This is a genomic window from Saccharospirillum sp. ABV4_185, from assembly GCF_056159245.1.
Window position 1 is genome coordinate 2,345,855 of record NZ_JBSWUW010000001.1, and the last position, 57,671, is coordinate 2,403,525.

Annotated in this window: 47 protein-coding genes, 3 tRNA genes and 3 rRNA genes (2 of these 53 running past the window's edge); 32 read left to right on the plus strand and 21 right to left on the minus strand. The window is 56.5% G+C overall.

The window, feature by feature from the left end:
• The 3 genes from cysN to ACXAE6_RS11010 all read right to left on the minus strand — a co-directional run.
• Positions 1 to 1,306, minus strand: the 5' portion of a protein-coding gene (gene cysN, locus ACXAE6_RS11000) for a sulfate adenylyltransferase subunit CysN (RefSeq protein WP_475147577.1). 314 nt of this gene lie to the left of the window's left edge; only the first 1,306 of its 1,620 coding nucleotides appear in the window; it begins with the start codon at positions 1,304 to 1,306; the stop codon falls past the left edge of the window.
• On the minus strand, positions 1,306 to 2,214 hold the full coding sequence (gene cysD / locus ACXAE6_RS11005) for a sulfate adenylyltransferase subunit CysD (RefSeq protein WP_475147579.1): 909 nt from the start codon (positions 2,212 to 2,214) through the stop codon (positions 1,306 to 1,308). The genes cysN and cysD overlap by 1 nt, the downstream gene beginning before the upstream one ends.
• A gap of 93 nt (positions 2,215 to 2,307) precedes the next feature.
• Complete coding sequence (locus ACXAE6_RS11010) at positions 2,308 to 2,814, minus strand: Z-ring associated ZapG family protein (protein ID WP_475147582.1); 507 nt, start codon at positions 2,812 to 2,814, stop codon at positions 2,308 to 2,310.
• Between the two features lie 166 nt (positions 2,815 to 2,980).
• Here ACXAE6_RS11010 and zapE point away from each other — a divergent pair, with 166 nt between their 5' ends.
• The 9 genes from zapE (at position 2,981) to ACXAE6_RS11055 (ending at position 13,445) form a co-directional block, all read left to right on the plus strand.
• Complete coding sequence (gene zapE / locus ACXAE6_RS11015) at positions 2,981 to 4,084, plus strand: cell division protein ZapE (protein WP_475147584.1); 1,104 nt, start codon at positions 2,981 to 2,983, stop codon at positions 4,082 to 4,084.
• Positions 4,084 to 4,950, plus strand: a complete 867-nt coding sequence (locus ACXAE6_RS11020; protein WP_475147587.1) for a glycosyltransferase family 2 protein — start codon at positions 4,084 to 4,086, stop codon at positions 4,948 to 4,950. The genes zapE and ACXAE6_RS11020 overlap by 1 nt, the downstream gene beginning before the upstream one ends.
• Entirely contained in the window at positions 4,950 to 6,020 is a 1,071-nt protein-coding gene (locus tag ACXAE6_RS11025) for a glycosyltransferase family 4 protein (protein WP_475147589.1), read from the plus strand. The genes ACXAE6_RS11020 and ACXAE6_RS11025 overlap by 1 nt, the downstream gene beginning before the upstream one ends.
• 388 nt (positions 6,021 to 6,408) lie before the next feature.
• A 16S ribosomal RNA gene (locus ACXAE6_RS11030) occupies positions 6,409 to 7,937 on the plus strand.
• Between the two features lie 243 nt (positions 7,938 to 8,180).
• Positions 8,181 to 8,257 (plus strand) — tRNA-Ile (locus ACXAE6_RS11035).
• Positions 8,258 to 8,485: 228 nt separating this feature from the next.
• Positions 8,486 to 8,561: transfer RNA gene (locus ACXAE6_RS11040), tRNA-Ala, on the plus strand.
• Between the two features lie 346 nt (positions 8,562 to 8,907).
• Positions 8,908 to 11,795, plus strand: a 23S ribosomal RNA gene (locus tag ACXAE6_RS11045).
• A 193-nt stretch (positions 11,796 to 11,988) separates the two neighbouring features.
• Positions 11,989 to 12,104: ribosomal RNA gene (gene rrf, locus ACXAE6_RS11050) — 5S ribosomal RNA — on the plus strand.
• The 16S, 23S and 5S rRNA genes sit together here with 2 tRNA genes alongside, the layout of an rRNA operon.
• Before the next feature lie 522 nt (positions 12,105 to 12,626).
• Positions 12,627 to 13,445, plus strand: a complete 819-nt coding sequence (locus ACXAE6_RS11055) for a GNAT family N-acetyltransferase (RefSeq protein ID WP_475147591.1) — start codon at positions 12,627 to 12,629, stop codon at positions 13,443 to 13,445.
• A 19-nt stretch (positions 13,446 to 13,464) separates the two neighbouring features.
• Here the strand turns inward: ACXAE6_RS11055 and ACXAE6_RS11060 are convergent, their stop codons facing one another.
• The 5 genes from ACXAE6_RS11060 to ACXAE6_RS11080 all read right to left on the minus strand — a co-directional run bounded on the left by ACXAE6_RS11060 (position 13,465) and on the right by ACXAE6_RS11080 (position 21,798).
• Complete coding sequence (locus tag ACXAE6_RS11060) at positions 13,465 to 16,554, minus strand: beta-galactosidase (protein WP_475147594.1); 3,090 nt, start codon at positions 16,552 to 16,554, stop codon at positions 13,465 to 13,467.
• Positions 16,555 to 16,622: 68 nt separating this feature from the next.
• On the minus strand, positions 16,623 to 17,840 hold the full coding sequence (locus ACXAE6_RS11065; RefSeq protein ID WP_475147597.1) for an ABC transporter substrate-binding protein: 1,218 nt from the start codon (positions 17,838 to 17,840) through the stop codon (positions 16,623 to 16,625).
• A gap of 108 nt (positions 17,841 to 17,948) precedes the next feature.
• A complete protein-coding gene (locus ACXAE6_RS11070) occupies positions 17,949 to 20,060 on the minus strand; it encodes an alpha-galactosidase (RefSeq protein WP_475147600.1) in 2,112 nt (703 codons plus the stop codon).
• A gap of 3 nt (positions 20,061 to 20,063) precedes the next feature.
• Entirely contained in the window at positions 20,064 to 20,915 is an 852-nt protein-coding gene (locus ACXAE6_RS11075; RefSeq protein WP_475147602.1) for a carbohydrate ABC transporter permease, read from the minus strand.
• A 1-nt stretch (position 20,916) separates the two neighbouring features.
• Complete coding sequence (locus tag ACXAE6_RS11080) at positions 20,917 to 21,798, minus strand: carbohydrate ABC transporter permease (protein ID WP_475147604.1); 882 nt, start codon at positions 21,796 to 21,798, stop codon at positions 20,917 to 20,919.
• Positions 21,799 to 22,121: 323 nt separating this feature from the next.
• Here ACXAE6_RS11080 and glpK point away from each other — a divergent pair, with 323 nt between their 5' ends.
• Positions 22,122 to 23,618 (plus strand): glycerol kinase GlpK, encoded by a 1,497-nt coding sequence (gene glpK, locus ACXAE6_RS11085; protein WP_475147607.1) that lies wholly within the window; start codon positions 22,122 to 22,124, stop codon positions 23,616 to 23,618.
• A gap of 86 nt (positions 23,619 to 23,704) precedes the next feature.
• Positions 23,705 to 25,750, plus strand: a complete 2,046-nt coding sequence (locus tag ACXAE6_RS11090) for a methyl-accepting chemotaxis protein (RefSeq protein WP_475147608.1) — start codon at positions 23,705 to 23,707, stop codon at positions 25,748 to 25,750.
• A gap of 13 nt (positions 25,751 to 25,763) precedes the next feature.
• Here the strand turns inward: ACXAE6_RS11090 and ACXAE6_RS11095 are convergent, their stop codons facing one another.
• Entirely contained in the window at positions 25,764 to 26,195 is a 432-nt protein-coding gene (locus tag ACXAE6_RS11095; RefSeq protein WP_392805952.1) for a dCMP deaminase family protein, read from the minus strand.
• 58 nt (positions 26,196 to 26,253) lie between these two features.
• Positions 26,254 to 27,132 carry a TIGR01777 family oxidoreductase gene (locus ACXAE6_RS11100; protein WP_475147610.1) on the minus strand — a complete coding sequence of 293 codons (879 nt, stop codon included), beginning with the start codon at positions 27,130 to 27,132 and terminating at the stop codon, positions 26,254 to 26,256.
• A 126-nt stretch (positions 27,133 to 27,258) separates the two neighbouring features.
• Here ACXAE6_RS11100 and ACXAE6_RS11105 point away from each other — a divergent pair, with 126 nt between their 5' ends.
• From ACXAE6_RS11105 to ACXAE6_RS11140, 8 genes are all read left to right on the plus strand, one after another.
• Positions 27,259 to 28,194 (plus strand): ABC transporter ATP-binding protein, encoded by a 936-nt coding sequence (locus tag ACXAE6_RS11105; protein ID WP_475147612.1) that lies wholly within the window; start codon positions 27,259 to 27,261, stop codon positions 28,192 to 28,194.
• Positions 28,191 to 28,961: an ABC transporter permease gene (locus tag ACXAE6_RS11110; RefSeq protein WP_475147615.1), complete on the plus strand. Its 771-nt coding sequence runs from the start codon at positions 28,191 to 28,193 to the stop codon at positions 28,959 to 28,961. Before ACXAE6_RS11105 ends, ACXAE6_RS11110 begins: the two co-directional genes overlap by 4 nt.
• 26 nt (positions 28,962 to 28,987) lie before the next feature.
• A complete protein-coding gene (gene queF, locus ACXAE6_RS11115) occupies positions 28,988 to 29,818 on the plus strand; it encodes an NADPH-dependent 7-cyano-7-deazaguanine reductase QueF (RefSeq protein ID WP_475147618.1) in 831 nt (276 codons plus the stop codon).
• Between the two features lie 104 nt (positions 29,819 to 29,922).
• A tRNA-Ser gene (locus ACXAE6_RS11120) sits at positions 29,923 to 30,010 on the plus strand.
• A 760-nt stretch (positions 30,011 to 30,770) separates the two neighbouring features.
• Complete coding sequence (locus ACXAE6_RS11125) at positions 30,771 to 31,355, plus strand: TetR/AcrR family transcriptional regulator (protein ID WP_475147621.1); 585 nt, start codon at positions 30,771 to 30,773, stop codon at positions 31,353 to 31,355.
• 148 nt (positions 31,356 to 31,503) lie between these two features.
• Positions 31,504 to 32,790: a beta-ketoacyl-ACP synthase II gene (gene fabF, locus ACXAE6_RS11130; protein WP_475147624.1), complete on the plus strand. Its 1,287-nt coding sequence runs from the start codon at positions 31,504 to 31,506 to the stop codon at positions 32,788 to 32,790.
• 92 nt (positions 32,791 to 32,882) lie between these two features.
• The gene (locus ACXAE6_RS11135) at positions 32,883 to 33,587 is read left to right on the plus strand and encodes an SDR family oxidoreductase (protein WP_475147627.1); all 705 of its coding nucleotides are present in this window, start codon (positions 32,883 to 32,885) and stop codon (positions 33,585 to 33,587) included.
• Positions 33,588 to 33,598: 11 nt separating this feature from the next.
• On the plus strand, positions 33,599 to 34,843 hold the full coding sequence (locus tag ACXAE6_RS11140; RefSeq protein WP_475147629.1) for a multidrug effflux MFS transporter: 1,245 nt from the start codon (positions 33,599 to 33,601) through the stop codon (positions 34,841 to 34,843).
• A 278-nt stretch (positions 34,844 to 35,121) separates the two neighbouring features.
• Here the strand turns inward: ACXAE6_RS11140 and ACXAE6_RS11145 are convergent, their stop codons facing one another.
• Positions 35,122 to 35,472: a DUF1330 domain-containing protein gene (locus ACXAE6_RS11145; protein WP_475147631.1), complete on the minus strand. Its 351-nt coding sequence runs from the start codon at positions 35,470 to 35,472 to the stop codon at positions 35,122 to 35,124.
• A 167-nt stretch (positions 35,473 to 35,639) separates the two neighbouring features.
• On the opposite strand from ACXAE6_RS11145, the gene ACXAE6_RS11150 reads away from it, so the two are divergent.
• The 3 genes from ACXAE6_RS11150 to ACXAE6_RS11160 all read left to right on the plus strand — a co-directional run bounded on the left by ACXAE6_RS11150 (position 35,640) and on the right by ACXAE6_RS11160 (position 37,730).
• Positions 35,640 to 36,209 (plus strand): TetR/AcrR family transcriptional regulator, encoded by a 570-nt coding sequence (locus tag ACXAE6_RS11150; protein ID WP_475147633.1) that lies wholly within the window; start codon positions 35,640 to 35,642, stop codon positions 36,207 to 36,209.
• A gap of 130 nt (positions 36,210 to 36,339) precedes the next feature.
• Positions 36,340 to 36,930, plus strand: a complete 591-nt coding sequence (locus ACXAE6_RS11155; protein ID WP_475147636.1) for an ABC transporter ATP-binding protein — start codon at positions 36,340 to 36,342, stop codon at positions 36,928 to 36,930.
• Positions 36,927 to 37,730 (plus strand): ABC transporter permease, encoded by an 804-nt coding sequence (locus ACXAE6_RS11160; RefSeq protein ID WP_475147638.1) that lies wholly within the window; start codon positions 36,927 to 36,929, stop codon positions 37,728 to 37,730. The genes ACXAE6_RS11155 and ACXAE6_RS11160 overlap by 4 nt, the downstream gene beginning before the upstream one ends.
• On the opposite strand, the gene ACXAE6_RS11165 is transcribed toward ACXAE6_RS11160, so the two are convergent.
• Together ACXAE6_RS11165 and ACXAE6_RS11170 are read right to left on the minus strand one after the other, a co-directional pair.
• The gene (locus ACXAE6_RS11165; protein WP_475147640.1) at positions 37,618 to 38,166 is read right to left on the minus strand and encodes a hypothetical protein; all 549 of its coding nucleotides are present in this window, start codon (positions 38,164 to 38,166) and stop codon (positions 37,618 to 37,620) included. The two genes, ACXAE6_RS11160 and ACXAE6_RS11165, sit on opposite strands and share 113 nt — an antisense overlap.
• Before the next feature lie 129 nt (positions 38,167 to 38,295).
• Positions 38,296 to 38,631 carry a winged helix-turn-helix transcriptional regulator gene (locus ACXAE6_RS11170; RefSeq protein ID WP_475147643.1) on the minus strand — a complete coding sequence of 112 codons (336 nt, stop codon included), beginning with the start codon at positions 38,629 to 38,631 and terminating at the stop codon, positions 38,296 to 38,298.
• An 88-nt stretch (positions 38,632 to 38,719) separates the two neighbouring features.
• Here ACXAE6_RS11170 and ACXAE6_RS11175 point away from each other — a divergent pair, with 88 nt between their 5' ends.
• On the plus strand, positions 38,720 to 39,058 hold the full coding sequence (locus tag ACXAE6_RS11175) for a nuclear transport factor 2 family protein (RefSeq protein ID WP_475147646.1): 339 nt from the start codon (positions 38,720 to 38,722) through the stop codon (positions 39,056 to 39,058).
• Between the two features lie 216 nt (positions 39,059 to 39,274).
• On the opposite strand, the gene ACXAE6_RS11180 is transcribed toward ACXAE6_RS11175, so the two are convergent.
• Positions 39,275 to 40,636 (minus strand): hypothetical protein, encoded by a 1,362-nt coding sequence (locus ACXAE6_RS11180; RefSeq protein WP_475147649.1) that lies wholly within the window; start codon positions 40,634 to 40,636, stop codon positions 39,275 to 39,277.
• 403 nt (positions 40,637 to 41,039) lie between these two features.
• Positions 41,040 to 42,482 (minus strand): dihydrolipoyl dehydrogenase, encoded by a 1,443-nt coding sequence (lpdA, locus tag ACXAE6_RS11185; protein ID WP_475147651.1) that lies wholly within the window; start codon positions 42,480 to 42,482, stop codon positions 41,040 to 41,042.
• Between the two features lie 109 nt (positions 42,483 to 42,591).
• Here lpdA and ACXAE6_RS11190 point away from each other — a divergent pair, with 109 nt between their 5' ends.
• The 4 genes from ACXAE6_RS11190 to ACXAE6_RS11205 all read left to right on the plus strand — a co-directional run bounded on the left by ACXAE6_RS11190 (position 42,592) and on the right by ACXAE6_RS11205 (position 46,560).
• The gene (locus tag ACXAE6_RS11190) at positions 42,592 to 43,161 is read left to right on the plus strand and encodes a TetR/AcrR family transcriptional regulator (RefSeq protein ID WP_475147654.1); all 570 of its coding nucleotides are present in this window, start codon (positions 42,592 to 42,594) and stop codon (positions 43,159 to 43,161) included.
• 68 nt (positions 43,162 to 43,229) lie between these two features.
• Positions 43,230 to 44,174, plus strand: a complete 945-nt coding sequence (locus ACXAE6_RS11195; RefSeq protein WP_475147656.1) for a 2-hydroxyacid dehydrogenase — start codon at positions 43,230 to 43,232, stop codon at positions 44,172 to 44,174.
• Between the two features lie 21 nt (positions 44,175 to 44,195).
• Positions 44,196 to 45,539 (plus strand): amidase family protein, encoded by a 1,344-nt coding sequence (locus ACXAE6_RS11200; protein WP_475147659.1) that lies wholly within the window; start codon positions 44,196 to 44,198, stop codon positions 45,537 to 45,539.
• A gap of 85 nt (positions 45,540 to 45,624) precedes the next feature.
• Complete coding sequence (locus tag ACXAE6_RS11205; protein ID WP_475147662.1) at positions 45,625 to 46,560, plus strand: DnaJ C-terminal domain-containing protein; 936 nt, start codon at positions 45,625 to 45,627, stop codon at positions 46,558 to 46,560.
• Positions 46,561 to 46,563: 3 nt separating this feature from the next.
• Here the strand turns inward: ACXAE6_RS11205 and ACXAE6_RS11210 are convergent, their stop codons facing one another.
• The 4 genes from ACXAE6_RS11210 to ACXAE6_RS11225 all read right to left on the minus strand — a co-directional run bounded on the left by ACXAE6_RS11210 (position 46,564) and on the right by ACXAE6_RS11225 (position 49,820).
• Positions 46,564 to 47,598 (minus strand): GGDEF domain-containing protein, encoded by a 1,035-nt coding sequence (locus ACXAE6_RS11210; protein WP_475147664.1) that lies wholly within the window; start codon positions 47,596 to 47,598, stop codon positions 46,564 to 46,566.
• Between the two features lie 63 nt (positions 47,599 to 47,661).
• The gene (locus tag ACXAE6_RS11215) at positions 47,662 to 48,918 is read right to left on the minus strand and encodes an MFS transporter (protein WP_475147667.1); all 1,257 of its coding nucleotides are present in this window, start codon (positions 48,916 to 48,918) and stop codon (positions 47,662 to 47,664) included.
• Positions 48,919 to 49,053: 135 nt separating this feature from the next.
• A complete protein-coding gene (locus ACXAE6_RS11220) occupies positions 49,054 to 49,530 on the minus strand; it encodes a hypothetical protein (RefSeq protein ID WP_475147669.1) in 477 nt (158 codons plus the stop codon).
• Entirely contained in the window at positions 49,530 to 49,820 is a 291-nt protein-coding gene (locus tag ACXAE6_RS11225) for a 2Fe-2S iron-sulfur cluster-binding protein (protein WP_475147671.1), read from the minus strand. Before ACXAE6_RS11225 ends, ACXAE6_RS11220 begins: the two co-directional genes overlap by 1 nt.
• A gap of 186 nt (positions 49,821 to 50,006) precedes the next feature.
• Between ACXAE6_RS11225 and ACXAE6_RS11230 the strand changes: the two genes are divergently transcribed.
• From ACXAE6_RS11230 to ACXAE6_RS11250, 5 genes are all read left to right on the plus strand, one after another.
• Positions 50,007 to 50,666, plus strand: a complete 660-nt coding sequence (locus tag ACXAE6_RS11230; protein ID WP_475147674.1) for a GntR family transcriptional regulator — start codon at positions 50,007 to 50,009, stop codon at positions 50,664 to 50,666.
• Positions 50,663 to 51,532, plus strand: a complete 870-nt coding sequence (gene prpB, locus ACXAE6_RS11235) for a methylisocitrate lyase (protein ID WP_475147677.1) — start codon at positions 50,663 to 50,665, stop codon at positions 51,530 to 51,532. Before ACXAE6_RS11230 ends, prpB begins: the two co-directional genes overlap by 4 nt.
• Before the next feature lie 164 nt (positions 51,533 to 51,696).
• Positions 51,697 to 52,821 (plus strand): bifunctional 2-methylcitrate synthase/citrate synthase, encoded by a 1,125-nt coding sequence (gene prpC, locus ACXAE6_RS11240; protein WP_475147680.1) that lies wholly within the window; start codon positions 51,697 to 51,699, stop codon positions 52,819 to 52,821.
• A 144-nt stretch (positions 52,822 to 52,965) separates the two neighbouring features.
• The gene (gene prpD, locus ACXAE6_RS11245) at positions 52,966 to 54,450 is read left to right on the plus strand and encodes a 2-methylcitrate dehydratase (RefSeq protein WP_475147683.1); all 1,485 of its coding nucleotides are present in this window, start codon (positions 52,966 to 52,968) and stop codon (positions 54,448 to 54,450) included.
• A 54-nt stretch (positions 54,451 to 54,504) separates the two neighbouring features.
• Positions 54,505 to 55,335: an alpha/beta hydrolase gene (locus ACXAE6_RS11250; RefSeq protein ID WP_475147686.1), complete on the plus strand. Its 831-nt coding sequence runs from the start codon at positions 54,505 to 54,507 to the stop codon at positions 55,333 to 55,335.
• Here ACXAE6_RS11250 and ACXAE6_RS11255 read toward each other — a convergent pair.
• Entirely contained in the window at positions 55,329 to 56,408 is a 1,080-nt protein-coding gene (locus tag ACXAE6_RS11255) for a lipocalin-like domain-containing protein (protein WP_475147688.1), read from the minus strand. The two genes, ACXAE6_RS11250 and ACXAE6_RS11255, sit on opposite strands and share 7 nt — an antisense overlap.
• Positions 56,405 to 57,671, minus strand: the 3' portion of a protein-coding gene (locus tag ACXAE6_RS11260; protein ID WP_475147691.1) for an FtsX-like permease family protein. The gene runs 1,205 nt beyond the window's last position; only the last 1,267 of its 2,472 coding nucleotides appear in the window; its start codon lies off the right edge, out of view; its stop codon occupies positions 56,405 to 56,407. The genes ACXAE6_RS11255 and ACXAE6_RS11260 overlap by 4 nt, the downstream gene beginning before the upstream one ends.

The following is a 57,671-nucleotide window of genomic DNA, read 5'->3' on the forward strand; positions in this document are numbered from 1 at the left end:
ACTGAGCCGCCGCTTCAATCATACCGGCGCCAACGGTGACGTTGCTCAACCGATCGATAACGATAAAAGCACCGGTACCGGCAATCTGTCCATAAGGGTCGGCGACGACCGGTTTGTTCAACTGAATGGTCACATCACCAATGCCGTTCAGTGGCAGTTCGTCCGCTGTGCTGTCAACCAGCGTATTAACGTCAATCTGCCGATGCAGCGCGCTGAAAGTACCGGTAGCGGTTTGCGTACCGACTTTGAAATCGTACTGACGGCCTGGTACCAGCGCATTGTCGTGCATCCACACAACCTTGGCCTGGAAAGCTTGCGATACCAGCGGTTCGTCCTTGGCGCCAACCAGCATATCTCCGCGGCTGACGTCGATCTCATCGGTCAGCGTCAGGGTAATGGCCTGGCCGGGGAAGGCTTCGTCCAGATCGCCATCGAAGGTGACGATGCGCTCAACAGTGGAGCTTAAACCTGAGGGCAGGGCGCGGACGGTATCGCCGGGCTTGATGGTGCCCGCAGCAATGGTGCCGGCGAAACCACGAAAATCGAGATCCGGCCGGTTAACGTATTGCACTGGCAGACGGAAGTGTTCGATATCGCGGTCGTGCGAGATTTCGATGGTTTCCAGCAGCTCCATCAAAGGTGCGCCCTGGTACCAGGGGGAGCGTTCACTACGGCTGACAACGTTGTCGCCATCGAGCGCCGACAGCGGCACAAAATGAATTTCCGGCAGCTTCAGTTGCTCCGCGAATTGCAGATAATCGGCTTTGATTTCCTCGAAGCGCGCTTCGCTGAAATCGACCAGATCCATCTTGTTCACCGCTACAATGATATGCTTCAGACCAAGCAAATGCGCGATGTAACTGTGGCGACGCGTCTGCGTCTGCACACCGTAACGGGCGTCGATCAGAATGACCGCCAGATCGCAGGTTGAGGCGCCGGTCGCCATGTTCCGAGTGTACTGCTCGTGTCCCGGTGTATCGGCGATGATGAACTTGCGCTTATTGGTGGAAAAATAGCGGTAGGCAACGTCGATGGTAATGCCTTGTTCGCGCTCGGCTTGCAATCCATCGACCAGTAACGCCAGGTCGATCTTCTCGCCGGTGGTGCCGGATTTTTTGCTGTCTTTTTCGATGGCAGCCAGTTGATCTTCATAGATCATTTTGGAATCGTGCAGCAGCCGGCCGATCAGCGTTGACTTACCATCATCGACACTGCCGCAGGTGAGAAAACGCAGCAGTTCTTTATGTTCGTGTTGCTTCAGGTAGGCGTGGATATCCTGAGCGATCAAGTCAGATTGGTGTGCCATTAGAAGTAGCCTTCCTGTTTTTTCTTTTCCATCGAGCCGGAAGAATCGTGATCGATGGCTCGACCCTGACGCTCACTGGTGGTGGTGAGCAGCATTTCCTGGATGATATCCGGCAAGGTGTTGGCTTCCGATTCGACCGCGCCGGTCAGCGGGTAACAGCCGAGCGTCCGAAAGCGCACCATCTTCTCTTGCACTTCCTCGCCGGGCAGTAATTTCATGCGCTCATCGTTGACGTTGATCAGCATGCCGTCGCGTTCAACCACCGGTCGTTTGGCAGCGAAATACAACGGTACGATGGGAATGCTTTCCAGATGGATGTATTGCCAGATGTCCAGCTCGGTCCAGTTCGACAACGGGAACACGCGGATGCTTTCGCCGCGATTGATCTTGCCGTTGTAGATATTCCACAGTTCCGGGCGCTGGTTTTTTGGGTCCCAGCGGTGGTTGCGATCGCGGAATGAATAGACCCGTTCTTTGGCGCGTGATTTTTCTTCATCGCGGCGCGCACCACCAAAGGCGGCATCGAACTTGTACAGATCCAACGCCTGTTTCAACGCCTGGGTCTTCATAATGTCGGTGTGTTTGGCACTGCCGTGATCAAACGGATTGATGCCTTGACGCACGCCATCCTGATTTTGGTAAACCAGCAGTTCGAACTCGTAATCCCGCGCCATCTTGTCGCGGAATTCGTACATTTCCTTGAACTTCCAGCCGGTATCGACGTGCAGCAGTTTGAAAGGGATGCGGCCGGGAAAGAATGCCTTGCGGGCCAGATGCAGCATCACCGCTGAATCCTTGCCGATCGAGTAGAGCATGACCGGGTTATCGAATTCAGCGGCGACCTCACGAATGATGTGGATGCTTTCCGCTTCCAGCTGTTTGAGGTGGGTGAACATTTGCTGTGCCATAGTCCGTCCAAAGAGGGTGTATCAAGCTGGACGCACTATAACAAAGCTATTTGTTATTGTTGTTACTGCCTGTAAGAATATTTTGATATATGACTATCGCGACTTTTTCGCCTTATCGGCGGTTGCCGTTTCGACGTCATCGTCAGCTTCGTCCGACACAAAAGCCTCGCGGCGCAGGCCATAGGTTTCCGATAGCGTACCTTCTTCGTCACCGCTTTTGGGCGCGTAATCGCGCGGGCCGGTATAGCTGGCATTGGCCATTTCCGAATCTGGCGCCAGGCTTTGCAGGTCTTCGCTGCCGCTGCGTGCCGACTCCAGTCGATATTCCGGCGCCACCAGTTCATCCGCACCCTGATCGAGGTGACTGCGAATGGCGTTGTAGCTGACGGTCAGGCCATCAATCAGCTCGGTGGTGCGGTTGAAGTGTTCGGTAACGCTGACCTGATAATTCTGATGCTGGCGCTTCAGATCGTCGAGTTGGCGTTTCAGGCTGCCGTTGTCATCTCCCTGGCCTCGGGCCCAGAGCCGACCCACGACGATGCCTACAATCAACGCGACGACCAGGGCCGCCAGCAGTGTCATCCAATCCAGTTGCAACATCTGAGTCTCCAAATTAGTAGGCGTTTGACCATCTTGGTCCTTAGTTCGCCATTATTCTAACGTTTGTCGAGACGATTGGCAGCGATCAACTCGACAGGTTCGATCATTGATTGTCCGGGCCTTTCCCGTAAAATTCCCCGCCTTGTCCTCATCTGTGGAGTCGTCGATGACCACCCCCTGGGCCCGTTATCAGGCCGACTTGGAACAACCCGGCTTTTCTCATGATCCGGCTCAGGAAGATGCCGTCAAGGCATTGCAGTCGTTATACGACCAATTGCTGGCGCAACAGGAGTCGCAAAAAAAACTGACGGGCCGCCTCGGCCGGCTGTTTGGTCGCTCCTCAGACCCGGTGCCTGGCCTCTATTTCTGGGGCGGTGTGGGGCGCGGTAAAACCTATTTGATGGATACCTTCTTTCAAACTTTACCGTTTGAAGATAAAGGCCGTATGCACTTTCACCACTTTATGCGCCGCGTACACCGTGGTTTGAAAGAACATAAAGGTCAGGCCAACCCGCTGGAGTTGGTGGCTGAAGAGATCGCGCGTGAATCCCGGGTGTTGTGTTTCGACGAATTCTTTGTCACTGATATCGGCGATGCCATGATCCTGGCCAATCTGTTGAAGGCTTTGTTCGGGCGAGGCGTCACCTTGGTGGCCACATCCAACATTCCGCCGGACAACCTTTATAAAGATGGACTGCAGCGCGCACTCTTTATACCGGCCATCGAATTGCTCAAGCGTCATACCCGCGTACTCAATGTGGACGGTGGCATCGACTACCGACTGCGCACTTTGACCCAAGCGCCCATCTTTTATTCACCCGCTGATGAACAGTCTGAACAGGCTTTGAATTCGGCCTTTGAGCGATTGATTCCGGAAAAGGATGCGGTTGAAGAAAATTACGATCTGGACGTCTTGGGCAGAACCATCAAGGCAAGACGATACTGTGATGATGTTGTCTGGTTCAATTTCGGCAGCCTGTGCGATGGCCCGCGCAGTCAGAATGACTACATTGAATTAGCGCGCAGCTTTCATGCGGTACTGATCAGTGGCGTACCGGTATTCGATGGTCGCAACGATGACAGCGCCCGACGGTTCATTAACTTGGTCGACGAATTTTATGACCGCCAGGTAAAGCTGTTGTTGTCGACCGAAGTGCCCATTGAACAACTCTATAATGACGGCCGCCTGAGCTTTGAATTCCAGCGTACGATCAGCCGTCTGCAGGAAATGCAATCGGAAGAGTTTCTGGCCAAGGAGCACCGTGGCTGATGTCGCAGCATTCTAAGAGCACTACGCAAAAACCGGTTTTCAGTATGGGTGTGGTGATCACTACCTATAATTCGCCATTGTGGTTGAAAAAAGTCCTCGCTGGCTATGAGTGCCAGAGCGATGGAGACTTTGAGACTATTATTGCTGATGATGGTTCAGATGATGATACCCGCGCTTTGATTGAGCAATTTCGAAACAGGGGCAGGCTCAATATTCGTCATGTCTGGCATGAAGACAACGGCTTTAGAAAGACCGAAATTCTGAATAAAGCGATCAAGGAAACGAGCGTTGATTATCTGATCTTCACCGATGGCGATTGTATTCCTCGTGCCGACTTCATTGCCGTCCATAGACAGCACGCCAAGCCAGGTACTTTTCTATCTGGTGGCTATTTAAAACTGACCATGCCGGTGTCACAGCAAATCAGCATTGAAGACATCAACCAGCAACGCCCCTTTGATCGTTCATGGTTGATCAGTCAGGGGCAACCTAAAAACCATAAACTATGGAAACTGGTGAAATCCGCAATGCTGGCGCGTTGGTTGAACCGGTTAACCCCGGCCAAGGCCAGTTGGAACGGCATGAACAGTTCAACCTGGCGCGACGCCCTGCTGCGGGTCAATGGTTTTGACGAGCGCATGCAATATGGTGGTTTGGATCGGGAGCTGGGGGAGCGTTTGTGGAATCTCGGCTTCCAGTCTCAGCGTGTTCGCTACCAAGCGATCTGCCTGCACCTTGATCACAAGCGTGGCTATTCTAGGCCGGAAATTTGGGCACGTAACAATGCGATTCGGGCGGATGTCCGACAAAGCGGACGTTCCTGGACCCCTTACGGCATTGTGCCGGAAGAAGGTCGAGTCGACTGATGGCTATGCAACCGGATCCGCAATTCGAAATTATCCTGGGCAATTCCAATAAACGTTTTTCCGGCGTTACCAGCACCATGTTGCAAGTATTGCAGGTGCAAAAAAAATATCGTTCTTTGGTAGTGCTTGGGGATCATCACTTGCCCGATGATGTTCCGTCTTTGGGTTTTTGGCGTCTTTTAAGACTGGCCCGAAAACCTCTGGCCAATGGCCGTATAAGAGTTTTTCATGCGCGCCGTAACGACGAGATGATCCAGGCGCTTTTATTGAAATTGTTAGGCGCCCGTATTCGTATCGTCTTCACCTCGACGGCCCAGCGTCGCAAAACCTGGTTGACGCGTTTTTTAATGAATCGTATGGATGGGCTCTTATCGACCTGCACGGCCGCTGCTAAATATATGCCGACACCTCCGGATCAACTGGTACCACATGGTATTAACGTTGAGCACTATGCACCGGCGGAAGACCGACAAACCTTATGGCAGTCCATGTCTTTGCCCGGTCAGTTTGGCATTGGAATTTTTGGCCGGGTGCGCGAACAAAAAGGTGTCGACCTTTTGGTTCAAGCGGCGTTGAAGGTGTTGCCAAGGCATCCACAGTTCAGTGTCGTTATCGTCGGTGGTTATGGTTCGGACCAGCAAGCCTTTGTTGATCAGCAAAAAAGCCTGATCGAATCCGCAGGTTTATCCGAGCGAATTATTTTTACCGGTGAGCTTCCCTTCGCCAAAGTGCCTGATTATTTTCGTGCCATGTCGATTGTTACCGCGCTGAGTCGTAATGAAGGGTTCGGGCTGACAGTGCTGGAAGCCATGAGCACCGAAGCGGCGGTGGTTGCCAGCGAGGCCGGCGCCTGGCCTGATATCATTGATGATGGCCACAATGGATTTTTGGTCCCGGCTGGCGAGTGGCAACAGGTTGCCAAGCGGTTGGAATTGCTCATGTCAGATGCACAGTTACGAGCTGAACTGGCTGCTGCTGGTCGTCAAACCGTACTCTCAGATTACACCGTCGAGCGCGAAGCCAAAGCACTGCTCGACTATTATTCCCAATTGGCTGTCGCTGACCATTGACAGCTCAATGTTCATCTCTATAATGCGCCTCCGCTGTCACCGACAGCCATCCTGAAGCGCTGTTCGAGTCGATGAAGAGCGCGACGCTAACAAGCTGATTCCTAAACGAATTTTGCAAATTAGAGTTGACAGGATGCGGCGCAGGCGTAGAATACGCGCCTCGCTTAAACGAGCGCCAACAGCGCGGCTCGTCGATCTTTAACAGTGTTGGAATCAAGTAATTCGTGTGGGCGCTTGTGGGTCGACCAATATGTCCTTAGGGACAAAACTCGATCGACAAGTGACCTGTCAGAAAATTCTGAGAGGCGTTGGAATTCTTTAGGGGATTCCAGCTTGCGAACGAGTCATGAGTAAAGGCGAAGTGTCTTTGGATGCTTTGCCAGACTTTAAACTGAAGAGTTTGATCATGGCTCAGATTGAACGCTGGCGGCAGGCCTAACACATGCAAGTCGAGCGGTAACAGGACTAGCTTGCTAGTTGCTGACGAGCGGCGGACGGGTGAGTAACGCGTAGGAATCTGCCCGGTAGTTGGGGATAGCCCGGAGAAATCCGGATTAATACCGAATAATCTCTACGGAGGAAAGGGGGCTTCGGCTCTCGCTACTGGATGAGCCTGCGTGAGATTAGCTAGTTGGTGGGGTAAAGGCTCACCAAGGCGACGATCTCTAGCTGGTCTGAGAGGATGATCAGCCACACTGGGACTGAGACACGGCCCAGACTCCTACGGGAGGCAGCAGTGGGGAATATTGGACAATGGGGGCAACCCTGATCCAGCCATGCCGCGTGTGTGAAGAAGGCTTTCGGGTTGTAAAGCACTTTCAGACAGGAGGAAGGGGTTTCGGTTAATACCCGAGATCATTGACGTTACTGTCAGAAGAAGCACCGGCTAACTCCGTGCCAGCAGCCGCGGTAATACGGAGGGTGCGAGCGTTAATCGGAATTACTGGGCGTAAAGCGCGCGTAGGCGGCAAGTTAAGTTGGATGTGAAAGCCCCGGGCTCAACCTGGGAATGGCATTCAAAACTGGCTCGCTTGAGTACGGCAGAGGAGTGTGGAATTTCCGGTGTAGCGGTGAAATGCGTAGAGATCGGAAGGAACACCAGTGGCGAAGGCGACACTCTGGGCTGATACTGACGCTGAGGTGCGAAAGCGTGGGGAGCAAACAGGATTAGATACCCTGGTAGTCCACGCCGTAAACGATGTCGACTAGCCGTTGGGACCTTTAAGGACTTGGTGGCGAAGTTAACGCGATAAGTCGACCGCCTGGGGAGTACGGCCGCAAGGTTAAAACTCAAATGAATTGACGGGGGCCCGCACAAGCGGTGGAGCATGTGGTTTAATTCGAAGCAACGCGAAGAACCTTACCTACTCTTGAAATCCTGCGAACTTGGTAGAGATACCTTGGTGCCTTCGGGAACGCAGTGACAGGTGCTGCATGGCTGTCGTCAGCTCGTGTTGTGAAATGTTGGGTTAAGTCCCGTAACGAGCGCAACCCTTATCCTTATTTGCCAGCGATTCGGTCGGGGACTATAAGGAGACTGCCGGTGACAAACCGGAGGAAGGCGGGGACGACGTCAAGTCATCATGGCCCTTACGAGTAGGGCTACACACGTGCTACAATGGCCGGTACAGACGGTTGCGAAGCCGCGAGGTGGAGCTAATCTGAAAAAGCCGGTCGTAGTCCGGATTGGAGTCTGCAACTCGACTCCATGAAGTCGGAATCGCTAGTAATCGTGAATCAGAATGTCACGGTGAATACGTTCCCGGGCCTTGTACACACCGCCCGTCACACCATGGGAGTTGATTGCACCAGAAGTGGGTAGCTTAACATTGGGCGCTCACCACGGTGTGGTTGATGACTGGGGTGAAGTCGTAACAAGGTAACCCTAGGGGAACCTGGGGTTGGATCACCTCCTTAAACCTAGACTCGCAAGTGTCCACAACGAATTACTTGATTCCTTGAAGATGTGAATGGATTAGCGACAGGGCTCGCTGATTTTTTGCGTGTTTGTACGTTGGAAAATCGGCCTGCAGCCACTGACGATTTTCAGGACTGTAGTTCAGTTGGTTAGAGCGCACCCCGGCCGCGAATGCGGATAAAGAGTAGGGTGAGGTCGGCAGTTCAAATCTGCCTTACCAACTTAGCTCGCTGATGATTTCCAGGACTGTAGCTCAGTTGGTTAGAGCGCACCCCTGATAAGGGTGAGGTCGGCAGTTCAAATCTGCCCAGTCCTACCAAATTTCCGCAATCCTGCGTTGGAAGCCCGCTCACGTATTGTTAATACGCTTCGCGAACTTCCGCCTTGTCTTGCGAAAATTAAAGCGTTTTAAGCGTTGAAGTTAAACGCCGAGATTTTTTCGGCTGACGAGGCGCGCAATGAGTGAGTGAAGGAGCATGCTGAAGCATGTGACTGAACGAGCGAAGCGGCGCAACGAAGTTCAGGCGGAAAAAGGTCAAGTTTAAATGGGGCTATAGCTCAGCTGGGAGAGCGCCTGCTTTGCACGCAGGAGGTCTGCGGTTCGATCCCGCATAGCTCCACCAAATCCGCCAGCGCTTCGTTGGAGCACTCGTCGCATAGATGGCTATGCTTCCTCGTACTCCGCCTCGCTCTGACGAATTTGGTCATCGAGAACGTTCTGCAAGAGTTAGAAAAACAATCCATTCATTCGTCCGCAACGCCAAGTGGTTTTGTTGTTTATCACAGCAAGAACATTTCGCCTTGCGCAGACTCGCAAGCATCTTCTGTTCTTTAACAATCTGATTGAAGTTTTCTCAAAGAAAGAAGTCTGATTAAAACCAAGCGTAGCAATATCTTTGTCGTTCAAGACGTCGCTCATAAGCTTGAAGCGTGAAGCCACTTCGGTGGGGACACTCCTTCGGGTTATATGGTCAAGCGATTAAGCGTACAGGGTGGATGCCTTGGCAACTGGAGGCGATGAAAGACGTGGTAGCCTGCGAAAAGCTTCGGGGAGGTGGCAAACGACCTGTGATCCGGAGATGTCTGAATGGGGAAACCCACCTGCTTTTAGCGGGTATCTTGTTCTGAATACATAGGAGCAAGAGGCGAACCGGGGGAACTGAAACATCTAAGTACCCCGAGGAAAAGAAATCAACCGAGATTCCCTCAGTAGCGGCGAGCGAACGGGGACCAGCCCTTAAGCACCGGGCCAGTTAGTGGAAGGTTCTGGAAAGGACCGCCATAGTGGGTGATAGCCCCGTACACGAAAGCTCAACGGTGTGAAATCGAGTAGGTCGGGACACGTGGTATCCTGACTGAAGACGGGGGGACCATCCTCCAAGGCTAAATACTCCCAGTTGACCGATAGTGAACCAGTACCGTGAGGGAAAGGCGAAAAGAACCCCGGAGAGGGGAGTGAAATAGACCCTGAAACCCTGTACGTACAAGCAGTCAGAGCCCCTTCGGGGGTGATGGCGTACCTTTTGTATAATGGGTCAGCGACTTACATTACGTGGCGAGGTTAACCGTATAGGGGAGCCGTAGCGAGAGCGAGTCTTAACTGGGCGTCCAGTCGCGTGATGTAGACCCGAAACCCGGCGATCTATCCATGGGCAGGTTGAAGGTTGAGTAACATCAACTGGAGGACCGAACCCACTAATGTTGAAAAATTAGGGGATGACCTGTGGATCGGAGTGAAAGGCTAATCAAGCCGGGAGATAGCTGGTTCTCCTCGAAAGCTATTTAGGTAGCGCCTCGGACTTATACCTACGGGGGTAGAGCACTGTTTGGGCTCGGGGGTCATCCCGACTTACCAACCCCATGCAAACTCCGAATACCGTAGAGTACTATCCGGGAGACACACGGCGGGTGCTAACGTCCGTCGTGGAAAGGGAAACAACCCAGACCGTCAGCTAAGGTCCCAAAATCCATGTTAAGTGGGAAACGATGTGGGAAGGCTTAGACAGCTAGGAGGTTGGCTTAGAAGCAGCCACCCTTTAAAGAAAGCGTAATAGCTCACTAGTCGAGTCGGCCTGCGCGGAAGATATAACGGGGCTCAAACATGGTACCGAAGCTACGGACTTGTGCTTGCACAAGTGGTAGAGGAGCGTTCTGTAAGCCGTTGAAGGTGTGTTGAGAAGCATGCTGGAGGTATCAGAAGTGCGAATGCTGACATGAGTAACGACAATGGGAGTGAAAAACTCCCACGCCGAAAGACCAAGGGTTCCTGTTCAACGTTAATCGGAGCAGGGTGAGTCGGCCCCTAAGGCGAGGCTGAAAAGCGTAGTCGATGGGAAACGGGTTAATATTCCCGTACTTGGGTGTACTGCGATGGGGGGACGGAGAAGGCTAGGTGATCCAGGCGTTGGTTGTCCTGGTTCAAGTGAGTAGGGAGTGGGATTAGGCAAATCCGGTTCCACAATCCTGAGACACGATGACGGTCGTTCTACGGAACGCGAAGTCACTGATGCCCAGCTTCCAGGAAAAGCCTCTAAGCTTCAGGTACACCGGAACCGTACCCAAAACCGACACAGGTGGTCAGGTAGAGAATACCAAGGCGCTTGAGAGAACTCGGGTGAAGGAACTAGGCAAAATGGTGCCGTAACTTCGGGAGAAGGCACGCTGGTGTTAGGTGAAGGTCTTTACGACTGGAGCTGAGGCCAGCCGAAGATACCAGGCCCCTGCGACTGTTTATTAAAAACACAGCACTGTGCAAACACGAAAGTGGACGTATACGGTGTGACGCCTGCCCGGTGCCGGAAGGTTAATTGATGGGGTTAGCTTAGGCGAAGCTCTTGATCGAAGCCCCGGTAAACGGCGGCCGTAACTATAACGGTCCTAAGGTAGCGAAATTCCTTGTCGGGTAAGTTCCGACCTGCACGAATGGCGTAACGATGGGGGCGCTGTCTCCACCCGAGACTCAGTGAAATTGAAATCGCTGTTAAGATGCAGTGTATCCGCGGCTAGACGGAAAGACCCCGTGAACCTTTACTACAGCTTCACACTGGACTTTGAACTTGTTTGTGTAGGATAGCTGGGAGGCTTAGAAGCGTGGACGCCAGTCCATGTGGAGCCGACCTTGAAATACCAGCCTGGCAAGTTTGAGGTTCTAACTCAGCCCTGTGATCCAGGGCGAGGACCGTGTGTGGTGGGTAGTTTGACTGGGGCGGTCTCCTCCCAAAGAGTAACGGAGGAGCACGAAGGTACCCTAAGCATGGTCGGAAATCATGCGGTTAGTGTAATGGCACAAGGGTGCTTGACTGCGAGACGGACAGGTCGAGCAGGTGCGAAAGCAGGTCATAGTGATCCGGTGGTTCTGTATGGAAGGGCCATCGCTCAACGGATAAAAGGTACTCCGGGGATAACAGGCTGATACCGCCCAAGAGTTCACATCGACGGCGGTGTTTGGCACCTCGATGTCGGCTCATCACATCCTGGGGCTGAAGCCGGTCCCAAGGGTATGGCTGTTCGCCATTTAAAGTGGTACGCGAGCTGGGTTTAGAACGTCGTGAGACAGTTCGGTCCCTATCTGCCGTGGACGTTGGAAAACTGAGAAGAGCTGCTCCTAGTACGAGAGGACCGGAGTGGACGAACCCCTGGTGTACGGGTTGTGATGCCAATCGCATTGCCCGGTAGCTACGTTCGGACGGGATAACCGCTGAAAGCATCTAAGCGGGAAGCCCCCTTCAAGATGAGTTTTCCCTGAGACTTCGAGTCTCCTAAAGGGCCCAGGAAGACGACCTGGTTGATAGGCTGGATGTGTAAGCGCTGTGAGGCGTTGAGCTGACCAGTACTAATGGCCCGTGCGGCTTGGCCATATAACGCCCAAGGGGTGTTGGCGGCTTGGACGCAACAAAGATAGAGCTATAGAACACTTGGACGATCAGACAGAAAGATAGAAAGACGAGAAAACACCGTCAATCAGAGCGAATTGGGTGCGTTGTTGACAGGAGCCGAGTAAAGAAGGGCTTCGTTGCAGACAGCAAAGAACAACAGCCACCAACCAGTTTGCTTGACGACCATAGAGCTGTGGAACCACCTGACTCCTTGCCGAACTCAGTCGTGAAACGCAGCCTCGCCGATGGTAGTGTGGGGCTTCCCCATGTGAGAGTAGGTCATCGTCAAGCTTTTATTGCGAACCCCAGGTCGGAAACGGCCTGGGGTTTTTTATTGTCCGAGAAACAAGCACCACGATGATCCGGCCGGCGCTCCGGGGCTCTACGAGTACCGGGACGCCGGCCGGGTCCTCGTCAAGCTTTTAATACCGCCCCAGAGCAGAGATGGTTCGGGGTTTTTTATTTTGAAAACCAGATGACGCACTCTCACTACTCTCTGGGGCCCATGTGGTCGTGTGCGACCCCAGCCGGCCCTGCACCGGAGGTGCCAGCTGGGGGCGCGTCGCGCGTCGCGCAGCGATGCCGAGCATGCTCGGCACCCCGAGTAGGTCAGGGCCTAACCACAGGGTTGTATTGAGCTATTCATTCTTATACCGCTAAGCCGAACCCCGGGCTAGAGATGGTCTGGGCGGTTCGTCTGGTCCGACATATTGGGGTCGATTTTTATAGTCTGAAATCCGTTAGCAAAATTCTTTGAAGGTTTTAACTACTCTCCCCTTGAGCAAACCGTGACCTCATGCAATAAAACTCTTTATGAATAAACCTGAAGCCCTAAGTCTCGGCGTTCTAAGTGAGTACGTCGTCAGCCATCACGAAGTCGAAAAACTTGATACTGAGCTTGCCGCGGTTTTTCGTACTCCGCTTAGCCCGGATTATTATTTCGGTAATTTTCTTGCCTTGAAGGTGCCCTTGGCGACTCAGTCGTTAAGCCAGTGGGAGTTGTTGTTTGATCATGCTTTTGCTGATTTGGATGGGATTTGTCACCGCACCTTTATCTGGCGCCCGCAGGAGCATGATGCGAGTACTATCGAGAGCTTTTGCAATGCTGGTTATGACTATGAGGAAGCCGACATCCGGGTGCTTAACAAAGCCCAGCTCGACGCTTTGCCGGCAGCGCTGAATCCTGCCGTTCAGTTACGGCCTTTTAATAGTGATGTTGACTGGCAGCAATGGTTGGATATCAGCGTGGCGTTACGCGAACCGGGTCATGAGGAGGTGGATTTCCGCCGCCATCGCCAGGACCGACAGGCTTCGTATCGGTGCTTGGTGGAACGGAACCTGGGCAATTTTTACGGTGCTTTTGTCGGCTCTGAACTGGTGGGTTATGCCGGCGTTTTTCATTGGCAGGGTCTGGCCCGTTATCAGGATGTCCGGGTGGTAGCTGCTTGGCAAAACCAGGGAATTGCGCGGCACCTTGTGCATCGTATGGCCAGCGATATGCAATCGATTGTTGAGCGACAGGTGATAGTGGCCGATGCTAACTACCACGCCACCAAGCTTTATCAGGCTCTGGGGTTTGAACTGGTTGAGCGCGAGGCCAGCTTGTGTTTATGGCCCCGCGCTCAAGGCTAGTTGACGATAATTTGCCGTTTTATACGTCTTCTCTGCTGATAAACCGCAACGCATAACGATAGGTTTTTTCAGTCAGCAAGTATTCTGGATGCACACTGGGGCTCCAGGAATCATCGCCACCCACGCCCATGTGGTAAGCATCCAATCGTACTTCCAGTCCTGTTTCGTCCTGCAACTCATAATCGTGTCGAGCCGAGGCCAATTGGCTTTGGCGATATGGGCTGACGGCAAAATGAAAGTCTCCCTCTACGCGCATCGAGCCGAGTTGCAGCCATCGGGTATCGCAACGTAGACCGTTTTCGCTGGGAAAAATATAGGGTGTGTGCATAGCAGAAAGCGGCTGTCGGTGTATGGCCACGTCGGCTGAAAATAAACGATCCGGGTAGTTTTCATGCGGGCCACGGCCGTACCAGTGAGCATCGCCTAGACGTGTCGCCAAGCGCATTATCACGCCAATGCGTGGTAGCGGCGGCAAGCCGGTCGCCAACTTCAGTTCGACATTGAGGTGCAGCTGGCCCTGGCTATCCAGGCGCCAAGCCCAAAGGCTGAGTGCGCGATCCTCAGCATCGACTTGCCATCGGCTGGTGACCAGGACAGTGATAGAACCCTGGTGTTCGAACCAGTCGATTTGGGCACATTGGCGTTGCAGTCGATCCAGCCCGGCTTGGCTCCAGCGAGCGGCCCAGGCATTGGGATCAATGCGGTCGGCTTCACTGACGCCAATATCGTTGTCGAGCGGCGCGCGCCAAAGGTTATCCTGCGGCGCTTCGGCGATGATGTTGTGGCCATTCATTAGCCATTGGCTAATCAGTCCGCTTTGCCGGTCGAAATGTACTTCTGTTCCTGCGGCGCTCAGCACCAGGCGTCCGTCTTCAACTGCCAGTTGAGCCGAAGTTGTTGGCGACGAAGCGGGCGTTGTTGGCAATGCCATACTCGCGGGCAATGCGAATTGGGCGCCGGCGCTTTCGTGGCCACTTTCGGACCACTGAGTTGCAGCAGGTTGATGCACTCGAAGTATCAGATGATAGTGCTTGCCAGGTTGTGGTTCCGGTAAAGAATTCAACAAAGTAATAAGCTGTTGAGATTGAGGTGAGAGATCTAAGGCGACTGTTCCCGACTCTTTTTCGACACCGTCTTCAAGCACCGACCAATGCAGATTTTCATTGTCGCTATGTCGGAACAAGTATTCGCTGGTTATCCGAATCTGCAGAGGTTTGGTTGCCACCAGTTCAAACTGAAAAAACTGCTGGCATCGTTTAGCTTCCAATAGGCTAGGGTGTGGTGTTCGATCCGGAAAGACCAAACCATTGATGCAGAACTGGCGGTCGTTGGGTTGATCGCCGAAGTCGCCGCCATAAGCCCAGTAAGTCGTACCATCAACGGTTGTGTGATTTAAACCCTGGTCGACCCAGTCCCAGATAAAGCCGCCCTGCAAACGTGGATACTGACGAAAAGCCTGCCAGTAGTCGGCAAAGTTACCCAGGCTGTTGCCCATGGCATGAGCGTATTCGCATAAAATTAGTGGTCGGTTCTCGTTCGGTAGTCCGATCCATTTTTTGATTGCCCATTTGGGTACAGAAATCGGAAGCGTCAAGTCGTTATCAAGACGAGCGTACATTGGGCAGATAATATCGGTCGCTGCGCTGTCAGCACCTCCGCCTTCATATTGCACTGGCCGGGTTGGGTCGGTTTGTTTGACCCATTGGTAAGCCGCGTGATGATTAGCACCCAAACCGGATTCGTTACCCAGCGACCAGATGATTACGCTCGGGTGATTGCGATCGCGCAGAACCAGACGCGTAACACGCTCCAAATAAGCGTTTAGCCAGGCCGACTCGTCCGATACCTGACTGGATGGATAAAGACCATGGGTTTCAATATTGGCTTCATCGACCACATAAAGACCATAGCGATCACAGAGCCGATAAAAGTCCGGATGGTTGGGGTAGTGGGCCGTGCGTACCGCATTGAAGTTGTATTGCTTCATGAGTCGGATATCTTCTTCCATATCCGCGTAGCTGACGGCGTGACCGTTCTCCGGATGGTGTTCGTGGCGATTTACGCCGCGGATTAATAAAGGCTGACCATTGATTCGTAATAAGCCATCGCGAATTTCGACTTGGCGAAATCCGATGTCGTAAGCCTCGATATCCAATGGCTGGTTCTGATCGTCAAGCAGGCTGATGACCAGGCGATACAAATTCGGTGTTTCGGCGGTCCATTTGTCTGGATCACTGACGGCAATGCAGTGCTGAACCCGATCACGAAAACCTCCGCGCTCATCGACTTCAATTTGCCCGGGGTTTTCAATTACCAGCTCGGTTACCGCTTGATCGTCGCGAAATAACTGCGCTCCAAGTCGGAATGACGAGTCAGATAGTCGGCTGGTTATTTTTATAGCGGCGTCGCGATAACTGGCATCTAGTTCGGTTTGAATGGAGACATCTTCAATTCTGTATGTTGGTTTGTGCAGCAAAGAAACATCGCGAAAGATGCCGCTCAACCACCACATATCCTGATCTTCTAAATAGCTGCCATCGGACCAGCGCAGCACCATAACGGCCAATCGATTACGGCCGGGAACCAGCACTGCACTTAGATCGAATTCCGCCGGCAGACGGCTGTCCTGGCTATAGCCAATCCACTGACCATTGCACCATAGATGAAAGGCCGAATTAACACCGTCGAAACGGATGCGTGTTTGGCTTTTTAAGTGATCCGCCTCAATATCGATATCGGTCAAGTAGCAACCGGTCGGATTGTCTTCAGGTACAAAAGGCGGCTTTGGTTCAAAAGGATATTGAACATTGGTGTAGATCGGCTGATCGTGGCCCTGGCATTGCCAGTTTGATGGTACCGGTATTGTTTCAAAGTCTGACAAATCTAAATCGCTTTCGAACAGTTCGGCGGGAACCTGTTCGGGCCGCGGGTAAAGACGGAATGCCCAATCACCATTTAAATTGCGGTTACGCCAGGATTTTTTTTCGGTCAGCGCTGATGTCTGGTCACTGAAACTGAATAAGGGGCTGTGCGCGGGTAATTTATGTAAACCGACTTGCGCCGGATTTTCCCAATCACGCCGGGCGAGAATTTCAGTGAAGCTGGGCATTGTTACCTCCTAAACAAAACAGGGCGGCGCAAGGCCGCCCAAACAGGTTTAGCGAAACTTATTTAACCTTAACGGAAGACGCGTTGACGAACACGTTCCAGATTATTGAGGATGTCATCCAGGCGATCCGGAACGATCATAAATTCCTGGAAGCCCTTCATGCCTTCAGAAGCCATCGCTGGATCAGTATCACGATCATAGAATTGAGCAGTACCGTCAGCTTCAGACAACATCTGCAAACCTTCCTGCAGGAAGTGGTTGTCACCGGCTTGCGCTTCAGAGTTGGTCGGCAGCTGATTCAGCCCCAGGTTCAGACGAGTCTGAACGTCTGGTTGCGCAACGTAAGCGAGAAAACGCTTGGCGTCTTCTTTGTTCTTAGCACGTGACGGAATGTGGATGGTGTCCGTTGGTGCGTCTTCAAACATGCCAACGTTTGGATTGATCTGTGGGAATTGGAAGAAGCCGTAGTTGGAGCCTTCCGGGAAGCTAGGAGTTAGGAAGTTGCCCATCAGATACATGCCAGCATCGCCGTTGAGCAGCGGCGCCTGAGCTTCCTGCCAGCTGTAAGAGGCGTGGTTTTCCAGGAAGTAACCGCCGTCGACCAGCTGGCGCCAGTTGGCAAAGGTATCGCGGACGCGATCATCGGTGTAAGGGACTTTGCCGTCCATCAAATCGATGTGGAAATCCAGGCCGTTGGTGCGCAGGTTGAGGTAGTCAAACCAGCCGGCAGCCGTCCACAGGAATTTGGTACCGATGGTGATCGGGGTGTAGCCATTTTGCTTGAGTGTTTCACAAACCTCGATAAATTCTTCCCAGGTCTGGGGTTCACTCAGGCCGAGTTCTTCAAACATATCGGCGTTGTAATAAATACCCCACTGATAATAAGTAGCGGGTACACCGTACTGTTCGCCTTCGACCGTCATGGAAGCGCGAGTAGAGCGGAAGGTATCGTTCATACCGTTGTCTTCCCAGACATCGGAAACCGGTTCGAACAAACCACGGTCGACGAAAAATTTCATGCGGTTACCGGCGAACCAGAAAACAACATCGGGTGGTGAGGTGACCAGCCAGTTACGAATGGCGCTCTTGTAGCCTTCGTGGTCGTATTCATTCAACTGAACATCGATATCCGGATTGGCGGCTTCGAATTCGTTGATGATATTGGTCCAGGTTTCACGCGGAGCGGGATCGGACTGGTTGGAGTTGATAACCAGAGTGCCTGCCTGAGCTTGGCTCAGCAACAAGGCGCTCAATGCGCTGGCGGTGACTAGGTGTTTCAGTTTCATGGCTTCGTCCTTCTTTTTTGTTGTGAGACGACAGGCGGGACCGCAGCCCCTATTTTCGTGGTGTTGTTGCTGAGCCTTACCGACCCGAACAACACCGGGCGAAACGAATTACCGATGCACGGGTTCAAGTGCCAGCACCAGTAAGGTATCCGGATCCAGAACCGGCAGCGGTAGGCCGATTTGCATCAAATCAGCACCACTGAATTCAATGTTTTCGACACTCATCCAGGCCGGTTTTTGCTTCATTAAATGACCGGTTTTTTCTGGCTCGAACAAAGGTTGTATCCGATAAGTCTGACCGGCCACCAGACGTTTCAGTTTCAGGTTGGCGCCGACCGCCAGCGTTGGCATGCGTTGCTGAAAAATGCTTACCAACTGGCGGTTATTGTGGCTGACGGCAAAGGCTAATTGCGCATCGTCGCCACTGTTTAAGGCGTGACGTAAACCTTGATGCAGCAGCGGCCGCCACTCTTTATGCAGTGCAATACCGCGCGCCATTCGAGCGAACGCAGTTTCATCCAGGGTACGGATATCCCATTCGATGCCCAGGTGTCCGAAAAAGGCGGTGCCGATACGCACATCGTCTTGGTGAACTCGACTGGTGGTATGGCTCTGCGGTGGCCCAATGTGGCTGCCAATCACTTCGGCCGGGAAAAATAATGCGGCCCACTGCTGCATGATCTGGCGTTCGTGAGCGTCGTTGCAGTCGCTTAACCAGAAGCGCTGGGTGTAACGCAGAATGCCGAAATCCATACGGGCGCCGCCGGAAGCGCAGGATTCGATTTCAACCTTGGGATGCTGTCCGCGCAAGCGCTTGAGCAAGGTATAAAGACCCTGCGTCTGACGATAACCGGCGGCGCGACCCTCGGCATCGGCGGCCTGAACGTGGTCGCGATTCATGTCCCATTTCAGGTAGCGAATGGGGTAGTCATTGAGCAGGGCGTTCAGGTGATCGAAGAGATAATCGCGCACCTCGGAACGAGTCAAATCGAGGACTCGCTGATTGCGGGCCAGCGGCTGATGTTGGCCGCTGATATCGAGCACCCATTCGGGATGTTGTTCGAATAGACGCGAGCGCGGGTTGATCATTTCCGGTTCGACCCAGAGACCGAATTCCAGGCCGTGACGTTTTAAAGTAGCGGCCAATGGGTGCAGCTTTTCCGGATAGACGTCGGGATCGACCACCCAATCACCGAGGCCAGCAGTGTCATCGCGCCGACCCAGGAACCAGCCATCATCGAGCACATAGCGTTCGGCACCCACACGAGCACCGGCTTTGGCCAGTTCATCGAGCCCTTGTTGGTTGTGATCGAAATACAGCGCTTCCCAGGTGTTGATGTGTACCGGGCGAGTCGCGTTGTCTGGCAAGGTTAGAATTTGTTCTCGCACGAAGCTTTGGAAACGTTCGGCGACGCCGTTGTAACCCGTCTCAGAACGGCAGGCATAGAGCGTCGGTGCTTCAAACTGTTCGCCGGCGTTCAGGCGAATTTCGCCGGGTAATAAATGCGCACCGGCCTGGTATTGGCTGTGACCCAATTGGCTGCGTTCCAGGCGCTGGCGATGGTTGCCACTCCAGCCCAGATGAAAACCATAGACGCAACCATCGTCGGGTTTGAAATCGCTGTCGCTGACCAGCAGGCCGGGGAAATGATCGTGCGAAGTACGGCCACGCAGATTGGTGTATTCCAGTGAGCCCAGCGGCAGTCGGTCGCGCTGGGGTTGGAATTCATGCACCCAGCGACCACTGAAACTCATCACCTCAGTCATGGTTACTGGCAGGGGTAAGGTTGTCAGCCATTGATCCAAAACCAGTGGCTCAGGCCCGAGGTTGGTCAGGCTGGCTGAAATACTCAGCACATCCGTTTCGGCATCCAGGTTCAGCAGCCAGTTCAACTGAACCTGACCGTTAACCGCTTGCAGTTGGAACGCGAGCTGCTGCTCGTCGGTCGTTTCGCACTGACTGTGCCACTGCGGCGCCCAGTGACGGCCGTCAACATGACAGCGCAGCGCCGGTTCCATAAAGGTGCCGTCGGCGAGTGTGGGCGCAATACTCAGCTCGCAGCGTTCATCCAGGCCGGCTTGAGGCAGAGCGCGGTGCCACAGTCGCTGATCGGGTGTTGCCGATAATCGCGCGCCCCAGTAGCGGATGATTGGCGCGCCGGTTTGTGGCTGCTCGATGACCAGGCTGGTGTTGCTGCTGTGCAGTGTATAAAGCGTCATGGTTCAGCCTTTGGTTGCGCCCAATGTCAGGCCGGCAATGAAGTGGCGCTGCATGGTGAAAAACAGAATCACCGGCGGCAGGGCCGCGACGATGGAGCCGGCGGAAATCAATTGCCAGGACGCCAGCCACTGACCGCGCAAGGCACTGATGCCAGCGGTGACCGGCCGTACTTCGTCGCTTTGCACCAGCACCAGAGCCCAGAAATAATCGTTCCACACAAAGGTGAAAATCAGCACCGCCAACGCGGCCAGCGCCGGCCGTACCAAGGGCAGCACGATCTTGCGGAAGATATGCCATTCACTGGCGCCATCGAGCCGGCAGGATTCGAATAATTCATCCGGCAGATCGACAATAAAGTTGCGCATAAAGAGTGTGCAGAAACCGGTCTGGAAGGCGGTGTGGAAAAAGATCAGCGCCCAGATGCTGTCGTATAGACCCAGGTCGATGGTCAGATCGCGCACCGGAATCATCAGAATCTGGAAGGGTACGAAGTTGCCACCGATAAAGGTTGCGAAGATGGCGAGCCGACCTCGGAACTTATATTTAGCCAGCGCAAAACCCGCCATGGTGGCCAAGGCAACAGAGGCAATCATCACCGGAACGGTAATCAACACACTGTTGAGCAGATAGCGGCCCATATTGGTGTTGCCAAAAACGGCGCTGTAGTTTTCCACCAGCATCCAGTCTTTCGGCCAGCCCCAGTAGTTACCGGCATTGATATCGCCGATAGAACGCACTGAGGTCATCATCACCGCGAACAACGGCAGCAGCCACAGCACGATGGACAGTGGCAGCGCCACCCGATAGCTGATTTGCGTCAGCGGCGAGGTTTGTTGGATCGGGGTCGGAAACATCTTAACCTCGCTCGGCCCGCAGCATGCGCCACAAGAAGAAGGAAATGTAGATCAGCATGATGGCAAACAGCACTGTGGCGATGGCCGCGCCGTAACCCATGCGGTAATTGAAAATGGCCTGCTCGTACATAAAGAACGCCAGCACCGACGAACTGCCATAGGGACCACCGCCGGTCATGGTGGCGACCAGGTCGAAGGAGCGCAGGGCGCCGATGACGGTGACGACAATGGCCAGAAAAGTGGCTGGACGCAGTTGTGGAATGATGACGTGACGCAGCATCTTCCAACCGTGTGCGCCGTCCATACGTGCCGCTTCAATCTGCTCGGGGTTGAGGTTATTGAGGCCGGTGAGATACAAAATCATGGTGTAGGCGATCTGTGGCCACAGGCCGGCGGCGATGATGCCGTAGGTCACCAGGGTTTCGTCCGCGAGGATCGGCAGCGGCCCCATACCGAACAGTCCCAAGGCCTTTTGCAGCAGACCGTAGCTGGGATCATAGAACCAGGCGAAGACCACGCCGACGATGACCTGAGAAATCACAAAGGGAAAGAAGAACAGCGATTTGACGGCGCGGATACCCAGCACCTGCTGGTTCAGAAACAGCGCCACGCCCAGACCCAGCGGCACCGCCAGCATATAGAACACCAGCCAGAGAATGTTGTTCTTCAGCGATGTCCAGAACAGCGGATCTTCGGTCAACTCTATGTAGTTGCCCAGGCCGATAAAGACTTTGTCACCAAAACCGTCCCAGTCGAAGAAACTGATCCAGATGCTCTGCAGGATCGGCGAAATCACATAGACCGCAAAGAACAGCATGGCCGGTAACAGGAACAGCCAGGGGATCAGGCGATGCCATCGATCAGTGCCGCTGATTTCGTGCACGTCGCGCTACCTCTTGTCGTGTTGTTTTTATAGTCAGGTGCTTGGGTAACACCTGGTGAGGCGAGTATGGTGAGCCTTGGAAACGTTTTCAAGAATTTTTTCAATTCTGCCGCTTTTGGCTTATACGAATATATAATATGGCTCTCTCAGCCCCTATCTTGGGGGTTCTAATGAATGAAATCGTTTTCAGAATGTACTCTGAAGCAGAGCGTTGGCGCTGTTGCTTGAGGTGTGAAGGGGTACACTGGCGCCAGCCGGATCGGCGTCGGTTCTGATAACCGCAGCGGATCAATCTGGGTAAAACAATAATCGAAGGAGTCATCATGTCCGACACCTTGCTCGCCATCGATCAGGGCACCACCAGCACTCGCGCCATTCTGTTCAATCGGGATGGGCAATCTTTGCACAGCGCACAACAGGAATTCCGGCAGATTTTTCCTCATAACGGTTGGGTCGAACACGATCCGGAAGACATCTGGCAATCGACGCTCAGCGTCTGTCGTGAGGTGCTCGACAAAGCCGGGCTGAAAGCCTCCGACATCCGCGCCATCGGCATTACCAATCAGCGTGAAACCACGGTGGTGTGGGACAAAAAAACCGGCGAGCCGGTGTACAACGCCATCGTCTGGCAGGACCGACGCACCGCCGATTTCTGCCACCAATTGCGCGACGATGGCCACGCCGCCTGGGTCGCGGAAAAAACCGGCCTGCTGCTCGATCCTTATTTCTCTGGCACCAAAGTCCGCTGGATTCTCGAGAACGTCGATGGCGCCCGCGAGCGCGCCGAGCGTGGCGAACTGGCCTTTGGCACCATCGACAGCTTTTTGTTGTGGCGTCTGACCGGCGGTCGTGAACACGCCACCGATGCCACCAACGCCTCGCGCACCCTGATGTTCAATATTCACACTCAGCGTTGGGACAGCGCCTTGCTCGATATGCTGGATGTGCCGGCGTCGATGATGCCGACGGTCAAAGATTGCGCCGATGAGTTTGGTGACACCGAGGCCGATTTACTGGGTGGCTCCATACCGGTACGCGGTATCGCCGGCGATCAGCACGCTGCCTTGTTCGGCCAGGCCTGTTTCAAACGGGGCATGGTGAAAAGCACCTACGGCACCGGCTGCTTTATGGTGATGAACACTGGTAAGAAGCCGCTGCAATCGCATAACAAATTGCTGACCACCGTCGGTTATCGTCTGGATGGCGAAGTCACCTACGCGCTGGAAGGCTCCATCTTTATGGCCGGTGCGACTATGCAGTGGCTGCGTGACGGCCTCAAGCTGATCGAAAAAGCCTCCGATTCAACCGCCTTTGCCGAGCAGGTCGGAGCGGACCAGGGCGTCTATCTGGTGCCGGCCTTTACCGGCCTGGGCGCGCCCTACTGGGACCCCGATGCACGCGGCGCCATTGTCGGTCTGACGCGTGATTCCGGCATCGCCGAAGTGGTTACCGCCGGCCTGCAGAGCGTGGCCTATCAGACCCGTGATCTGGTCGACGCCATGCGCGCCGACGGCGCTAAAGAGCTGGAAGCCCTGCGCGTGGATGGTGGCATGGCGGTCAACGACTGGACCATGCAATTTCTGGCCGACGTTCTCGGTACCCGGGTCGACCGCCCCACCGTGACTGAAACCACAGCGCTGGGCGCGGCCTTTCTGGCTGGCCTGGCCTCGGGGCTCTACACTTCCTTGGACGATATCTCCGGTTATTGGCAGTGCGAACAGCGTTTCGATGCGCGGATGTCCGCAGCCGACCGCGATCGCTTGTATGCGGGCTGGCAACAGGCGGTTAAGGGCGTACGGCAGGTCGGTGAGCACAACTAAGATGCTATAGAAAACCGGGTGAACGCCGTTAATAAACAGAGCGTCGGGTGGTATCAGGACGTCAAAATACAACAAGGAATCTGACTATGAAGTGGGCGTTGAGCAAACCCAGGCTGAGATTGAATGTGGCTTCCAGGTTGAACCTGGCGTTCGTCATCCTGAGTTTGGCCATCATCGCCGTGGTGATGCTTGGCGCCCTGGGCCTGGAACGCATTAATGGCGGGGTCGGACGCGTGGTCTCCGGTGCCGCTCCGGCGCAGAAAACCGTCGGTGACCTGCAGATCGAGTTGCTTGAGGTCAGTCGTCTGGCGATTGAACATTACAACGCCGTCGATCCGCAGTTGCTGGGGCGTCTGGAAAGCGACTTCGAAGCCGCGACCGTGGCCTTTAGCAATCGTGCCGCGGCCCTGGCGGAACAGCTGGATCAGCTGGGCACTCTGGAAGCCAGCCGCCGTGATTTGAAAATCATTGTCGGACGCAGCCAGGAGCTGTTCGAAGGTATCCGTGAAAACATGCGTATTTACGGTCAGTCGCTGGTGGCTCAACAGCAGATTGCTACCATCCGTCAGGACTTGCAGGTCATCATCAGTGAACTGGACGCGGTGTTTCCGGCTTATCTGAGTGACGTCGAAGACCCCGATAACCGGGAAATGCTCTACGACATTCGCAACCTGGTCAGCCACGGCTCCGCCTGGGCCCGGGAGTTGGCGTTGGTCAACAGCCTGACCGATTTCCGCACCGCTCAGGATAACTTCCGCGACTTTATGAACGACTACGGCCGGCTCGGCTTTCAGTTGATGGCGCGGGCGCGCCAGGAACCCCTGATCGGTGAATTCCAGCAGGAGCTTGGCCCGCTGGTTGGGCAGATGGTGGAAAAGGTCACCGCCAACGAAGGTCTGGCGCCGTTGCAGAATGATTTCCTGCAGATCAAAGCCGCGCTTCGCGCCGGTGTGGTTCAGACTCAGGATGGCTTGAGTACCGAGGTGGCGTTGCTCAGTCGGATTGCTGCTCGCGTTGATGCTGCTGCCAGCTCCATTGGCCGTCGGGCGCAGGATCAGGTGGTGGAATCGCGCGTGGCGCTGATCGCGGTCGCTGTTGTTGCGGTGTTGTTCTGCATTCTGGTGTCGGTGCTGGTGGTGCGCTCAATTCGCCAGCCGCTGAAACGCTTGCGGGCTTATATGACACAGGTCGGAGAGGGTGATTTCACCGCTCAGTTTGGCCGTCACAGTCGCGATGAACTGGGCGATATCAGCCAGGCGACGGAGCAATTGGTGACCACCCTGAGTGGCATGATCGGGCGGATTCAAACGCACAATGAAACCCTCAGTCGGGTGGCGCACGATACCACCGCCATTTCCGATCAAACCCGCGCCAGCGTTGAACGTCAACGCACCGAGCTGGATATGGTGGTGACCGCCATCAACGAAATGACCTCGTCGATTCGCGAAGTGGCCAGCAATGCCGAAGTCGCCAGTCGTGAAATGCGCGACAGCGAACAGGACGCCCGCGTCATCGACACCACTGTTAAAGCCACCATGACGGCGGTCGGCGCGCTGGAAGAAAAAATGGCCAGCGCCGCCGAGGTGATTCGTCAACTCGATGAAGGCGTCACCAGCATCGAAGACATTCTGGCGACCATTCGCGGCATTGCTGAGCAGACCAATTTGCTGGCGTTAAACGCGGCCATCGAAGCGGCACGCGCCGGTGAACAAGGTCGGGGATTTGCGGTGGTGGCCGATGAGGTGCGCACCCTGGCTGGCCGCACCCAGGCATCGACTGAAGAAATTCGCGTCAAGATCGAGTGGATGCTGGAGCAATCGGCTTCCGCTGTGGCGGTGATCGAATCGAGTCAGTCCGCGACTCAGGATGTTGCCGAACAGGCGCGCTCAGCGCAGGAACGGTTCAGCAACTTTATGAGCGCCATGACGCATCTGAACGAACTCAACATGCTGATCGCCACGGCGTCGGAACAGCAAAGCGCCACCACCGAAGAGATCAATCAGAACATCGTCGCCATTCGTGAAGTCTCAGAGGGCACCGCCGAAGGCGCCCAGCAGGCGGCGGAACAGACACATCAACTGCAGAATGTGGCCCAGGATCTGGATCAGGCCGTGCAGCAGTTTAAGGTGTGACCGAGGCGCCGGTTCAGGGCTTGGCCCAGTGCACGCGCACACCGGCTTCGGCAAACATCGATTCGCTGATCTTCACCTTGTCGCCCCAGCGTGATAGATAATCTTCGCTCTGCATCGGGCAATGCACCACGCTAATGCCGGTCTGAATAATTTTGGCGGCGCAGTTGGGGCAGGGGAAGTGCGTTACCCAGATTTCACAATCGGCCAGATCGCGCTTGGCAAAGAGGATGGCGTTTTCCTCAGCGTGAATGGTCTTGGCGTACTTCATTTCCCGATCTTCAGTATCGGCGCGGTCGGAAACGCCGTGCGGATAGCCGTTGAAGCCCAGCGATACCACGCGGTTGCGCTCGGTGATTACCGCACCTACCTGAGTCGACGGGTCCTTACTCCAGGAGCCGACCAACTCGGCCATTTGAAAGAAACGATTTGCCCACTTGCTGGCCATTAAGGCTCTCCTCGGATGACGGACATGCGTTTGTAGCAGACCCGGGCAGCGGCGACAATCAGCGGGCTACTGAATAGAGTTGCGCCAGCGCATCAGTAAGCCTGGCGTAACGAAATTCAAAACCGCTATCCAGCAGTCGTTTGGGCTCGACGTATTGGCCATCCAGCAGCAGCGTCGACAGCTCGCCCAAAGTCCAGCGCAGCGGTCCGCCGGGCAGTCGCATCCAGTAGGGCCGGTGCAGCGTCTGGCTCAGTTCCCGGTTAAAACGATCTTGGCTGACCGGCTTCGGCGCGGTCAGATTCACCGGGCCGCTCAAACCCTTGGCGATGATCCAGTCGATGGCCGCCTGATAATCCTGCCAGTGAATCCAGCTTTGTCCCTGCCCGCCATCACCGAGTCGTGTCGCCATGCCAAAGCGTGCCGGGCGCGCCAGGGTGGGCAATAAACCACCGTTGCGTCCCAACACCAGGCCGGTGCGGATCAGTGTCAGTCGCTCGACCTTTGATTCAGCGTTCACAGCGGCGGCTTCCCAATCGCGACACAGCTGGGCGCTGAAGTCGTCACCCGACGCGCTGTCTTCGTTCACCGGCTGATCGCCCGTGCCGTAATAACCGATGGCCGAACCGCTGATTAAATGACCGACGCTGAAGCCGTTGTGGCCCAGCTGGGCGAGCAGGTCGCGGGTAAAATCAATGCGCGAGGCGCGCAAGGTCTGCTGCCGCGCTTTGGTCCAAAGACCACCGGCGATGCTGGCACCGGCCAGGTTGATCAGAACATTGTAGTGGCGATTCAGTTGTTCTAACTGACGGATGGGATTAACGCCCTCGGGCAGTGGCTTGTGGTGTTGCCAGCCATCGACCGAGTGGCCCTGTTCAAGCAGCGCTCGTGCCAGCATGGAACCGATAAAGCCGCTGGCGCCGGTAATGAGGATTTTCATGCGGTGACTCCATTGAAATCGTGACTTTAGCAACCACTTATACGCCTCGTTTTTTCCGCTGGCTCTGTTGTTATCTGCGTCATTACGACAGCGACCCAGGCCGGCCCGCCAACGTACGGGAGTTCCATGACGTTAGCTCTTGATATTCAGCAACTGCGCAAGGTCTACGACAACGGTTTTGAAGCCCTCAAAGGCATCGATCTGCGCGTCGACCAAGGCGACTTCTTCGCACTGCTCGGCCCCAACGGCGCTGGCAAATCCACCACCCTCGGCATCGTCTCCTCGCTGGTTAACAAAGGTTCCGGCCAGGTGAGCGTGTGTGGTTTTGATCTCGACAGCCAACGCGAAGGCGTTAAACGCAGCCTGGGCGTGGTGCCCCAGGAGTTCAACTTTAATTCGTTCGAGAAAGTGGACGACATCCTGATCCAGCAGGCCGGTTACTACGGCATCAAGCGTAAACTGGCGACGCAGCGCACCGAGAAATACCTCAAGCAACTGGATCTGTGGGACAAGCGCGATGTGCCGGCGCGGATGCTCTCCGGCGGCATGAAGCGTCGTCTGATGATCGCCCGGGCGCTGGTGCACGAACCGAAGATGTTGATTCTTGATGAACCGACGGCCGGTGTGGACATCGAAATCCGCCGCTCCATGTGGCAGTTCCTGCGCGAACTGAATGCGCAGGGCACCACCATTATTCTGACCACGCACTACCTGGAAGAAGCCGAAAGTTTGTGCCGCAATATCGCCATCATTGATCGTGGCGAGATCATTGCCCAGGCGCCGACCAAACAGCTGTTGCAGGGTAAACAACGCTCGACCTTCGTGGCCGACATTACTCAGAACCTGACCGAAGCGCCGGAGCTTGATGGCCTAAACTGCCGCCTGACCAACGACGGCAGCCTGGAATTCGATCTGGCGCAGGATCAGAACCTGAACGACGTCTTTGCCCAGTTCCAGCAGCACGGTTTAGTGGTAACCAGCATCCGGCCGAAGACCAATCGCCTGGAAGAGCTGTTCGTTGACCTCACCTCCAAACAGCCCAAGCAGGAGAGCGCCGCATGAACCATCCATACTGGGTCGCTTTCTACACCATCCTGTCCAAGGAAATCCGTCGTTTTACCCGCATCTGGGTGCAAACGCTGCTGCCACCGGCGATCACCATGGTGCTGTACTTCATCATCTTCGGAAACCTGATCGGCGACCGCATCGGCTCGATGGACGGCGTCGATTACATGCAGTACATCGTGCCCGGCCTGATCATGATGTCGGTGATCACCAACAGCTACGGCAACGTCAGTTCCAGCTTTTTCTCCAACAAGTTCCAGAAATCGATTGAGGAACTGTTGGTGTCGCCGGTGCCCAACTGGGTGATCATGCTCGGCTTCGTCTTCGGCGGCGTGGCGCGAGGCCTGGCCTGTGGCGTCATCGTTATGCTGCTCAGCCTCTGGTTCACCCACCTGGAAGTGCACAACCTGTTTGTGATGCTCAGCGTTATCCTGTTGACCGCCGTGGTGTTTGCCACCGCCGGTCTGATCAACGCCATCTTTGCCACCAAGTTTGATGACGTCACCATCGTGCCGACCTTTATTCTGACCCCGCTGACCTACCTGGGTGGCGTCTTCTACTCAGTCAATATGCTGCCGGATGTCTGGCAATGGGTGAGCAAGCTCAACCCCATTCTCTATATGGTCAACACCTTCCGTTACGGCATCATTGGCGTCAGCGATATTCCGGTGGTGTCGGCCTATGGCATGCTGTTCGTCTTTCTCGCGGCACTGATGAGCTGGGCGCTGTACTTGCTCAACACCGGTCGCGGCCTGCGCAGCTAGACGAACTTGGAATAATAGAGGTGAGCATGTCGACGCCCGAACAGAGCCCGCTGGGCAAAACCAGCGCTTACATCGCCGAATACGATCCCACCCTGCTGTTTCCCATAGAACGTCAGGGCAAGCGCGATGAAATCGGCATCGATGGCAGGGAGCTGCCGTTTGCCGGCGTCGATATCTGGAACGCCTACGAACTGTCCTGGCTGAACCCCAAGGGCAAGCCGGTGGTGGCGCTGGGTGAGTTTTTCATCCCGGCGCAATCGCCACGGTTGATCGAATCGAAGTCGTTCAAGCTCTACCTCAATTCCTTCAACCAAAGCCATTTCGCCAGCGTGCGCGAAGTGGCGGAAACGATGTCATCCGACCTCAGCAAGGCCGCCGGCGCCGAAGTGCGTGTGACCCTGGTGCCGCTGGGGCAGATGGGCCACAGCGCCGACGTCTTCGGCCTGCCGGGCGAGAACATTGACGACCTGGACATCGAAACCGATCAATACCAGACCGACCCGAGCCTGCTGGCCACTCTGCCGGGCGAGCCGGTGCACGAAGTGCTCAACAGCCACCTGCTCAAATCGAACTGCCTGGTCACCGGCCAACCGGACTGGGGCAGTGTGGTCATTGACTACCAGGGCCCCAAACTCCACCGCGCCGCCCTGCTCAAATACCTGATCTCCTTTCGCCAGCACAACGAATTCCACGAACAGTGCGTCGAACGCATCTTCCAGGACTTACAGCAACACTGCGGCACCGACAAACTGACCGTTTACGCCCGCTACGTTCGCCGTGGCGGCCTCGACATCAATCCCTACCGCAGCAACGACCCGAACTTCGAAGCCGACAACCGACGACTGGTACGGCAATAGCGAATCATCGGCTAAGCGCTTGTTTTCCTTAAAAAACTTGCATTGATTACAACGATCCGCTAGAGTTCGCCGCCGTTGCGCCGCACGCGGTGACAACGATTTACGGTGAGGTGGCCGAGTGGTCGAAGGCGCACGCCTGGAAAGTGTGTATACGGAAACGTATCGAGGGTTCGAATCCCTCCCTCACCGCCAGAATTAAAAAAGCCCCCGGCCCAAAAGGCCGGGGGCTTTTTTAATTCTCCCGGTTCGGGCGGTGTGGAAGGCGGCTCCTGCGCATCCATGCGCCCGCCGCATTAGCCCATCCCTGGGCGTCAACCCTCCGGTTCGACTGGATGCGCGGCATCCAGGACCGCCGCAGGCGCCCGCAGGGCAAGGTGCAAAGCACCTTGGTCCATCCCGACCGTAAGTGCCATAACCACCGTCTTCCTTTATCGCACCCAAAAGGCCGGGGGCTTTTTTAATTCTCCCGGTTCGGGATGTGCGGACGAATCCTCTCGGTTCGATTCGGAGCGCAGCGGAGAACGCGACCGCAGGGAGCGCATCCCGACCGGAAGTGCGTTAGCCACAGTCTCAAGCCCCCGGCCCAAAGGCCAGAGGCTTTTTTAATTCTCCCGGTTCGGGATGTGTGGAAGGCGGCCCATCCCTGAGCGTCAACCCTCCGGTTCAACCAGGCGCACCTCGACCACCATCTTCCTTCATCACACCAAAGCAGCTGTTTTTAAAATCCTGTCAACCCAGCCAGTACCGGACTCAACCAAGCAAATCGCCACCTCATCTCAAACCGCGCTCACAGTTGTCAGTACAAGGAGCCGAGCGTCTTTAACAATCGTTCGGTTCAGCTGGTCCGGCCCACCAACTTTTGATGATCACGCCCTCAGTCAACGCTTCTCAGAAAAAGCTTGCGAGGATAGTTACTATGACTTTATGATGCTCATAATATTATGGTGATCATATGAAACAGAGCAAACGCAGTGACCGCAAAGAAGCATCGCGCGAGCGGATTCTTAAAGTGGCATCCCAGCTAGTGCGCAAGAAGGGTTTTCGTGGCGTCGGTGTTGCCGAGGTGATGAATGAGGCCGGGCTTACTCATGGCGGTTTCTATGCTCACTTTGATTCCAGAGATGATCTGCTTCGTGCTGCCGTTGCCCGTGCCGATGACGACATTGCCCGTGCGTTGGACGACAGCCTGGCCAGGCTGACCCAAGAAGGGGTGGGGCCGTTTCGGTCGTTGGTGGAAACCTATTTGTCCGACGACATGATTGCCAAGCGTGAGCGGGGTTGCCCGGTGGCGGCGCTGAGTACGGAAATGCCCAATCAGCCATCCATTGTGCTGGAGGCATCGCGCTCACTGGTGCGCAATCTGCACCGCCGTGTCATCCAGGTATTGCCCGGGCGTCACCCTGAAGAAGCCGCCTGGACGGTGACCAGTACTTTGATCGGGGCGTTGCAACTGGCGCGCATCTTGGGCGACAACGATCAGGGCCGGGCCGTCTTGGCCGATACCCGGCGCGAGCTTCTGGCGCTATACGATACTTAAACCCTGCCATGTCAGTAGTTTTGAACGCTTTTCAGCGGCAAAAAATATGATCAACATCATATGAAATCAGGTGGTCTGTGGGCATTAAGCGGCACTCGCAGTGTCGACATCACCTGGCAACCGTAGGCACAAAAAGAGAGGTGAGCCGATGCAAGGTCAGCATAAACGTATCGTCGTGACGGGCATGGGCGTAGTGGGGCCGCTGGGGTGTGGCACTGAAGAGACGTGGCGTCGGCTGCTTTCCGGACAGTCCGGGATCGCCGCGCTACCCCCCGAGTTTTCCGAAGGTGTGGCCAGTCGTGTGGGCGGGCGAGTGCCTTCACTGGCAGAAGACCCTGTCGCGGGCTTCGATCCTGAACGCCTGGTGGCGCCTAAAGATCGCAAGAAAATGGATCGCTTTATCGAGTTTGCCCTGGTGGCGGCTGAGGAGGCTTTGGCTCAGGCGAAATGGGCACCGCAAGAAGCCTCTGAGCGGGAGCGGACCGCCACGATCATTGCCACCGGTATTGGCGGTTTTGGTGCCATGGCTGAGGCGGTGCGCACGACCGATCAGCGCGGTCCCCGCCGCTTATCACCCTTCACCGTTCCGTCTTTTTTGGCCAACCTCGCAGCGGGACAGGTGTCGATACGCCATGGTTTTCAGGGGCCGCTCGGTGCACCGGTAACCGCCTGTGCCGCGGGTGTTCAGGCCATTGGGGATGCGGCGCGGCTGATCCGTTGCGGCGAAGCGGATATTGCCTTGTGCGGAGGTGCCGAGGCGGCCATTCATTCTGTCAGCCTGGGTGGCTTTGCGGCTGCACGGGCCGTGTCGACCGCTTACAACGATCACCCTTCACAGGCTTCACGTCCTTTTGATCAGGATCGTGATGGCTTCGTGATGGGGGAAGGTGCCGGGCTGCTGGTGATCGAGTCACTGGATCATGCCTTAGCCCGCGGTGCTCGTCCGCTGGCTGAGCTTGTGGGGTATGGCACCAGTGCAGATGCCTATCATCTGACGGCTGGCCCGGAGGATGGCAACGGTGCACGCCGCGCAATGGCGCAGGCATTGCGACAGGCCGAGCGGGAACCGGACGATGTTCAGCATATCAATGCGCATGCGACGTCGACGCAAGTGGGCGATAAAAGCGAGTTGGCGGCGATACGCGCGCTGTTCGGCGATACCTCGCCGGTGGCAATTACGTCTACCAAGTCGGCGACGGGCCATCTGCTGGGTGCCGCCGGAGGGATTGAGGCCATCTTTACGGTGCTGGCGCTGCGTGATCAGGTCGTCCCGCCCACGCTGAATTTGGTGAATCCAGACGTTTTCGCCGCTGGACTCAATCTGGTCGGCCTTAAGGCTAGGCCTATGCCAATGGAGTATGCGATATCCAATGGTTTTGGGTTTGGCGGCGTCAACGCCAGCGTGCTGTTTCGCCGCTGGGAACCCCAGGCTTAAAGGGATTGCTCGATATCGATTCAATCGATTTTAACGGCCAATAATATGACGGCCATCATATCAATAAAGCGCGTTAGCGCAGGAGATAACCTATGAAACTCGACGGTGCTGTTGTTCTTATCACAGGGGCCAATCGTGGCCTGGGCCTGGAATTCTCCCGACAGTTGCTGGCTCGTGGTGCCGCGAAAGTGTATGCGGCGGCCCGCGATCCGGCTTCGGTGACGTTACCCGGCGTTGTCCCGGTCCAGCTCGATGTAACCGACGCAGCAGAAATCGCCACGGCCGCCAGCCTCTGCGCTGATGTCACTCTGGTCATCAACAACGCTGGCATTGCGCGGTTGAGCGGCTTTCTTACCGATGAATCAGAACCCCTGCTGCGCGAGCAACTGGACACCAACCTGTTTGGCATGCTGAACCTGAGCCGTGCCTTCGCGGGCATCCTGGGCCGCAATGGCGGCGGCGCATTGCTGAACATCTTGTCCATTCTGAGCTGGATCAATACGCCGTCACTGGCCGGTTATGGCGTCAGTAAGGCTGCGGCCTGGGCGTTGACCAATGGCCTGCGGCACGAGTTGCGCGCTCAGGGAACACAGGTGCTTGGCTTCCATGCAGGCTTTATCGACACGGATCTCACCCGAGGTTTCGATGTACCGAAAGTGACTCCGGAAGAGGTCGTGCGGCTCGCGCTGGATGCTTTAGAGGCGGGCGCGGAAGAGGTGGCGGTCGATGAGCCAACGCGTCAGGTCAAACAAGGGTTGTCACAGGGTGTTTATCTCAAAGACGCCGTCACCGGCTAACAGGAGTACCAATGAACGAATCGCTGCTGGAACTGGGTGTTACCCCCTCGCTACCGGATGATTGCAAAACCGGCGTACCCGACCGACCCGTTGCGCCACAGCTGACCGCGTCGCTGCTTTTCCTGCTGTCTGGTCTGGCGGCGTTGGGCGCGTTGTCGACCAATATCATCTTGCCTGCATTCCCGGACATGGGCACTGCGCTGGGGGTCTCGACCCGGCATCTCAGTGTCACCCTCAGCAGCTTTTTTGTGGCCTTTGCTTTCGGGCAGCTGCTGGTCGGCCCTTTATCTGACCATGTCGGCCGAAAATGGTTGGTATTGGGTGGATTGGGTGTCTTCCTGGTCGGCAGTTTGCTGAGTGCGATGGCCACCGATCTGTCGCTGCTGGTGGTCGGCCGCATCGTACAGGCATTGGGCGTGTGTGCGGCAGCCGTGCTGTCGCGGGCCATTGCTCGCGATCTTTTCGACGGCGAGCCATTGGCACGCGCGCTGTCGTTGATCATGGTGGCGATGGCGGCGGCGCCGGGTTTTTCACCGCTGCTCGGTAGCGGGCTCAATAGCCTGGTTGGCTGGCGGGGAATGTTTGTCCTGGTCGGTTTGCTGAGTCTGGTGTTTGCGGTGTTCTATGCCGTCAGCCTGGGGGAAACGCATCCGCCGGGCCGGCGCTCGGCGGTATCGGCCAGCAGTATTTTCCGCGGCTATGTTCTGCTTCTGCGTGATCGCCGGTTTATCGTGCCGGCGGCGTCGGTCAGTCTTATCCTGGGCGGGCTCTACGCTTTTTTCGCCGCCACTCCGGCTATCTTGATGGATGGGTTTGGTTTTTCTGCGCTGGGCCTGGGGTTGTTTTTTGCGGCAACGGTCTTCGTTGTATTCGGCGCCGGTCTTCTGGCCCCGCGCTTTGCTCATCGTTGGGGGGTCAAAGCGGTGGCATTGGCTGGCATTGTCATCGCTGTTGCCGGCAGTGTTCTGTTGCTGGTCGGCGCGCCGCAGCCGGCCATTTTCTCTGCATCGCTGGCGATATTTCTGTTTGGGATGGGCTTGGTGAATCCTCTGGGAACCGCCATCACGCTGCAACCCTTCGGCGCTCAGGCTGGCAGTGCATCGGCTCTGCTCGGGTTTCTGCAAATGGGCTGTGCGGCCATCACCATCAGTCTTATTGGCATACTTGATCTTGCCGCCTACGGCGCACTGGCCGTTATCTTGTCGGTTTGTACGGTGCTGGCATTGGTTGCTTTTGCTGTCGGTATGCGACCATAACACTAACCCTGGGGCGGTCGTGCAGGCCGCTTTTGATGCCAGGCACGAGTGGTGGATCGGGTCGGCGTACCGGATCAGCAGGCCGGCGCAGGATGCCAATAAAAAAGGTGAGGCACGAATGTGCCCCATCCATCGCGGTCGGCGGCGCTTCAACTGCGACGCTGACCACCTCTTTGCACGTTGTATAAATCGGCTGTTTTACCGCTCCCTCGATACTGCCTTCGAACCCGCTTTGCCACCATTCAACCCGACATCGCCCGGTCGCAGCAGGCCTGTAATCATCCGGCTTGTTGTGCGCTGCGGATGTCGGCAACAAAGCCTTTGATGGTGAATCCTTCGGGCATTTGATCAATCAGCACGATATCGGAAATGGCGTTATTGGTTCGCAACGGCAGAATGGCTTGATAGTCGGCTGACTGGTACCAGTCGTTCGCCGCTTTGCGGCTGGGGAATTCCATCAGCACGATAGAACCCGGCCAGCTGCCTTCAACAACATCAGCCGGGCCCTGGGCCAGCCATTTACCGCCAAAGGGTGCGACGGTCGCTTCAACCTGTTCCAGATAAGACAAGCCCGCCTCGTTGGGGACGTCGTTCGGTATACGCAGGTGGTTAATCAGATAGGTTTTCATACTGTTTCTCCTGAAAATTCAAAGGGAATATCAATTGATCGCCAGACTGGCTGGGCGCCTTATTCATGATGGCCATCATGTTTGCGTATTTATGATAGTCATCATATATTTGGGGTGTCAAGAAACTCCGCTGCATTTCGGAGTCGTCAGTAAAACGAGGAGTCAGCATGAGGTATTCACGCAGCGAGACCGCAGCCAAGCATGAAAAAATTCTGCAGGCTGCCGCCCGGATGTTCCGTGAACAGGGCTTTGGAAGTGTCAGTGTTGCGCAAATCATGCAGTCAGCAGGGATGACGCATGGTGCTTTCTATGCGCATTTCAGTTCCAAGGATGCGTTGGCCGCTGAAGCGGTGGGTCACGCCATGGCGCAGTTGGATGAGCAACGCCAGACGCCGCTGGACCAGTCTGATCCGCTGGCTGCCTTTGCTGAGAGCTACCTGACGGCGCAGCATCGTGATGACCCCGGTAACGGGTGCGCTATAGCGGCGCTGGGTCCGTCGATTGCCCGCAATCCAAAGATCGCCGGCCCGTTTACCGAGCAGATACAGCAGTCTCTTGCGCGGCTGGCACCGCACACCGATGGCGTCACTGCTGAGCAAGGGCGACGTCAGGCCATCCACACCTTGTCGACGGCGGTCGGCGCTATGATCATAGCGCGCGCGGTTTCAGATCCGGCCTTGTCCGATGAAATATTGGCCAGTGCGCGTGACAGCCTCATCCAGGCGGGCTCTGAGTAATAACGTTGTCTTGTTTCGATCCGTCGACAGGCTGATTGGCGGATCGAGCATTCCACCTCTGCGCTGGTGATCCTTGACCGGGCCGGTAAAAACAACCAACCTCAGACGCCCTCATACAGCCCACTGACTCATGCTGCAACTGATCAACCTCACCGTAGCCAACCAACCCCCACTCAACCTCACCCTGACCCCTGGCCAAATCCTCGGTCTGTCGGGCCCATCCGGATCGGGCAAAACCCGCTTGCTGCGCGCCTTGGCGGATTTGGATCCGCACTCGGGTGAGGTCGAATTAAACGGCCAGCCGCAGTCCGCCTTCGCCGCTCACGACTGGCGTCGCCAGGTGATGTTGGTGCCGGCCGAAAGCCAGTGGTGGTTCGACAGTGTGGCCGAGCATTTTCCCAACCAGACAGTGAACGATTGGCAACGGCTGGGTTTCAGCTCGGACCCGACGCGCTGGACCATCGACCGCTTATCCACCGGTGAAAAACAACGCTTGGCGCTGCTGCGTGCCTTGGCGTATCAGCCGGCGGTGTTGTTGCTGGACGAGCCGACCGCCAACCTGGATGAACGCAGTCGCAACCGGGTGGAAGGTTGGTTGCTTGAGATCATTCGTGCGCAACACAAGCTTGCCATCTGGGTCGCGCACGACGACGCCCAACTGGCACGCGTGGCCGATAAGCGACTGATGTTGGGCGAGGCGTCGGAGGTGATGCCCGCATGAAGGTTATCGAATTAAGTGTCTGGCAACTGAGTTTCGCGGCGCTGTTGTTGCTGGTGTTGGCCGCCACACTTTGGGTGGCAAGGCTGGGGTTGAGTCGCAGTTTGGTGATCGCGGCAGTGCGCACGGCGGTGCAGTTGTCGCTGATTGGATTGATCTTGGAAGCCTTATTCACCGTTGGTGCCCTTGTCTGGGTGGCGGTGCTGGCCTTGACCATGTTGGTGATCGCCGGTCGTGAAGTTTGGGTGCGGCAGGCGCGGCCCTTGGCCGGTGTTTGGGGGTTTGGCATCGGCACGCTGTCGATGTTTATTTCGGCGTTCAGCGTCACCGTCTTGATGCTGAGCGTGGTGATTCAGCCGCAGCCCTGGTACCAGCCGCAGTACGCCATTCCGCTGTTGGGGATGTTTCTGGGCAACACCATGACCTCGGTGACGCTGGCGCTGGATCGTTTGACCGAATCGGCCTGGCGACAACGCGCCTTGATCGAAGCTCGATTGATGCTGGGCGAAACCTCGGCTCAGGCGCTCAGTGACATTCGCCGCCAAGCGGTGCGCTCCGGTTTAATTCCGATCATCAATGCCATGGCTGCCGCCGGTGTGGTCAGTGTACCGGGCATGATGACCGGTCAGATTCTCGCGGGCAGCCCGCCATCGCTGGCGGTCAAATACCAGATCATGATTATGTTCGGCATCACCGTTGGTTCGGGCTTTGGTACTTTTGCGGCGGTTTTGCTGGCCAGTCGGCGATTGTTCGATAACCGCCAGCGGCTGCGTCTGGACCGATTGCGGCCGGCTCGGGCTTAGTCTCGATTGATGGGGTTTCTTTACCGGGCGGCCGGATGACCACGGACACCACCGTGGCCTCGCCGAGCAGGCGAACGCGCATATTGAGTACCGATTGCGTTGGCGTTTCAGCATTCAGAGTGATGAAAATCACTTCTTCGTCGATGGTCAATGGAAACCAGTCAGCGTTGTCACCGTAGCCGTGCAGCACACCCGCGCTAACGCTGAAGGATTTCGACAGCGCCCAGCGGTAACCGGCGCTGTAGGAGCGGTCGCCGAATGAGTTAATAAAGGTGGCGGCTTCCCAGTAGTTATAGCCGACGCCGAGCAATTGGTTGTCTTCCTGCAATCCCTTGGATACCCAATGATGAGTGGCGGCGCCCACTTCGAGCTCAAAGCCCTCAGCGCTCACGTCGCCAAGGCACGCTAAAGCCAAGCCGAACAGAATGTGTTTCATGGCCAGTCCCTCTGTCATCGCACTTTTGGCGAAGTCGATTTGGTCTGGCGACAGCACATCCTAGATAGCCCGACATACTCAGGTTGTCGGTTGGGTTGAGGGAAACTTGAGCTCTGGCTGACGGGGCGTTCAGTCGCTGGGTTGTTGCGCCGCCCAGCCCAGCAGTGCATCCAGCGCCGGGCACAGCGACTGGCCCCAGTCGGTTAGGCAGTATTCCACCTTGGGCGGTACCTGATGGTGCACGATGCGCTGCACGATGCCGTCGTTTTCCAGTTGGCGCAGCTGTTGAATCAGCATTTTCTGGGAAATGCCGCTGATGGCTTTTTCCAATTCGGAAAAGCGCAACACCTGACCGCCAAAGAGATGAAAAAGAATGACCAGCTTCCAGCGGCCTTCGAGCATCTTTAAGGCTTTTTCGACCCCTTCGGCAGCGCTATCCGTCGTATATTCGCGATTCTTACTCAATGGTCAGTACCTTACTTTTTTGTCGGTTCTTGCCATTTTATAGGGTGGATACCAGTATGGCGATCTCGCAACGACAGGAGCAGAGAAAATGACTGTCCTCACTGATATACCGGCACCACTGGCCGATTATTTTGCCGCCGCCAACGCTGGCGATATCGAGGCTCAGGTGAGCCACTTCACCGCAACGGCCAGAGTTAAAGATGAAGGCGAATGGCGTCAGGGGGCGACTGCCATTGCCGCCTGGGCGCGCGACAGCCGCGAACGCTATCAGCATCAGAGCACGCCGCTGACCGTCGACGGCCAGCCGCCGGTCGTTTTTGTCGACGCTCGGGTGGCTGGCAATTTCCCTGGCAGTCCAGTGGTATTGCGTTACCGCTTTGAATTGGTTGATGGCCTGATTGATCGATTGGAAATCGTGGCGGCGTGATAGCGATGAGAATGGTGGTGGTTAGCCATTGTTCGCCAAATTCGTTATCAAAGGGGTGTGGTCAGGTGGGCACTAATCGATAGGTCGACTGGTAATGAGAAACGGAGCATAGAATAGGCAGTAACGCACAGACTATGGTCTCCTTTTCTTGTTGCTTAAAAAAAACTGGCTTGCCCGCAAGCCAGTTTAATAAACGATCGATCAGATATGAGGGGATCAATTATTGGTGTAGTACGCCACGTCGTTCAAAATGATGTAGCCACTGAGTGAAGGCACTTGAGAAACGTCATCAATTTCAACAATGCGAGTGACGAGATAAGCACCATTTATCTGGTTGACGGATTGAATAACGACTGGATGCAAATCGTAGTGGTAGAGCAGACCGGCACCTTGGCGGGTGTACTGTGCAGCCCCGCTGGGGGAATACATAATAAAGCTATAGTTTCCTTGAGCGTCGGTCGTGGTGGTTGTCGTTATGTCGCTGGCGGAAGTAACTGACGATTTAGCAGTAAATCGAATGGTTGCGTTGGCAATGGGATCGCCATTTGCGTCGTAAGCCGTTCCCCAAACATCGGCGTCATCGTAGATGTGGAAATGCTTGCCACGACCATAGTCAACTCGGCGAGTGTAGGTGGGATCCGTTTGCAGCGTAAAGGTGAGTTCATGGATGTGCGGTAGCTGTTCAAAGGTATAGCTTTTACCAGAGCTAACATCATTGGAGGGTGATGAAATAGACCAGAAGTATGAGCCAGCCGGAAGAGTAATGCGCTGTAGCGTATTGTTGGGCAGTGTAAAAGCAGGTGTGCCGTTGTCGTAGTACAGAGTTGCCGTAAAGTCGCCGCCTGTCAGCCGGTAGTTAATGCTAATTTCGTTAGCCGTTGTGAAAAAGAAATAATCTTTATCGTAGTCGTTATCCAAAGTGGCAGTAATGTTGCTGAATGACTCGATGATTGTCGATTGCCAAAAGTTATCATTGGGTTCGTTACTGTCGACGGCTAAGTCCGTTGTTGTAATAGTGAAATTGTAGGGGTTTACATCCAGAGAGGTGATCCGGGCAACCTCAAACATATAGCTTCCTGGTTCAGCAATCGCACTTAGTTGCTCTTCATCAACGTAACCCAGTTGAGAATATGCGATCAGGTTCCAGATATTTGATTCAGTATCCAGATGCCATAAAGCGATATCGAGGTTCGAAGTACTGGGTAGATTCCAGGCTCGCCCTGTAATTTTAGTTGGTTGCGCGAGGTCAAATAGATAGTAGTGATTGGTCGTTGTGCTGTTGAAGGCGTTGTTATAATTGATATTGGTATTGACGTTCCATCCCGGACCATCGTCGCCAATGGCAAAGCGTGAAATGCCGCCACTTTCTTGTTTGTGGCTATTCATTTCAAAGGTGGAAGGGAAAATTGAAGGCATTTCTAGCAGGCCGAGGCCACTAGATGGACCTACTTCTATTGTTGTCGCTTCTTCTGAATCGGCTGAATTGCTTATAAGGTCGTCGCCATACCCAAAAGGCGAGGCCAGGGCTAAGAGTGTTGCTACTGAAATAACCGCAGAGCATTGAGTGAATTTAATCATGGTTCAGTCTCCTTTGTGTGTTTGCTGCATGTTCCCTCCATGCAGCAAAGGGCAGTATGGAGCGCTGTTTTTGGGGCGTCTATACGACTCAGTAATATTCAATATTAGTAATGTATTAATGCTTGGGAGTGTCGGTAAATTGGCGGAATTTTTCGTGGCTTTTTATTAATTATTGCTTCAGGTTTTGTTGTTAATCGGTTCAATCCTAAGGAGAAATTTCTGCGCAACAGTTTGCTTTTATTCGTATCTCTGCTGCTCAGAGAAAAATGACAACTTTGTAAATATTGAAACTGCTGGAATATTGACGGCGAAAACAAAGCGCGCAGTTGGTTATTGGTGATTAGGCGTTGTCTATCGACTCAGACAAGCAATAGGTTATTTGTCTGAGTCGATGCTGAATTATTTAGGCGGGTTGCTTTTTTTTAGCCTGCGGATTGGGCAGATCAGTGATGGTGCCGCTGGCCATTTCGGCGGCCAGACCGACGGTTTCGTGCAGCGTCGGGTGACCGTGAATGGTTAATGCCAGGTCTTCGGTGCTGGCGCCGAATTCCAGCGCCAGGGTCAGTTCCCCGAGCAGTTCGCCAGCGTGCGCGCCAACTAAACCAGCGCCTAACAGGCGATCGGTATCGGCGTCATAAATCAGCTTGGTGCGACCGGTACTTTGGTCGGACGCCAACGCTCGGCCGCTGGCACTCCACGGAAAAGCGGCGATGCGAACCTTCAGTCCTTGTGCCTTGGCTTCTTTTTCAGTCAGGCCGGTCCAGGCGACTTCCGGGTGGGTGTAGGCGATGGACGGAATCGCCATGGGTGTGAAGCGTGCGGCTTCGCCGGCGGCGACTTCGGCGGCAACATGGCCCTGGTGGCTGGCTTTGTGCGCCAGCATCGGTTGGCCGACCAGATCACCGATGGCAAAGATGTGATTGAGGTTGGTGCGCAACTGGTCATCGACGGCGATAAAACCGCGCTCGTCGACCGTTAATCCGGCTTTGTCTGCGGCTATCAAATCGCCATTGGGGCGGCGGCCGACGGCCACCAAAATGGCGTCGAAGTCGGCGCTTTCTAGCTTCTCCTGGGCGGCGTTATCCTGAGCGTCCATCAAGTTGACGTGCAAAGCCGTTTTGCTGGCAGTGACGCTGTCGAGGCGGGTGTTCAGGCGGATGTCGAAGCGGTCTTTGTTATGGCGCTGATAGAGCCGGACCAGATCGGCATCGGCCGCTGGAATCAACTGGTCGGCCGCTTCGACGATGGTGACGGCGCTGCCCAGCGCGCGATACACCGTCGCCATTTCCAGGCCGATGATGCCGCCGCCAATGACCAGCAGGCGTTTGGGAATCTCACTCAGTTTCAGTGCATCGGTGGAGTCCCAGATGCGCTCATCTTTGGGCAGAAAGGGCAGTTCGACGACGCGCGATCCGACCGCCAGAATCAACTGCTCAAAACGCAGCAGGGACTCAGTGCCGTCGGCGTGAGTGAGTCGCAATTGCTGAGCGTCTTCAAACACGGCAGAAGCCTGAATAACGGTGACGCCGCGCTCTTTGGCCATGGCGCTGAGGTTAGTGGTCATGCGTTCGACGGTCTGGTCGCGGTAGTTTTGCACGGCTTTTAATTCGGGTTGCTGAGCTTTGAAACCAAGCGCCGCCAGATGTTCATTTTCCTCCACCACACCGGCGATGTGCAGCAAGGCCTTGGACGGAATACAGCCGACATTCAGACAAACCCCACCGAGGCGCTGGTAGCGCTCGACCAGGGTCACTTGCAAGCCCAGATCGGCGGCTCGAAAGGCCGCTGAATAACCACCCGGGCCACCGCCCAGAACCACCAATTGCGCTTGCGCTGTCTGTGTCATTGACGTTTTCCTCGTTTATCTATCTAGTGATAGGTAGGTAAACTATAGTGACAGTACCTCGGGGCGTCAATAGACTACCGATCGCTAGGTCAGTTAACGGTTGAACAAGATGAACAGCACTGCCGAACGCCTGCTGGAGCGGGCCGAGGAAACCATTCGTACGCGCGGCTATTCCGGCTTGAGTTTTCGCACCCTGGCCGATGAAGTCGGCATCAAAAGCGCCAGCGTGCATTACCACTTCCCCACCAAGACGCACCTGGGTGTGGCGGTTGCCGGTCGCTACCAGGCGCGCTTTGCGCAGGCGCTGGAGCAGATCGCGGCGAGCGGAAGCTCAGCTCAGACGCAGCTGCAACGCTTTGTCGACATTTACGGCAGCGAACTGCGTGCGGGCAACAATCGCCTGACCATCTGCATGATGCTGGCGGCGGAAAAAGACAGCCTGCCCGACGAAGTGAATCGTTGCGTGACCGCGTTTTATCAGTTGAATCTCGATTGGTTACAGACCGTGCTGCAGCACCTGGGTGATGCCCAGCCCGAGCAGCGGGCACGTCAGATTTTGGCGTTGTTGCAAGGCGCGGTATTGGGTGCCAAGACGCTGACCAGCAGCGACTATTTCGATGCCGCAGAAACAGCGGTCATGCAACTGGTGGGCATCGTCCCCGAACCGGCCTCGGACTAGGCCTGCATCTTGCTGCACTCATCTATCTGGCCGACCAGCCATGCAAAATACGAGGAGTCTGACGTCTTATGCGGGTGATGTTTGCCGCACCGGAAAACGCCTGGGGCGGAATTCTGGCGCGATTCCGTGCCGCCTTGCCGGAGGTGGAATTTGTCGCTACCGGCTTTAATCCAACCAGCCTGGCCGGTTTCGAGGTGGTGATTCCCACCATGAGCGAGCTCAATGCTGCCCTGATTGAGGGCGCTGACCGCCTGCAATTGATCCAGCAGATGGGTGCTGGGTTGGAAGGCGTTGATCTGGATGCCGCCCAAGGCGCTTCGGTGGCGGTCGCCAATGTGCCAACCGCCGAGTCGGGCAACGCCGATTCGGTGTCTGAACTGGCCATCTATCTGCTTCTGGCGCTGCTGCGCCGTGCGCCGGAGCACGCTGCTACGCTGGCCGCTGGTTTGATGGGTCAGCCGACCGGCATCAGTCTGAACGGCCAGCGCGTGGGCCTGGTCGGCTTTGGCGCCATTGGTCAGGCGATCGCGCGGCGGCTGGCGCCGTTCGGCGTGCAACTGAGCGCCATCAAACGCACGCCCGATGCCAAATTGGCGCAGGCTTTTGAGCTGCACTGGTTGGGTGGCGCGGATGAGTTGCCGCGTCTGCTGGCGCAATCGGACATCGTTATCCTGGCCTTGCCTGACGATAGCGACAGCCATGGTTTGATCAACGCCGAACGACTGGCGCAGATGCCGGTTGGCAGCTATCTGATCAACGTCGGTCGCGGCGGACTGGTCGAGCGCGATGCGCTGTTTGCGGCGCTGCAATCGGGTCAGCTGGCTGGCGCCGGTCTCGATGTTTTCTGGCAGGAACCGCCGGATCCGAATGATCCCATCTTTCAACTGAATCTGGTCGCGTCACCGCATCTGGGTGGGCTGACCGATCGGTCAGTCACCGGTATCCTGAACGCCAGCGTCGCCAATATTCGTCGCCTGATGCACGGAGAAGCACTGCAGCACCGGGCGGTCTAAAAGAGTCAAAACGAGGACAGTATGAGCCATTCCGATATCACCCTTTGGCAACAGGCCGAAGGCATCGCCAGCGGCCGCTTAGACCCGGTTGAGTTGACCGAAACGGCCTTGGCCAAAGCCGCCGATTCGACGTCAGTCTTTATCAATATTCTCGCCGAACGGGCGCGCTTTGAAGCTCAGCAGGCGCGGGCACGGCAACAGGCTGGCCAGCGGCTCAGCCCGATCGATGGTGTGCCCATCGCCTGGAAAGATCTGGTCGATATGAGCGGCACGGTGACCACAGCGGGCAGTCGCCTCTATGAGGTCCCGGCTGATCGCGATGCCGACGCCGTGCGGCTGGCGGGCCAGGCCGGTCTGGTGTCGGTGGGGAAGGTGAATATGACCGAATTGGCCTATTCTGGTTTGGGGCTGAACCCGCATTACGGCACACCGACGCTGGATCGAGGCGGTCCTGCCCGGGTGCCCGGCGGGTCCAGCAGTGGTTCCGCCATGGCGGTGGCGCAGGGCGTCGTCACCGCCGCTGTTGGCTCCGATACCGCCGGTTCCTTGCGCATTCCCGCGGCCTTCAATGGTCTGGTTTCTTACCGGCCGTCGATGCATCGTCCGGCCATGGGTGGCGTGCATCCCTTGTCGCGTTCCATGGATACACTGGGTGTGCTGGCGCGCACCTTGACCGACGTGATGGCGGTGGACGACGCCATGCGCCTGGGCAAGGTGGAACATCGCCGTCCGGTCGATGCCAGCGATATCCGCGTGATTCTCGATACCGATGCACTGGCCGATCCGTTTATCAGCGAAGCGGTGCGCGCCAATCTGCTGGCCGCCGCTGAACGCTTCGAAGCCGCCGGCATTCGCGTGCTGCGCCGCCCGGTCGCCGCTATTCAGGACGCTTTGGCCGCCATCGCCAACGATGGCTGGCTGGGCGGCATGGAAGCCTATACCGAATACAAAGACCTGCTCGACAGCAGGCCCGCCAGCGACTTTGATCCGCGGGTGCGCGATCGCTTACTGACCATCAAAGACGCCACCCCCGATCGGGTTATTCGCTTGTATCGCGCCCGTGCCCGGTTGCAGATGGAACTGGCCGAGCAACTCGACGGCGCCTTGTTGATCTCGCCAACCGTCGCCAACGTCGCACCGGAGCTCGCGCCGCTGGAAACCGATGATGCGCTCTACGCCAAGGTCAATCTGGACGCCTTGCGGCTGACCATGGCGGCCAGTCTGTTAACCTGTCCGGCCATTGCCTTACCGACCGGAACGGACAGCCAGGGCTTGCCCACCTCGGTACAGCTAACGGCCTTGCCGGGCGATGATGAACGGCTGATTCGCACCGCCTTGACGCTGGAAAGTCTGGCTGCTGGTTAAGTGTCAGCCGTGCGCTGACACCCTTGTTTCCGGCCGGTTTGGTCACATTATGAGCGCAGATTAGAGCTCTCAACGGAGACCCGAGATGGAGTTCAAAGATTATTATCGCGTGCTCGGGGTATCGGACAGCGCCGATGCCGCCGAGATCAAAAAGGCCTATCGCAAACTGGCGCGGCAATATCATCCGGATGTCAGCAGCGCCGCCGATGCCGAAGCGCGTTTCAAGGAAGTCGGCGAAGCCTACGAAGTGCTCGGCGATGCCAAACGGCGCGCCGAGTATGACCAATTACGGCAGCTGCGCGCCGGTGGTGGTCGTGGCCAGTCGAGTCGTTTCAGCGACGCCGATTTTAATCGTCAGTTTGGCGATTTTTTCGAATCGGTCTTTGGTGGCATGAGCGGCGGCATGGGTGGCCGTGGCGGTCGACAAAGCTGGCAGGCGGCGTTTGACCAACCCGGCCAGGATGTCACCCATCGCATTACCCTCAGCCTGGAAGACGCGGTCAACGGCGTTGAACGCGAAATTCGCCTGCGCCTGCCCGACAGTGGCTGGCAGCCGGGTCAGTCGCGCACCCGCACCCTGAAAGTACGGGTACCGGCAGGTGTCTTGCCGGGGCAACGTATTCGCCTGGCGGGCCAGGGCGGGCCGGGTGCCGGCAATGGCGCGGCGGGCGATCTCTATCTGGAAGTCGAACTGGCCGAACATACGCGTTTTAGTGTTGACGGTCGCGACCTTCAGTTGATCCTGCCGATCACGCCCTGGGAAGCCGCCCTCGGTGCCAAAGTCATGGTACCGACGCTGCAAGGCGCGGTGCGTTTGACCGTGCCCAAAGGTGCGACCTCCGGCAAAAAACTGCGTCTGAAAGGTCGTGGTCTGGGCAAAAATCCGAGCGGTGATCTGGTGGTTAAACTGGAACTGGCGGTGCCCGATAAACACTCAGCGGCGGCCGAACAACTGTACCGCGAACTCGGTCAGCTGCAGGGCGATTTCAACCCGCGACGTAACCTCGAAGAGTCGTTGTAAGCGTCAATCGTCGCTGCTGACCACCCGGTTGCGTCCGGCGCGTTTGGCCTGATAGACGCGGGCGTCCGCCTGTTGCAGTGCGCCGGTGAAACCCTGGTTGCCAGTAAAGCTGGCAACGCCGGCGCTGAAGCGTAATTTGATTTCTTGGTCCTCGAGGTTAAAGGTCCGGTCGGCCAGCAACTCACGTAACTGATCGACCACTTCGGTCGCCTGCTGCAAGTTAAGCTGCTCAAAAATCACCACAAATTCCTCGCCGCCCCAGCGACAAACGATGTCGTGCTGCTTCAGATTATTGCGCAATACTTTGGCCACGGTCGCCAGCGCCATATCGCCAATCGCATGGCCATATTGATCGTTGATCTGTTTGAAATGATCGATATCGATCAACGCCACCGCAGCCGGTTGATAGGGATCGGTCCACAGGCTCAGACTGCGTTCCAGACCGGCGCGATTGACCAGGGTGGTCAGCGGATCGGTCAGCGAATTGCGTTGATGTTTTTCCACCGTCAGCTTGATGGCGACATAGGATTGCAAGTGAATCCACTCGGCAATCAGCAACAGCAAGACTAAAAACGCTGAAGCAATCAACAGCCGCACCTGACTGGAAACCGGGTATTGATAAGCAAAGTCCGGTTGCAGCACCTGCACAGCCACCATCAACAGCAGATAACTGACCCCCAGCACAGAGCCAAAGCGCAAACCGGCGAGCATGATCATCAACACCAGCAGGCCGAACGCAAAGTAAATGCCGGTGCCAGCATAGCCACCACTGATCATAAGATAGGTGGTAAAGACCCAGAGCAATAATGACAGCACCCGGCTGACCTGCCGGGTTTGCTGGTGCCGATGGGCGCGCAGCACCAGATAAACAGTGAGCGCAATCATGACCGCAAGAATGATCGCGTTCTGCCAGCGGCCGTGCTGCACAGACACCACCAGCATCGGCGCCATGACCAGGTTGCCGGTGATGACAAAAAAACGCATCAGCAGCAACTTGCGCTGCAGTTCGATCTCTTCGGGAGTATTACCTAGGAACAAAAGCGGCTGTCCTTTTTTCACGCGCCTAACGGCAGGATAGTCGTTGAACACCGATCGTGCGCATTAAGGCGACGTCGGGGCTCTGTCTTCCAGAGCGACAAACCAGTAGCGGCGGCGCCACAGCAGGGCGGTCAGCGCCAAAGCCGACAACGAAAAGACCACCAGCGTCCAACCGAAACCCAGCCGTTCAGCCACAGCACCCATAGCGAATGCGCCGATGGAGGGCGCCCCCAGACTGACCATCGACCAGATGCTCAGCACCCGTCCTCGATAGGCATCATCGACCGTCAACTGCACCAGCGCCTGGCTGCCGGTACCGATCATGGTCATAAACAGGCTCGACAATAAAATGACCGGCACCAGGGCGCCGAGGCCATGCAAGGTAATAACCGGCAGCAACACCAGAGCACTGAGGCACAGCGCGGCATAGACCAGCCTGCTGATGCGGCCGGGATTGCCGCTTTGGCGCGACGTCACCCAGCCGCCGAGAATGGAACCGGCGCCGGCACTGGCGGTCAGGGTGGCCAGCGCGCTGGGCGTGCCTCCGGCCAGATGACCGGAAATCGCCGGCAGCAACTCGGTGACCGAACGACCGAGCAGACCGTTGACCAGCGTCATCGCCAGAATCAGCCGGATCATCGGCGTGGCGGCAATAAAACCAAAGCCGGCGCGCAGGTCGGTCAATAAGGACGCCTGTTGTGAGCGTTCGGCCGCCGCCGCATGGGGCAGGCGCAGCAGCAGAATCGCCGTGGTAACAAACAGCGCCGTCGCCAGCGCAAACACCCAAAACGGACTGCTCACTGTCAGCAAAGCCGCCGCTAATGCTGGCCCGATAATGCGCGAGGTATTGAAGACGATGGCCGAATAACCGATGCCGCTGGGCAACAGGTTGCGCGGCAGAAGGCGCGGCATCAATGCCAGCCGCATCGGCTGGTGCGCGGCGGTCACGCTGCCAAACGCCAGGGCGAACAGCAACAGCGGCTCAATGCCCAAGCGGTCGAGCGCAAACAGCAAGGTGATGGCTATGGCGATGACCGAGTTACAGGCCGCCGTCGTGACGATGCCATTGCGGGTATCGATGCGATCGGAAACCACACCAAAGAGCGGCGAGAATACAAAGGTCGGCACCAGCAAGAGTGCACTGACGGTGCCCACCCAAAAGGCGGATTCAGTGAGATTCCAGGCGCTCCAGCCGATCATAAAACGCACGATCCAGGTGCCTAGGGTGGCAAAGCAGGAAGCCAGAAAGTAGGGACGGAAGACCGGTTCACTGAACGCAGATTGATGAGAGCGGGACTTGAATAGAGATGGAGACGACATGCGCGACCTTTGCAAACAGAGGCGGCAATGCTAGGTGCTTGGCTGGGGAAAGGCCAGTTGATTGAGGCTATTGAATACGGGAGATGCTTAACGGGAGACGGGAGATGCTAATTAACCGGCGTCCAGCGTCTCCCGTTAAGCGTCTCCCGACAAAGACAAATGACTGGTATCGGGAGGCTTGGGCGTATCGTCATCGCGGCCTGGCTGCAGCGGAGCCGGGCTGTCGGACAGCGACAGTGACGACACATCGACCTGAGCGGCTTCGGCCGGTGGTTGTCGCTGCGTCAGTTCCGTGCCGGCTTGCGCCAGGCTGAGCGCAGAGGTATCTACTACAACCGGTTCAGCGCTGTCCGGCGCATCGATCACCGGTGGTTCAGTGCCTGCCGGCACCACAATCAGGGTCGCGCCGATCGCCTGCATGGCAGCCTGATAGCGCGGCACCGTGACCTCCGCCACCTTCAGTTTGATCACCTCGGCATGGCCGGTGAAATAGCGGGCGATGCGCTCGGCATCGGTCTTGAACAGGGTGGCCATATCGCGGCGCACCTCTGCTTCGCTGAAGCCTTCCAGCCGCTCGCCAGCGTAATAAAGATCGAAATAGAAAGTGCTCATCAACTTTCCAGACGCAAATGGTTCAGTTTCAGATCGGCCTTGGGAAAGGCGATACAGGGCAGTATCCAGCCATCGGCCTGCTGGCCACCGTTCAGTCCATGCGGATGACGACCGCGATAATCCACCGCACCGGACATCAGCCGACAGCGACAGATGCCGCAAGCGCCGTTGTCGCAGGCTTTGCGCAGCACCAGGCCCTGTTCGGCCAGATTGTCATAGAGGGTCTGCTCAGTGTCGCCGCTGAGATGATCCTGAGGCGTTTGCAGCAAACGGATGTCGATGGTGCTCATGGCAGTACCGATACGGCGTGGTTGGCTTGGTCTGGGCTCGATGCTACCGCGATGCCCGCTCCGGTTACAACGACTGTTCAAACGAAGTGTTCACAAGCTGGTTTCGACTAATTGTCTACAAAATAAGGTTGTAATAGCGATTTCAATGTCTTTTAATCGCGCCAACTTAAAAATTGTAGACAATTTATGGAAGCTCGCACCCAGACCGACCGCATCTACCAGCAACTGCTCGATGCCATTATCCAGGGCGAGATCGCGCCGCTGAGCCGGCTGCGCGAATCCGATCTGGCGCGTGATCTCGGCATCAGCCGCGGGCCGTTGCGTGAAGCGCTGGGCCGCTTGGAAAGCCGCAAACTGGTGCGCAAGGTGCCGCATGTGGGCGCTCAGGTGGTCGGCTTCGACCGGGCCGAACTGATCGAGCTGTACCAGATTCGCGAAAACCTCGAATCGCTCGCCTGTGAGCTAGCCGGCAAGCTGATGAGCGAGGCCGAGCTGGACGAACTCGGTGCGGTGCTTGAACGCCACGCCCGCTACCTGGACGACCAGGACGGTCAGTTTTACATTCAGCAGGACGGTGACCTCGACTTCCATTTCAAAATCATTCAGGCCAGTGGCAACCGCTGGCTGATCAGCCTGCTGTGCGACGAGCTGTACCAGCGGGTGCGCATGTTTCGTTACCAGTCGGCCAACCAGCGCCGGCGGCCGCGCCAGGCGTTGGAGGAACATCAGCGCATCTATGAGGCTTTGCGCCAGCGCGACGGTGAACTTGCCGCCCTGCTGATGAAACGCCACATCCGCTCGGCCCGGGCGGTACTTGAGCAACTGACCGAGGAGGATCCCCAATGAGCGCCGGAACCCGTTTTCGCCAGGCTTTAGCCAACCACCAACCCTTGCCGATTGTCGGTGCTGTTAACGCCTACAGCGCCATGCTGGCGCAGCGCGCGGGCCATCAGGCTATTTATCTGTCCGGCGGCGGTGTGGCCAATGCGTCTTTTGGTTTACCCGATCTGGGCGTCACCACTTTGAACGATGTTGCCGAAGACGCCCGCCGCATTACCGCCGCCTGTGATCTACCGCTGCTGGTCGATGTCGATACCGGTTTCGGTGGCGCTTTTTCCATCGCCCGTTGCATAGCGGAGATGGAACGCGCCGGCGTAGCGGCGATTCATATTGAAGATCAGGTGCCGCAAAAACGCTGCGGCCATCGCCCGAACAAAGAAATCGTTTCCAGCGCGGAGATGGTCGACCGCGTTAAAGCCTGTGTCGATGCGCGCCAAGACGCTGATTTCTTTGTGATGGCGCGCACCGATGCCTTTGCTCAGGAAGGTTTGCAGGCCGCGCTCGACCGCGCCCGCGCCTGTGTCGAAGCCGGCGCTGATGGCATCTTCGCCGAGGCGGTGCACACGCTCGACGATTACCGTGCCTTCACCGAGGCACTCGATGTGCCGGTGCTGGCCAACATCACCGAATTCGGTAAGACGCCGTTGTTTAACCAAAGCGAGTTGGCCGAGGTCGGCGTGGCTATGGTGCTCTATCCGTTAAGTGCCTTCCGGGCGATGAGTCAGGCAGCGTTGGCGGTGTATCAAAGCATTGCTGACAACGGCGATCAGAAAGCGGTCGTTGATCGCATGCAAACCCGCGAAGAATTGTATGACGTGCTGGGTTATCACGATTACGAAGTCAAGTTGGATGCTTTGTTTGATAAATCCTAAGGGTCGGCTTCCGGTAACAGACCTTGGCGGTCGCCGTGAATACATCCCTGTAGGCTAGGCGGCGGCATCCATGCCGCCGACTCCCGCCAAAGTCTGTTCCCGGAAACCTGGGTTAAGCGGTGGGGTTGGTTACTGAAATCAATAATAAAAAACAGGAGGCCAAGATGGTGGATAAAAAATTAGGTGGCGCTGGCTTGCGAGGTCAGGTCGCCGGCGAAACCAAATTGTGTACCGTGGGCCAGGAAGGCAGCGGCTTAACCTACCTCGGTTACGACATTCAGTCGCTCGCCGACGGCGCCGATTTCGAAGAAGTCGCCTATCTGTTACAGCATGGCGAACTGCCCAGTCGCACCGAACTCGACGATTATCTCGACCGTCTGGCCACCAAACGCGAATTACCTCAAGCCTTACTGGAAACGCTGGAACGCATTCCCGCCTCGGCGCATCCAATGGATGTGATGCGCACCGGTTGTTCCATGCTTGGCGTGCTCGAACCGGAGCAAAGTTTTGACGATCAGGACGCTGCCATCGAACGGATGCTGGCGGCTTTTCCTGGCATTATTTGTTACTGGTTTCATTACAGTCACAGCGGCAAACGCATCGACACCGACAGCGGCGCCGAAAGCATCGCTGAACATTTTTTAACGCTGCTGCATCAAAAAGCACCGCCGCTGGATCACATCAAGGTGATGCACGCTTCGCTGATTCTTTATGCCGAACACGAATTCAATGCCTCGACCTTTGCGGCGCGAGTTGCCGCCAGCACATTGACCGATATATACAGCGCGGTCACCGGCGCCATCGGTACCTTGCGCGGCCCCTTGCACGGCGGTGCCAACGAAGCCGCTATGGCAATGATCGAAGGTTTCAAAAACCCGGACGACGCCGAACAACAATTGCTCGCCATGCTGGCGCGCAAAGACAAAATTATGGGCTTCGGCCATGCCGTTTATCGCACCAGCGATCCGCGTAACGCCATCATAAAAAAGTGGGCGAAAAGACTGGCCAATGCCGATGGTGACAGTCGTCTTTATGACATCGCAGAACGCTGCGAAATGGTGATGTGGCGCGAAAAAGAACTCTTTCCCAACGCCGACTTTTTTCACGCTCCGGCCTACCACAGCCTGGGTATACCAACGCCGTTATTCACGCCGATCTTTGTCATGGCGCGCACCACCGGCTGGACGGCGCACATTAAAGAGCAGCGCTCGAACAATCGCATTATCCGACCCAGCGCCGATTACGTCGGGCCGGAAATTAGGGAATTTACGCCGCTGGAGCGGAGGTAAATTCCGGGAGACGCTTGGGTGCTGCGCACCCGGGAGACGGAAAACGCCAGTTAGTACAGGGCCAGCCCGTCGCCGCTTTTAAGCGTCTCCCGTTTCCCGTTAAGCGTCTCCCATCAAAAACAACCACAGGACCAAATACACCCCATGTCTTCAAACGTTGATACAAACAATCGCCCCGACTACGACAGCGTTCTCCAGGCCATTGCCGATTACGTACTCGACTATGACATCACCAGCACGGAAGCCTGGGACACCGCCCGCAACTGTTTGATGGACACCCTCGGTTGCGGTCTGTTGGCGTTGCGCTTTCCCGAATGTACCAAGCATCTGGGCCCAATCGTTGAAGGCACGGTGGTGCCGCATGGCGCACGCGTGCCGGGTACGCAGTTGCGGCTCGACCCGGTGAAAGCCGCCTGGGATATCGGCGCCATCGTGCGCTGGCTCGATTACAACGACACCTGGCTGGCCGCCGAGTGGGGTCATCCGTCGGATAATTTGGGCGGCATTCTGGCGGTGGCCGATCATTTATCGCAGCAGAAAGTCGCTCGCGGTGAAGCGCCGTTAACGATGGACGCCGTGCTCGAAGCCATGATCAAAGCACACGAAATTCAGGGCGTGCTGGCGCTGGAAAATTCCTTTAACCGCGTCGGTCTCGATCACGTTTTGCTGGTAAAAGTCGCCTCCACGGCGGTGGTCGCCAAACTGATGGGCGCCAACCGCGAACAAATGTTGAGCGCCTTGTCGCACGCCTGGGTCGATGGCCAGGCATTGCGCACTTATCGTCATGCACCGAACGCCGGTTCGCGTAAAAGCTGGGCGGCCGGTGATGCCACCAGCAGAGCCGTGCGTTTGGTCGATATCGCCTTGCGCGGTGAGATGGGCATTCCCGGAGCGCTGACCGCGCCGCAGTGGGGTTTTTACGACGTACTGTTCAGCAAGACCAATAAAGATCAGCAAGTGAAACCGGAAGCCGATCGGCAGTTTAAATTCCAGCGCGACTACGGCAGTTATGTGATGGAAAACGTGCTGTTTAAAATCAGTTTTCCGGCGGAATTCCATGCGCAAACGGCGGCCGAAGCGGCGGTGACTTTGCATCCGCAGGTGAAAGACCGCCTCGATGAAATCGACCGTATTGTTATTACCACGCACGAATCAGCGATTCGCATTATTTCCAAAGTCGGACCCTTGGCGAACGCCGCCGACCGCGACCATTGTTTGCAATATATGACCGCCGTGCCGCTGCTGTTCGGTAATTTGGTAGCCGAACATTACGAAGATGATTTTCATGCTGCTCACCCGGAAATCGACCGGCTGCGCGATAAGATGGAAATCGTTGAAGACAAACGTTACAGCGCCGAGTATCACCAAGCCGATAAACGTTCTATTGCCAATGCCATCCAAGTATTTTTCACCGATGGCAGTTCAACGCAGCAAGTCGCAGTAGAATATCCGATCGGTCATCGTCGTCGTCGTGAGCAGGGCATTCCGTTATTGGAGCAAAAATTCCGCGCCAATCTGGCAACGCGTTTTCCAGCGGGCCGGGTGCAGCAGATTTTTGAATTATGCACCGATGCCGACCGGCTGAAGCAGACGCCGGTGCATCAGTTTATGGATCAGCTGGTGATCTGATCTTTTTAACGCGGGCGGCCGTATCAAGTCCCTTCATCCTTGCTGCGGTGCGCCATGCGTTTTTTATTACCCCTTTTGTTGTTGTCCACTGCGCTGTTATCAGGCTGCGGCCTGACGGCACTGAACCTGATTACGCCGCACAGCGGTTATGAGCGCGAGCGTGATCTTAGCTACGGCGCCGAGCCGCGCCAGAGGCTCGATATTTACCATCCCACCCAACCCCGCGCCGACGCGCCTCTGCTGGTATTTTTCTACGGCGGTGGCTGGAACAGTGGCGATAAAGACGCCTATCGCTTTGTCGGCCAGGCGTTGGCCGAGGCGGGTTACGAGGTGGTGATTCCCGATTATCGGCTCTACCCCGAAGTGCGCTTCCCAACCTTCGTTGAAGACGGCGCGGCCGCCCTGGCGTGGCTGGAGGGGCGGCTGGATACGGATCAGGATATCGTTTTGATCGGTCATTCAGCGGGCGCTCACATCGCGGCCTTGCTGGCGATGGATGAGCGCTATGCCGAGGCGTCCGGTTTTGACCGAAAGCGTCTGACAAGCTGGGTGGGGTTATCCGGCCCATACGATTTTCTGCCGCTGACCGATCCGCTGTACATCGACATTTTCGGCGCCGCCGATGGCATTCCCGACAGCCAGCCGGTCACCTTTGCCAGCGCCGATGATCCGGCGGCGTTGTTAATGTATGGCAATGCCGATTCGATCGTGGGCGCGCGCAGCATCGACCAACTGACCGCACGATTGCTGGCCGAAAACGTGCCCGTGCAATGGCATCGCTACGACGGCGTAAACCATAACGACACGGTGGCGAGTTTTTCGGTACGCCTGCGCGACCGGTCGCCAGCCTTTGCCGATACCCTGGAATTTCTCGCCGATCAGTAACCGGTGAGTTCGAGATAACCGACGCCGTTTGCGCTGGCGTCGTTTTGCGCCGTCGCCGTCACCGGACCTTCCCAATACGGAAACAGCGTTTGCAGCCAGCTCTGCGGTCGCGGTGCCGTAATGCGCCAGCTTTGGTTGCGTTGCGGCAGGCGCAGCGTCCACGCCAGCGGCAGGTTTTTTTGCTGGCCGTTGCTCAGGGTGAGGGTGGTAAAGGACTCGGCGGTTAATTCTATGGCATCGCGTTCGAGTGAGCGCGCTTGGCCATCCGCATCGATCCAGGTGCCACTGAGCCAGGGTTCGCCGTTTTCGTTGCGCAACTGATACACCATCAAGGCGCTGCCGTCGTCGAAGTGCAGCGAGAACCAGTCCCAGCCGGGTTGGTTCGGCGCCAGCGGTTGCGAACTCCATTCACGGTCGAGCCAGCCGGGACCGCTGACGCTGAGTGTTTCGCCGTCGATGGTCAGTTCACCCTCGATCTGAATATGCGGCTGGCTGTAGTAGTGGCTGGCCTGGCCGAGGTCGGATTTCTGGTGATAGCCGGCGTCGCCTTGCAGCACCCAGGGTGTTTTGGAATTGAGCGTTAACGCCAGGTCGATGGTGTCGAACGCCACGTCCAAACTGCCGGGAAACAACGAGCCGTCGCTGCCGGTCCATTGCCAGTCATCGAGCCAGGCATTGAAGTCGCCGTTGTTGTTTAACGCCACGCCCGCCTGACCAATACCGCCACGCGCAAAGCGTTCGGCATAGCGGTGGCCGTCGGGCGTCGACAGCGCCGCGTGCGCCATCCACACCTGCTTGCTGGCCCAGCCGCCGGGGTCTTCGTTGGGCGTCAGTGCCTGGCGAAACAGTGTCCATTGCAGGCCCCATTGCTCGCCGTTGGTATCGCTCAGGTTGGCGGTTAAATACCACCATTCGATGCGGAAATCCGGATGCGGCAGGTGATCGGCCGGAAACTCAATCGGCTGGCCGGGTCGGGCGCGGTCGTAGCCGGTCGGGTCGGCGCGCAGCAGTTGGTAGTCGTCGGCGAACGCCGTGGTGGCGAGCGCCATGATCAACAAACCGGCGAGTCTCATGCGTCGTCTTCCCCCAGTTGTTTCAGCGCCTGCGGCAAACGCCGCCGCACCTGCCACAGGCTGATCAGCAGCGTGATGGCGAGCACCAAAGCGGTTAACGCAGCCAGCCGCAGCGCTGGTGCCCACTGCCATTGCAGCGGCATGGTCCAGCCGAAGGCGAGGACGTTCAGATCGTGTACCAGCAGCGACGACAACAAGGCACCCAGCGGCAGCGCAGCGAGCCCGGTCAACGTCACCAATAAGGCCAGCGGCAGCGCAACGATTAACAGCCATTCACAGTGGCGCAGGCCTAAAGCGCGCCAGTGTGCATAATGCGCCAGTCGCTGTTGATGCAGCGCCAGCAGCGCTGCTAATAAGGCGATGCCGGCGACGCTCAGTGTTAAACCGTTCATGGCGGTGGTGATGGCGAAGGTTCGGTCGAAAATACGCAGCGACACACGTTTGATGGTGTTCTGGTTGAGCCACTCGCTTGCTTGCGCACCCGCAGCGAGCAGGGCGCTTTCGGCCTGTTGTTCGGCATCGGGCGCGTCACTTAACCAGAGTGCTAAACCTTCCGGCGAGGCGTTGGGCCAGAGTCGTTCGACCGTGGCGTAGGGCAGATAGAACTGAAAATAAGGACTGCCGTAGTCGTGAAAAAAACCGGCGATGCGGAAGCTTTGCGCGCCCTGAGCGGTGTCGAGTTCGACGCTGTCCCCCAGCTCTAATCCGGCTAGATGATGGGTTTGCTCATTGGCGAGAATCCAATCGTTGCGGCCCTCAAACCAGTCGCTGAGATGGTCGTTGGCGTCGGCCAGTGGCAGGGCGCGGCTGTCAGGTGCGTCGGTGTTCAGGCCGCGAATCAATGTCGGTCGGCCCGCCCAGCGAATCTGGGTGCCGTTGCGTTGATGGCTGGCAATCAGCCAGGGCGCTTGGCCGTTAGCGGTGAAATCGCCCAACCGCAGGCTGTCGTCCTGGATGTAGAGATCCGCCGCCAGGCGTTGGTCGAGCCAGGCGGTCAGGGCCGAGCGAAACGAGCCGACCAGGGTTTCCACGCCGAGGTTGGCGGTCAGCGCCAGCAGCAGCGCCATCATGGCGACGCGTACCTGCGGCAGTTGCGCCCAGGCGTCGCTGAACGCCCAGCGCAGTTTCCAGGCTGGTTTCGGTAAACAGTGCTCGATCAGTCGCAAGGCGCCGGCCAGCCAGAGCGGCAGCACAAAGGCAGCCGCGAACAGCGACAGACCAAGCACTACAAAACCCTGAGTCACGGTGGTCATGTGGCCGTGC

Coding starts and splice junctions, on each gene's coding strand:
- cysD (WP_475147579.1), bottom strand. CDS start 2,214: ATGGCACAGCAAATGTTCACCCACCTCAAACAGCTGGAAGCGGAAAGC.
- ACXAE6_RS11010 (WP_475147582.1), bottom strand. CDS start 2,814: ATGTTGCAACTGGATTGGATGACACTGCTGGCGGCCCTGGTCGTCGCG.
- zapE (WP_475147584.1), top strand. CDS start 2,981: ATGACCACCCCCTGGGCCCGTTATCAGGCCGACTTGGAACAACCCGGC.
- ACXAE6_RS11020 (WP_475147587.1), top strand. CDS start 4,084: ATGTCGCAGCATTCTAAGAGCACTACGCAAAAACCGGTTTTCAGTATG.
- ACXAE6_RS11025 (WP_475147589.1), top strand. CDS start 4,950: ATGGCTATGCAACCGGATCCGCAATTCGAAATTATCCTGGGCAATTCC.
- ACXAE6_RS11055 (WP_475147591.1), top strand. CDS start 12,627: ATGAATAAACCTGAAGCCCTAAGTCTCGGCGTTCTAAGTGAGTACGTC.
- ACXAE6_RS11060 (WP_475147594.1), bottom strand. CDS start 16,554: ATGCCCAGCTTCACTGAAATTCTCGCCCGGCGTGATTGGGAAAATCCG.
- ACXAE6_RS11065 (WP_475147597.1), bottom strand. CDS start 17,840: ATGAAACTGAAACACCTAGTCACCGCCAGCGCATTGAGCGCCTTGTTG.
- ACXAE6_RS11070 (WP_475147600.1), bottom strand. CDS start 20,060: ATGACGCTTTATACACTGCACAGCAGCAACACCAGCCTGGTCATCGAG.
- ACXAE6_RS11075 (WP_475147602.1), bottom strand. CDS start 20,915: ATGTTTCCGACCCCGATCCAACAAACCTCGCCGCTGACGCAAATCAGC.
- glpK (WP_475147607.1), top strand. CDS start 22,122: ATGTCCGACACCTTGCTCGCCATCGATCAGGGCACCACCAGCACTCGC.
- ACXAE6_RS11090 (WP_475147608.1), top strand. CDS start 23,705: ATGAAGTGGGCGTTGAGCAAACCCAGGCTGAGATTGAATGTGGCTTCC.
- ACXAE6_RS11095 (WP_392805952.1), bottom strand. CDS start 26,195: ATGGCCAGCAAGTGGGCAAATCGTTTCTTTCAAATGGCCGAGTTGGTC.
- ACXAE6_RS11100 (WP_475147610.1), bottom strand. CDS start 27,132: ATGAAAATCCTCATTACCGGCGCCAGCGGCTTTATCGGTTCCATGCTG.
- ACXAE6_RS11105 (WP_475147612.1), top strand. CDS start 27,259: ATGACGTTAGCTCTTGATATTCAGCAACTGCGCAAGGTCTACGACAAC.
- ACXAE6_RS11110 (WP_475147615.1), top strand. CDS start 28,191: ATGAACCATCCATACTGGGTCGCTTTCTACACCATCCTGTCCAAGGAA.
- queF (WP_475147618.1), top strand. CDS start 28,988: ATGTCGACGCCCGAACAGAGCCCGCTGGGCAAAACCAGCGCTTACATC.
- ACXAE6_RS11125 (WP_475147621.1), top strand. CDS start 30,771: ATGAAACAGAGCAAACGCAGTGACCGCAAAGAAGCATCGCGCGAGCGG.
- fabF (WP_475147624.1), top strand. CDS start 31,504: ATGCAAGGTCAGCATAAACGTATCGTCGTGACGGGCATGGGCGTAGTG.
- ACXAE6_RS11135 (WP_475147627.1), top strand. CDS start 32,883: ATGAAACTCGACGGTGCTGTTGTTCTTATCACAGGGGCCAATCGTGGC.
- ACXAE6_RS11140 (WP_475147629.1), top strand. CDS start 33,599: ATGAACGAATCGCTGCTGGAACTGGGTGTTACCCCCTCGCTACCGGAT.
- ACXAE6_RS11145 (WP_475147631.1), bottom strand. CDS start 35,472: ATGAAAACCTATCTGATTAACCACCTGCGTATACCGAACGACGTCCCC.
- ACXAE6_RS11150 (WP_475147633.1), top strand. CDS start 35,640: ATGAGGTATTCACGCAGCGAGACCGCAGCCAAGCATGAAAAAATTCTG.
- ACXAE6_RS11155 (WP_475147636.1), top strand. CDS start 36,340: ATGCTGCAACTGATCAACCTCACCGTAGCCAACCAACCCCCACTCAAC.
- ACXAE6_RS11160 (WP_475147638.1), top strand. CDS start 36,927: ATGAAGGTTATCGAATTAAGTGTCTGGCAACTGAGTTTCGCGGCGCTG.
- ACXAE6_RS11165 (WP_475147640.1), bottom strand. CDS start 38,166: ATGAAACACATTCTGTTCGGCTTGGCTTTAGCGTGCCTTGGCGACGTG.
- ACXAE6_RS11175 (WP_475147646.1), top strand. CDS start 38,720: ATGACTGTCCTCACTGATATACCGGCACCACTGGCCGATTATTTTGCC.
- ACXAE6_RS11180 (WP_475147649.1), bottom strand. CDS start 40,636: ATGATTAAATTCACTCAATGCTCTGCGGTTATTTCAGTAGCAACACTC.
- lpdA (WP_475147651.1), bottom strand. CDS start 42,482: ATGACACAGACAGCGCAAGCGCAATTGGTGGTTCTGGGCGGTGGCCCG.
- ACXAE6_RS11190 (WP_475147654.1), top strand. CDS start 42,592: ATGAACAGCACTGCCGAACGCCTGCTGGAGCGGGCCGAGGAAACCATT.
- ACXAE6_RS11195 (WP_475147656.1), top strand. CDS start 43,230: ATGCGGGTGATGTTTGCCGCACCGGAAAACGCCTGGGGCGGAATTCTG.
- ACXAE6_RS11200 (WP_475147659.1), top strand. CDS start 44,196: ATGAGCCATTCCGATATCACCCTTTGGCAACAGGCCGAAGGCATCGCC.
- ACXAE6_RS11205 (WP_475147662.1), top strand. CDS start 45,625: ATGGAGTTCAAAGATTATTATCGCGTGCTCGGGGTATCGGACAGCGCC.
- ACXAE6_RS11215 (WP_475147667.1), bottom strand. CDS start 48,918: ATGTCGTCTCCATCTCTATTCAAGTCCCGCTCTCATCAATCTGCGTTC.
- ACXAE6_RS11220 (WP_475147669.1), bottom strand. CDS start 49,530: ATGAGCACTTTCTATTTCGATCTTTATTACGCTGGCGAGCGGCTGGAA.
- ACXAE6_RS11225 (WP_475147671.1), bottom strand. CDS start 49,820: ATGAGCACCATCGACATCCGTTTGCTGCAAACGCCTCAGGATCATCTC.
- ACXAE6_RS11230 (WP_475147674.1), top strand. CDS start 50,007: ATGGAAGCTCGCACCCAGACCGACCGCATCTACCAGCAACTGCTCGAT.
- prpB (WP_475147677.1), top strand. CDS start 50,663: ATGAGCGCCGGAACCCGTTTTCGCCAGGCTTTAGCCAACCACCAACCC.
- prpC (WP_475147680.1), top strand. CDS start 51,697: ATGGTGGATAAAAAATTAGGTGGCGCTGGCTTGCGAGGTCAGGTCGCC.
- prpD (WP_475147683.1), top strand. CDS start 52,966: ATGTCTTCAAACGTTGATACAAACAATCGCCCCGACTACGACAGCGTT.
- ACXAE6_RS11250 (WP_475147686.1), top strand. CDS start 54,505: ATGCGTTTTTTATTACCCCTTTTGTTGTTGTCCACTGCGCTGTTATCA.
- ACXAE6_RS11255 (WP_475147688.1), bottom strand. CDS start 56,408: ATGAGACTCGCCGGTTTGTTGATCATGGCGCTCGCCACCACGGCGTTC.